This is a genomic window from Microbacterium sp. AC215 (assembly GCF_979258645.1).
Window position 1 is genome coordinate 3,655,393 of the sequence record NZ_OZ409869.1, and the last position, 56,256, is coordinate 3,711,648.

Here is a 56,256-nt window from a genome sequence, read left to right on the forward strand (position 1 = left end):
GAACTGCGTCATGCGACCGGCTTCTCCGAAACCGGTGATCGTCGACAGGATCCAGGCCAGCTCGGCGTGCGCGCGGACGTGAGACTGCACGTAGAGCGTCGAGAGGGAGGGCTCGATGCCGGCGGCGATGTACTGAGCAGCGGTGCGGCGGGTCTTCTCGCGCAGCTCGGCGGGATCCTGTGCGACGGTGAGCGCATGCAGATCAACGACGGAGAAGTATGCGTCGTACGAGCTCTGCAGATCCCGCCACTGCAGGAGCGCTCCGATGTAATTGCCGATCTGAAGCGAGTCGGCGGAGGGCTGCATTCCTGAGTAAAGGCGAGGTTTCGTCACGACATCAATCCTAGGCGGCGCCGGTCGTGCCGGACCGCGCGAACCGGGTCCATCCGAACCCGGGCGCCGCCTGCTGTTCAGTAGGTGTAATCGACGACCACCGGAGCATGGTCGCTCCAGCGCTCGTCATAGGCGGCCGCGCGGGCGACGTGATAGGCAGTGACCCGTTCGGCGAGAGCCGGAGTGGCGAGGTGGTAGTCGATGCGCCACCCGGAATCGTTGTCGAACGCCTGCCCGCGCATCGACCACCAGGTGTACGGCCCCTCGACCTCGCCGTGGAACACCCGGCCCACGTCGACCCAGCCGAGACCGGTGCCGGTCGAGCCGTCGACGCCCTCGACGGTCTCACCCGCCGCTCCGAGGAATCTGTCGAAGTACGCCCGCTCACGGGGCAGGAATCCCGCCTTCTTGCGGTTGCCGCGCCAGTTCTTGATGTCGAGTTCGCGGTGGCCCACGTTCAGGTCCCCGGTGACGAGCGCGAGTGCCCCGTCGTCCGCGCCGAGCTCGGCCAGCCGGGCACCGAACGCGTCGAGGAACTTCCACTTCTCCTCCTGCTTCGGAGTGTCGGCCTCGCCGCTGTGCACGTAAGCGCTCACGACCGTGAGAGGGCGGTCGCCGATGAGGAAGTCCGCTTCGATCCAGCGACCCTTCGAGTCGAAGTCGGCATCGCCGAAGTCGGTGCGCGAGGCGAGAGCCGGCAGCCGGCTGGCGATGGCCACGCCGGCGCGACCCTTGGCGGTCGCCTCGTCGTGCACGAACGTCCATCCGGGCAAGGCCGCTTCGAGATGCTCGTCCTGGCCGCGGACCTCCTGCAGAGTGAGGACGTCGACGTCTGCCGCGTCGAGCCACGCGCTCATGCCGTTGCGAGCCGCCGCTCGGATCCCGTTGACATTGACCGTGGCGATTCGCAGATGAGGCATGGTTCCAGCCTAACGAGCACCACCGACATCGCGTGTCCGCTGCAGCTCGGCCAGCAGCCGCTGCGCGAGTGGCGACGCGGTGTCGACGGGCGGGGGCGCGGACGCCTCCAGCTCCGCCAGTTCCCGCTCCGCCGCATGCACGGCTCGACGCGCGCCCCATACGCCGTACCAGGGTGCGGTGTCGCGTGCCGCGTGCGCGTCGCGGACGCGGATGCGGGCGGCCATGAGCAGGGTCTCATGCTCGACGATCCGACGCTCGGCCTCCGACTGAGCCAGCAGCGGCAGATCCCGGTCCTGGGCGGCGACGGCGATCCATGACGATGCCACGAGCATCACCACCCCGTTCACCCGGAACCACAGCAGCAGGCCGATGAAGATCGCGAACGTGGCCAGAAGCGGGTTGGAGGGCGTGTAGCTCAGGAGGAACCCTGCACCGTACTGCAGCACCGTCATCGCGGCGCCGCCGAGGATCGCGCCGGGCCAGATCGTGCGCCAATGGAGCGTCGTCCCCGTGAGGAAGCGCACCATCGCGGCCAGAGCGGCGGACATCAGGACGAACGACACGATCACCGTGCCGATGCGGATGCTGAGGTTCAGCCCGTCGGATCCCGAGTCCCAGCCGAGGAGGCTCAGGAGCCAGCTCAGCATCGCCGCACTGGCGGAGCTGAGGATCGACCCCACGATGAGCGAGACGCCGAAGATCAGCGCGGCGAGAAGATCCCGAGCCTTGAGGATCACGTAACTGCGAGTGTCCGGAGGGAGGCCGAAGATGTCCCTCGTGGCGCGACGTGAGAAGGTCACCCACCCGATCGCGGTCCAGATCACCGTGCCGAGGGCGATGAGACCTGTCACTCCCAGGAGGCTGGCCGTGCTCGCGGCGATCTCCTTCACCTGATCCGGGGTGAACACCCCGCCCTGATCGAGGATCAGATTGGGAACGTAGCTGTTGATGATGACGATCAGACCGTCGACCGCCTCCGTGCTGCCACCGAGCCAGATGCCGATGATGGCGAAGGCGAGGTACACAGCCGCGAAGATCGCGAAGAGGGCCTGATAGCTCACCCCGGCAGCGAGAAGGAATCCGTTGTGCTGCAGGAAATGACGCCAGACACGCACGGGGAACAGGCCCAGAGTGCGCTGGGTCAGAGCGGTCGCCCTCTCCACGGCCGCGTCCAGGCGACGGGGCTCGGGGGCGGCGTGGTGTTCGGACACGTCCTCACCCTATCCAAGCGACGAGAACGGGCGGGCACCCATCAGGGTGCCCGCCCGTTCTCAGGTCGGCGACGGGGTCAGGGACGACCGCGCAGGACTGCCTGCTTGACCTCGGCGATGGCCTTCGTGACCTCGATACCGCGGGGGCACGCCTCGGAGCAGTTGAAGGTCGTGCGGCAGCGCCAGACGCCCTCCTTGTCGTTGAGGATGTCGAGACGGACCGCAGCGTTGTCGTCGCGGGAGTCGAAGATGAACCGATGCGCATTCACGATCGCCGCCGGTCCGAAGTACTGTCCGTCGGTCCAGAAGACCGGGCACGACGAGGTGCATGCGGCGCACAGGATGCACTTGGTGGTGTCATCGAAGATCTCGCGATCGGCGATGCTCTGGACGCGCTCCTTGCCCTTCTCGGGCACCGAGTTCGCGACGAGGAACGGCTGCACCTCGCGGTACGACGCGAAGAAAGGCTCCATGTCGACGACGAGGTCCTTCTCGAGAGGCAGACCCTTGATCGCCTCGACGTAGATCGGCTTCGAGATGTCGAGATCCTTGATCAGCGTCTTGCAGGCGAGGCGGTTACGGCCGTTGATGCGCATGGCGTCGGAGCCGCAGATGCCGTGGGCGCACGAGCGCCGGAACGTCAGCGACCCGTCGACCTCCCACTTGATCTTGTGCAGTGCGTCGAGGACGCGGTCCGTGGAGTAGAGCTCCACGTCGTAGTCGACCCAGTGCGGCTCGGAGTCGATCTCGGGATCGAACCGGCGGATGTTGAACGTGACGATGAAGGACTGGATGCCCGTCTCCTCCGTCGTGTCCGCGGGAGCTTCGGCGATGGCGTTCGACATGCTCAGTACTTCCTCTCCATCGGCGGGTAGTTCAACTCGCCCTGCTCGTTCTTCGTGAAGACGACCGGCTTCCAGTCGAGCTTGATGTGATCGCTCGGAGTGGAGGAGTGCGGGTCACCCGTCAGGTAGGCCATCGTGTGCTGCATGTACTTCTCGTCGTCACGCGTGGGGAAGTCGTCGCGCATGTGGCCGCCACGGCTCTCCTCACGGTTCTGGGCCGCGTAGACGACGACCTCCGCGATGTCGAGGAGGAAGCCGAGCTCGACAGCCTCGAGCAGGTCGGTGTTGAACCGCTTGCCCTTGTCGTCGACGTGCACGTTCTTGTAGCGATCGCGCAGCTCGGCGATCACGCCGAGGACGTGCTCGAGCGAGTCGTGCGTGCGGAACACCTGCGCGCCCTTGTCCATCTCGTCCTGGAGCGCCTTGCGCAGGACGGCGATGCGCTCGGTTCCCTGGTTGTTGCGCAGGCCCTCGAGCATGTCGGAGACGAATGCCGCGGGGTTCTCGGGCAGCGGCACGAACTCGGCGGTCTTGACGTACTCCACCGCGTTGCGTCCTGCGCGCTTGCCGAACACGTTGATGTCGAGCAGCGAGTTGGTTCCGAGCCGGTTGGCGCCGTGCACCGAGACGCACGCGCATTCGCCGGCCGCGTAAAGGCCGGGCACGACGGTGGTGTTGTCGGCGAGCACCTCGGCGGCGTTGTTGGTGGGGATGCCGCCCATCGCGTAGTGCGCGGTCGGCATGACCGGAACCGGCTCCACGACCGGGTCGACGCCGAGGTACGTGCGTGCGAACTCGGTGATGTCGGGCAGCTTGGTCTCGAGGACCTCTGCGCCGAGGTGGGTGCAGTCGAGCAGCACGTAGTCCTTGTGCGGGCCGGCACCGCGGCCCTCCGCGACCTCCTGGACCATGCAGCGCGCGACGATGTCACGAGGCGCGAGGTCCTTGATGGTCGGAGCGTAGCGCTCCATGAAGCGCTCGCCCGATGCGTTGCGCAGGATCGCGCCCTCGCCTCGCGCTCCCTCGGTGAGGAGGATGCCGAGGCCGGCGAGACCTGTCGGGTGGAACTGGAAGAACTCGAGGTCCTCGAGGGGGAGGCCCTTGCGCCAGACGATGCCGACTCCGTCACCCGTCAGGGTGTGGGCGTTGGAGGTCGTCTTGAAGATCTTGCCGAAGCCGCCGGTCGCGAAGATCACGGCCTTGGCCTGGAACACGTGCAGCTCGCCCGTCGAGAGGTCGTAGGCGACGACGCCTGAGACCTGGGTCTTGCCGTCGGCATCCTTCACCGTGAGCAGATCGAGCACGTAGAACTCGTTGAAGAAGTTGATGCCGAGCTTGACGCAGTTCTGGAAGAGCGTCTGCAGGATCATGTGGCCGGTGCGGTCAGCGGCGTAGCAGGCCCGGCGCACCGGGGTCTTGCCGTGCTCGGCGGTGTGGCCGCCGAATCGACGCTGATCGATCTTGCCCTCGGGCGTGCGGTTGAAGGGGAGACCCATGTTCTCGAGGTCGATGACCGCGTCGATCGCCTCCTTGGCGAGGATCTCCGCCGCATCCTGGTCGACCAGGTAGTCGCCGCCCTTGACCGTGTCGAAGGTGTGCCACTCCCAGCTGTCCTCCTCGACGTTGGCCAGCGCCGCCGCCATGCCGCCCTGCGCCGCACCCGTGTGCGAGCGAGTGGGGTAGAGCTTGGAGATGACCGCGGTCTTCGCGCCGGAGCCGGCCTCGATGGCCGCTCGCATGCCGGCGCCGCCGGCGCCCACGATGACGATGTCGAACTGGTGGTAATGCACGCCGTCGCGCACGACGGAATCCTGGGTCTCGGTAGTCACTTCTCGTATGCCTTCTCTTCTACTTGCCCAGCGTCTGGCACTGTTCCCACAGTGTGCTCGACTCGGTCACGCCGAGGCACGGGTCGAAGGTGAAGACGACCAGGGTGCCGAGGATGATGAGCAGCGCCGCGGCCAGGCCGAGGGCCCAGGTCAGCGCCTTGCGAGCGGTGTTGTTCGTCACGTAGTCGTTGACGATCGTGCGCATGCCGTTGGCGCCGTGGATCAGTGCCAGCCACAGCATCAGGACGTCCCACCACTGCCAGAACGGCGTGGCGAACTTGCCCGCGATGAACGCGAAGTCGAGGGCATGGATGCCCTCGCCGACCATCAGGTTGATGAAGAGGTGGCCGAAGATCAGCACGACGAGCACGACGCCCGAGGCGCGCATGAACACCCAGCCCCACTTCTCGAGGTTGAAGCCGCGCTGACGGCGGATGGGCGCGGCGACGGTCTGAGCGGCCATCAGTGTCCTCCTCCGAAGCCGGCGAACGCGAGCATCAGGTGACGCGGCACGAAGCCGGCCATGATGATGCCCCAGACGAGGAGCACGCCCCAGAACAGCTGACGCTGGTACTTCGCGCCCTTCGACCAGAAGTCGACGGCGATGATGCGGAGGCCGTTCATCGCGTGGAACACGATGCCTGCGACCAGCACGACCTCGCCGAGGGCCATGATCGGGTTCTTGTAGGTTCCGATGACCGCGTTGTAGGCCTCGGGCGACACCCTGATGAGTGCAGTGTCGAGCACATGCACCAACAGGAAGAAGAAGATGGCGACTCCGGTGATGCGGTGAAGCACCCACGACCACATGCCCTCGCGACCCCGGTAGAGGGTGCCGCGCGGCGTCTTGGAAGTGGTTTCCGAAATCGACGGTGTCAAGCGAGCGCTTGTGGACACGGTCGTCCTCCCTGGATCGATGTGACTCGGTCGCGTGCGATGCGTCTTCCAAGCGTGAGCCTGCTGTCGTCAGGCACGGCCGATCGGACACCATCCTATTCCCGTGTGACGGGTGCGGGCGACGAAGGCGAGCCTAAGTGTCTCGATGTCGAGAGGTTTCGTCGGGATACCCTGACTCTGTGAGCGAACCTATCGAGGACTTCTACGCCGTCATTCCCGCCGGCGGCATCGGCAGCAGGCTGTGGCCTCTGTCCCGCGCGGACGCGCCGAAATTCCTGCACGACCTGACCGGCTCGGGGCACTCGCTGCTCCGGGACACCTGGGACCGGCTCGAGCCACTGGCCGGCGCCGATCGCATCGCCGTCGTCACCGGCCGGGCTCACCGGGCGGCGGTAGAGGCCGAACTGCCCGGAATACCGGATCTGAACGTCTTCCTCGAGTCCGAGCCGCGGGAGTCCGCCGCTGCGATCGGCCTCGCCGCGGCGATCCTGCACCGCCGTGATCCCGACGTCATCATCGGATCCTTCAGCGCCGACCATGTGATCCGCGGCACGCGGGTGTTCGAGTTCGCCGTGCGCGACGCCGTGGAGGTCGCGCGCGAGGGGTACATCTGCACGATCGGCATCTCGCCGACCGAGCCGGCCGTCGGCTTCGGCTACATCAAGAAGGGGCCGGAGCTGGTCGTCGACGGCGCGCGCGAGGCAGCCCTCGTCGAGAGCTTCGTAGAGAAGCCCGACCTCGCCACGGCTCAGGCGTACATCGCGGATCGCGGCTACCTCTGGAACGCGGGCATGTTCATCGCGAAGGCGAGCGTCCTCCTCGACGAACTCGCGGCCAACGAGCCGGAACTCCACGCCGGCCTGATCGAACTCGCCGAAGCCTGGGATGATCGCGATCGTCGGGGGTCTGCGGTCGATCGCATCTGGCCGGGACTGAAGAAGATCGCGATCGACTATGCGGTGGCCGAGCCGGCGGCACGTCGCGGACGCCTCGCGGTCGTGCCAGGACACTTCGACTGGGACGACGTCGGGGACTTCGCCTCCCTCACCAAGCTCATCACGAACGGGCGCAAGAACGATCTGGCCGTGCTCGGCCCGAACGCCAGGGTGCTCTCCGACGCGGCCAGCGGCATCCTGGTCAGTCAGACATCGAGGGTGATCAGCCTCGTGGGCGTGCAGGACATCGTCGTGGTCGACACACCGGACGCTCTGCTCGTGACGACGGTGCAGCACGCGCAGCGCGTGAAGGGCGTGGTGGAGTCCCTGAAGCTGACCGGACGGGGCGACGTGCTCTGATGAGCAGGGGTCGCCGCTCATCGGCTGTCTTGGTTTCAGGTTTGTAACCATTCGTCAGCGCCTCGCCCTCGCACGTGCACAAAAGTCGAAACACTAGGTAACTTTGAGCGATCCGCGAGGGCCGCGGCACCGTTCAGGAGGCATGAGTTGACCATCTCCACCACCAAGAAGCTGCTCGGCGCAACCATCGCCGCTGGCGTCGTCTTCGCACTCGCCGGCTGCGGCCAGGCTCCGACCGAATCGGGCGGCACCGGCGGCGGCGAGGCTGAGTCCGACTTCCTTCCCTGCCTCGTCTCGGACGCGGGCGGCTGGAACGACAAGTCGTTCAACCAGTCCGCCAAGGAGGGCATGGACCGTGCCGCTGACGAGCTCGGCGTCAAGCCGCTCGAGTTCGAGTCGGCCAACGACAACGACTACGCGCCCAACCTCGAGACCGCCGTCTCGGAAGGCTGCTCGCTCATCGTCGCCGTCGGCTTCAAGCTGTCGGCCGCGACCGTCGAGTCGGCGCTCGCGAACCCCGAGATCGACTACGCGATCATCGACGACTACGCGGACAACGACTTCGACGGCACCACCGATGCCCCGAACATCAAGCCCCTCGTCTTCGACACCGCTCAGGCCGCCTACCTCGGCGGATACGCCGCTGCCGGCTGGTCGGCTGAGTCCGGCGTGAACAAGGTCGGCACCTTCGGCGGAATGCAGATCCCGTCGGTCGCCGTGTTCATGGACGGCTTCCAGCTCGGTGTCGAGAAGTACAACGAGGACAAGTCGGGCGCCGTCGAGGTCTTCGGCTGGGACACCGCCACGCAGAAGGGCTCGTTCACCGGTGGCTTCGACGCCAACGACACGGCCAAGCAGACCGCTCAGGGCGTGCTCGACCAGGGCGTCGACGTCATCCTTCCCGTCGGCGGACCGATCTACCAGAGCGCTGCGGCGGCTATCGCGGACAGCGGCAAGGACACGCTCCTCGTCGGTGTCGACAGCGACCTCGCCGTCGCCGATGAGAGCGTGGCGGACGTCACCCTCTTCTCGATCATGAAGGCCATCGACGTCGCGGTCGAGGATGCGACGATCGCCGCGTCCGAGGGCGACTTCGACCCGGCTCCCTACGTCGGCACGCTCGAGAACGAGGGTGTGAAGCTCTCGGGCTTCGGTTCCTTCGAGGGTGACCTGCCCGACGGACTGCTCGACGAGATCTCGGCTCTGCAGGAGCAGATCATCGCCGGCGACATCACGGTGGAGTCCCCGAACTCCCCGTAATTCATCGAGTTCCAGCGCGGGGCGAGTGGTGCACGTGGCCACTCGCCCCGCGCCGTGGACGGACCATGACGACTGTTCACGGTGCATCCGGGTGATCCCCGTGCGATGCGCCGGAGATTCTTCGGACTCCTCTGGATGACACTTCTGGATAAGGTGCAGATATGAAGCTCGAACTTCGCGGTATCACCAAGCGGTTCGGAACCCTGGTGGCCAACGACCACATCGACCTGGTGGTCGAACCGGGTCAGATCCATGCGCTGCTCGGTGAGAACGGCGCAGGCAAGTCCACCCTGATGAACGTGCTCTACGGCCTCTATCAGGCCGACGAGGGCGAGATCCTCCTGGACGACGTCGTCCAGCGGTTCCGAGGCCCCGGCGACGCCATGAACGCCGGCATCGGAATGGTGCACCAGCACTTCATGCTCGTCCCCGTCTTCACGGTCGCCGAGAACGTGATGCTCGGCCACGAGCAGACCAAGGGACTCGGCACCCTCGACATCACGAAGGCGCGTGAGCACGTCCGCGCCGTCGCCGCCCGCTTCGGCTTCGACATCGACCCCGACGCGATCGTGGGCGATCTGCCCGTCGGCGTGCAGCAGCGGGTCGAGATCATCAAGGCGCTCTCGCGCGACGCGAAGGTCCTGGTCTTCGACGAGCCCACGGCCGTGCTCACGCCGCAGGAGACCGACGAGCTGATGGGCATCATGCGTCAGCTCCGCGACGAGGGCACGGCCATCGTCTTCATCACCCACAAGCTCCGCGAGGTGCGCGAGGTCGCCGACACCATCACGATCGTCCGCCTCGGCAAGATCGTCGGCGAGGCGTCGCCGTCCGCGACCAACGCGGAGCTCGCCTCCCTCATGGTCGGACGCGCCGTCGAGCTGACGGTGCACAAGGATCCGCCGCGGCTCGGCGAAGGCGGCCTCGAGGTCTCGGGGCTCCGGGTGCTCACCGCCGCGGGAGCGATCGTCGTCGACGGCGTCGACTTCTCCGTGCGACCCGGCGAGGTGCTCGCCGTCGCCGGCGTGCAGGGCAACGGTCAGACCGAGCTGGTCGAGGCCATCGTCGGCCTCGCGGCGAGGGTCGAGGGATCGATCACCCTCGGCGGCGCGGAACTGGTCGGCAAGAGCGTGCGGGGCATCCTCGACGCCGGTGTCGGCTTCGTTCCGGAGGACCGCACGGAGGACGGGCTCGTGGCCGGGTTCTCGGTGGCGGAGAACCTGATCCTCGACCGCACGGGCGACGCCGACTTCAGCCGTGGTGGGACCATCCGCCGTGCCGCGCTCGACGACTTCGCCCGCGCGCGGATCAGCGAGTACGACATCCGGACCCAGGGACCGCACACGCCGGCCGGCACGCTCTCGGGCGGAAACCAGCAAAAGGTCGTGATCGCCCGCGAGATGAGTCGCGAGCTGAAGCTGCTCGTGGCTGCGCAGCCGACCCGCGGAGTCGATGTCGGCTCCATCGAGTTCATCCACAAGCGGATCATCGAGACCAGGGATGCGGGAATCCCCGTGGTCGTCGTCTCGACCGAGCTCGATGAGGTCGCGGCTCTCGCCGACCGCATCGCGGTCATGTACAGAGGCACCATCGTCGGGATCGTTCCCGGCGACACCCCGCGCGAGACGCTGGGACTGATGATGGCGGGCGCCGCCGAGGGAGAGGTGGCCGCATGAGCGGTATCACGCCACAGGGGAGTGGACCGGCGGGCGACGTGTCCGGCGACCAGCTCTCGCTGAACACGACCACGACGCAGCGCGACACGGGTGACGTCCCGCCGCCGCCGCGCGGCAACGTGATCCTCAAGGAGATGCTCCGCGGCAGCGCCGTCACGACGATCCTCGCGATCTTCCTCGCGCTGGTGGTCGGCGGCATCCTCATCGCCTTCACCAACGAAGACGTGATCGAGGCCTCCGGGTACTTCTTCTCGCGTCCGACCGACACGATCGCCGCCGCATGGAACGCCGTCTACAACGGCTATGAGGCGCTGTTCCGCGGAGCGATCTTCAACGCACGAGGTGCGGACTTCGCCGCTCAGATCCGTCCGCTGACCAACACTCTCGGATTCGCCGCGCCGCTGATCGCCGCCGGTCTCGGTGTCGCCCTCGCGTTCCGCGTCGGTCTGTTCAACATCGGTGCCCGCGGCCAGATGCTGATCGGCGTCGCCGCGGCAGGACTCCTCACGTTCCAGCTCGACCTGCCGTTCTGGCTGCACATCCCCGTGACGCTGATCGCCGGCATCGCCGGTGGTGCGCTGTGGGGGGCGATCGCCGGTCTGCTGAAGGCACGCACGGGCGCCCACGAGGTCATCCTCACGATCATGCTCAACTATGTGGCGTACTACCTGCTGCTGTGGATGATCCGCACCCCCGGACTGCTCCAGAAGCCCGGAACGAACCAGGCGCTCGGCTATGCCACTCCTGAGAGCGCGCAGTTCCCCTCGCTCCTCGGCCCGCAGTTCCCTCTGCTCGACCTCGGATTCGTGATCGTCATCATCGCGACCCTGTTCGTCTGGTGGCTGATCGAGCGCTCCTCCCTCGGCATGCGGATGCGCGCCGTGGGCGAGAACCCGCACGCCGCGCGTGCGGCCGGCATCAGCGTCCAGCGCGTCTACGTCTACGCCATGCTCCTCGCCGGTGGTCTCGCCGGTCTCGCGGGCATGAACCAGGTGCAGGGCGCCGTCACGACCGGCATCACCGAGACGATCGACGCCGGCATCGGCTTCGACGCCATCACGGTCGCACTGCTCGGCCGCAGTCGCGCCTGGGGCACGTTCGCGGCCGGCATCCTGTTCGGCGCACTGAAGGCAGGCTCGTTCTCGATGCAGGCTCAGGACATCCCGGTCGACATCGTGCTCGTCGTGCAGTCGCTCGTCGTGCTGTTCATCGCCGCGCCGCCGCTGCTGCGCACGGTGTTCTTCCTTCCCAAGACCGACGCGGAGAAGGCGGCCAAGGCGAGAGCCAAAGCCGCGAAGAAGGCGGTGACCGCATGACCTCCCTCGTCCAGAGCGAAGCCGCCGACGGAACCGTGCAGCTCGCCACCGTGCGCGAGCGGCACCTGAAGGCGCCGATCGTCCTCGCCGCAGCCACGGTGCTGCTGGCGCTCCTCTTCCTGCTCGTGCCTCGCAGCGGCACCAGCAGCTTCCGGCTGAACGACCCGTCGTCGCCGTTCGCACTGCCCGATATCGCTCTGCCGACCGGGCCGACCAGCTGGGTCGTGATCGTGATCCTCGCGCTGCTGTCGGTGCTCGCGTTCCTTCGGGCATGGTCGTATCGCAAGCCGTCGATCTGGCTGGTGATCGCGTTCAGCGTGCTCGCCGTCTTCGGTTTCCTCGTGTGGGCGGGCGCGGGCGGACTCGTGCCCGTCAGCAGCCTGCTCTTCGGAGCCGTCTCGCTCTCCGTCCCGCTCGTGTTCGGTGCGCTCGGCGGCGTCATCGGCGAGCGCGCGGGTGTGGTCAACGTCGCGATCGAGGGTCAGCTCCTGCTCGGAGCGTTCGCGGCCGCTCTGCTCTCGAGCGTCACGGGCAGCCCGTTCGTCGGACTCCTCGGAGCGATGCTGGGCGGCGTGCTCGTCGCCGCGGTGCTGGCCGCATTCGCGATCAAGTACCTCGTCGAGCAGGTCATCGTCGGAGTCGTGCTCAACGTGCTCGTCAGCGGCCTCACCGGATTCCTCTACGGCGCACTGCTCGCGCCGAACGAGGCCGCCCTCAACACGCCGGTGCGCTTCAGCCGCATCGAGATCCCGCTGCTGAGCGACATCCCCATCATCGGCCCGGTGCTCTTCAACCAGACCTTCATCGTGTACCTGATGTTCATCACCGTCGCGATCGTCGCCTGGGGGCTCTACCGCACGAAGTGGGGACTCCGCGTCCGTGCGGTCGGCGAGCACCCGCAGGCCGCGGACACGGTCGGCATCAAGGTCAATGCGACCCGGTTCTGGAATGTGCTGCTCGCGGGCGCGATCGCCGGAATCGGTGGAGCGTACTTCACGCTGGTCTCGGTGCCGCAGTTCGGCAAGGACATGACGGCCGGCCTCGGCTTCATCGCCCTCGCCGCGGTGATCTTCGGCCGGTGGGATCCGATCCGCGCGACGCTCGCGGCGCTGCTGTTCGGCTTCGCCACGAACCTGCAGAACCTGCTGTCGATCCTCAAGACCCCCATCCCCGGCGAGTTCATGCTGATGCTCCCGTATGTCGTGACGCTGCTCGCGGTCGCCGGTTTCGCCGGTCAGATCCGCGGTCCGGCAGCCAGCGGCAAGCCGTACATCAAGTCCTAGGAGAGACATGACAGACATCGACTGGGACGAGCTCCGTCAGGTCGCGACCGACGCGATGACCAAGGCCTATGCGCCGTACTCCCGCTACCGGGTCGGAGCCGCCGCGCTCGTCGGAGACGGCCGCATCGTGGCCGGCTGCAACGTCGAGAACGCCTCGTACGGGGTGACGCTGTGCGCCGAGTGCGCGCTGGTGGGCGACCTGCACATGTCGGGCGGCGGCCAGCTCGTCGCCTTCGTGTGCGTCAACAACGACGGGCAGACCATCATGCCGTGCGGCCGTTGCCGTCAGCTGCTCTACGAACACGCGATGCCCGGAATGCTGCTGGAGACCGTCTCCGGCATCCGGACCATCGACGAAGTACTGCCGGACGCCTTCGGCCCCCGAGACCTGGAGGACGCCCGATGAGCGTTGAGCCCTTCGACGCCGTCGATGTGATCCGTGCCAAGCGCGACGGCGGTGCGGTGCCCGAGAAGGCGCTGCGCTGGATGGTCGACGCCTACACCCGCGGCTACGTCTCGGACGCACAGATGGCGTCGTTCGCGATGGCGATCTTCCAGCGCGGCATGGAGCGCGACGAGATCCGCGTGCTGACCGACGCGATGATCGCGTCGGGGGAGCGGATGAGCTTCGCGACCCTCGGCAAGAAGACGGTCGACAAGCACTCCACGGGCGGCGTCGGCGACAAGATCACTCTTCCGCTCGCTCCGCTCGTCGCGGTCTTCGGAGTGGCGGTCCCGCAGCTCTCCGGTCGCGGTCTCGGCCACACCGGCGGAACGCTCGACAAGCTCGAGTCGATCCCCGGCTGGCGCGCCGCGCTCAGCAACGAGGAGATGTTCGCCCAGATGCAGGGCGATGTGGGCGCCGTGATCTGCGCGGCAGGCTCAGGCCTCGCGCCCGCCGACAAGAAGCTCTACGCGCTGCGCGACGTCACCGGCACCGTCGAGGCGATCCCGCTGATCGCCTCGAGCATCATGTCGAAGAAGATCGCCGAGGGCACCGACGCTCTCGTGCTCGACGTGAAGTTCGGCTCCGGTGCGTTCATGCAGGACATCGACCGGGCACGCGAGCTCGCGCGCACCATGGTCGCACTCGGCACGGACTCCGGCGTCGCCACCACCGCCCTCCTCACGGACATGAACGTGCCGCTCGGTCGCGCGATCGGCAACGCGAACGAGGTTCGCGAGTCCGTCGAGGTGCTCGCCGGAGGAGGACCCGCCGACGTCCGCGAACTGACGATCGCCCTGGCGCGCGAGATGCTCTCGCTCGCAGGACAGCCGGATGCCGACGTGGAGGCCGCTCTCGACGACGGACGCGCGATGGACGGGTGGAAGGCCATGATCCGCGCTCAGGACGGCGACCCCGACGCACCGCTGCCCACGGCCCGCGAGACCCATGTGGTCACGGCTCCCCGCGACGGCGTGGTGTCGCAGATGGACGCGCTGCCGTTCGGCATCGCGGCGTGGCGTCTCGGTGCGGGGCGCGCGCGGGCTGAGGACCCGGTGATCTTCGAGGCCGGGATCGACCTGCACGCCAAGCCCGGTGATCGAGTCGCGGCCGGACAGCCCTTGTTCACGCTCTCGGCAGCCGACGAGGCTCGGTTCCCCCGCGCTCTCGAGGCGCTCGAGGGGTCCTGGGCGATCGGCGACGAGGCTCCGGCCGCAGGGCCGATCGTGCGGGAGCGCATCACGGCCTGATCCGCCGACCGCTAGCCTGAACAGAGCGAATCCGCGACCGAGAGGAATCCCCATGTCGATCGACGCGAACGGCGATGTCACCATCCAGGGGGCATCCCTGCGCAGCCTTCCCAAGGTGTCGCTGCACGACCATCTCGACGGCGCGGTGCGACCCTCGACGATCATCGAGCTGGCGGATGTCATCGGGCTCGAGGTTCCCGAATCGAAGCCGGCCGCTCTCGGCAGGTGGATCGCGAAGCAGGGCGACTCGGGCTCGCTGGTGGAGTACCTCAAGACCTTCGATCTGACCACGGCTGTGATGCAGACGCAGGAGGGCCTGACCCGTGTCGCTCGCGAGTTCGTGCAGGATCTCGCGCACGACGGCGTGATCTACGGCGAGGTGCGCTGGGCGCCCGAGCAGCATCTCACGCGTGGGCTCACCCTCGAGCAGACCGTCGAGGCTGTGCAGCAGGGGATCGAGGAGGGTGAGGACGCCGCTGATCGCGACGGCCACAGCATCCGCGTCGGTCAGCTGATCACCGCCATGCGCCACACAGACCGCTCGCGCGAGATCGCCGAGCTCGCCGTCGGCTTCCGCGGACGCGGGGTCGTCGGCTTCGACATCGCCGGTCCCGAGGACGGATTCCCGGCGTCGAACCATCGCTCCGCCTTCGACTACCTCGCGGAGAACTTCTTCCCCGTGACCGTCCACGCGGGGGAGGCTGCCGGGCCGGACTCGATCCGCTCGGCGCTCATCGACGGGCGAGCGCTGCGACTCGGCCACGGCGTGCGCATCGCCGAGGACCTGCAGGTCATCACGCAGGAGGGCGACGAGGTGCAGGTCCAGTTCGGCGACCTCGCCCGCTGGGTGCGAGACCGAGAGATCCCGCTCGAGCTGTCCCCGTCGTCGAATCTGCAGACCGGCGCGATCGCGTCGTGGGGCAACACGCTCGCCGACCATCCCTTCGACCTGCTCTACCAGCTCGGCTTCGCCGTGACGGTCAACGTCGACAACCGCACCATGAGCGCGACCTCGCTCACCCGGGAGCTGTCGCTCCTGGTCGAGGCGTTCGAGTACGATCTCGACGATCTCGAGACCTTCCAGTTCAACGCGGCGGCCGGAGCCTTTCTGCCCGTCGAGGAGCGCGAGGAACTTGTCGAGATGATCGCCGACGGATTCGACATCTAGATCATGGCTTCCGGGGGGAAGCGACGCCGTATCGGCGTCGCAGTGATCGTCAGCGCCGTCGTCATCGTCGTCGGCGGTGCAATCGCGGCCTTCTCATGGTCGACCCGAGTGCCCGAGGTGCTCGTGCCGCGAGCGGGCGGCGACGCCATCGAGCGTCCGCTGACACCCGCGCAGCAGCTCGTCGCGGATGCCGGCGACCCGCTCGCGTGCGCGGTGAGCTTCATCGGCGACGGTGCGCCGCAGGAACCGATGCTGCAGCGGCAGGATGCACTGTACGTGGCGCTTCCGATACCGGCGCAGGACGGTCGGGTGTTCGCCGGCTGGTACTCGACCGCAGCGGATGCCGCCGGGGGCACGGTCGCCGCGCGGATCAACGGAGCCGACCCCGTCGTGTGCGTCGATCAGCAGATCGAGCTCTTCGCGGCGTGGACGACGCCCGAGGCGAATGCCGCGGCGGACGTGCAGGTCCCGATCCTGATGTACCACCAGTTCACCTCGAACCCCGAGGGCGAGACCGGCTGGCTCCGCGGCAACTACGCGTACATCGGCGACTTCGAGGCGCAGATGAACCACATCGCGACGACGGGCTTCTACCTGCCGACCTGGGATGAGCTCAGCGCGTTCATCGACGGTCGACTGTCGCTGCCTGCTCGTTCGGTGATCATCACCGACGACGACGCCGACCAGAGTTGGTTCGACCTCGCGGTTCCGGTGATCGATGCGCACAGGCTGCTGTCGACCTCGTTCATGATCACCGCCGACCGCCAGGACCCCGCGCCGTCGATGTACGTCCTTCGCAGATCTCACACGCACGACATGCATCAGGCCGGCGACAACGGCAAGGGCCGGATGGTGAACTGGACGGCGGACGAGATCGCCGCCGATCTGAACGCATCCGCCGACGTGCTCGGGGTGCGCGAGGTGATCGCGTATCCGTTCGGTCACTTCGACGACACGTCGAAGCAGGGCGTCGCTCAGGCCGGGTTCGAGATGGCGCGGACCATCGAGCCCGGGTATGCCGAGATCGGCACGGACAAGCTCGCCCTGCCCGTCGTGCGGATCGACTACGGCATGGGGTTGGACTCGCTCATCAAGCGGATCGGCTGAACCGGGGTCTCGGACGGCAGGATGTACTCATGACCGCCACCGTCTTCATAGCCGGACCGGCATCGTGGAACTCGATCGTCGTGCTCGATCGATTGCCTGAGCCGGTGCCGCACATGCAGTTCGCCGAGGAGACCTGGGAGACCGTCGGCGGCACGAGCGCGGGGAAGGCCCTCACGCTCGCCTCGCTCGGGCGCTCCGCTCTGCTGTACGCCCTCACCGCGGCGGATGAACCGGGACACCGCGTGCGCGATGCGCTCGCACATGCCGGTGTGCGTGCACGGTGGGGAACGGGCGACGCCACCGAGCGCCATCTGAACCTCATGACCCGCGAGGGCAAGCGAGTCTCGCTGTATCTCGCGTCCCCCTCGGCGACGGACGGGAGAGATGACTCAGCTCTGCACACCGCGATGAGCGGCGCTGAGGTGATCGTGCTCGACCTCGCGGCCGAGCCGCTGCGACTCCTCCCCGCGGCCGTCGCGACCGGGCGCCCGATCTGGGTCGACGTGCACGACTACGACGGCGAATCCGAGTTCCACCGGCCCTTCCTCGCTGCAGCGCAGGCCGTGTTCTGCAACGCCGACCGTCTGGCCGATCCGGTGCGCTTCCTCCGGTCATGCGTCGCTGGCGGCGCCTCGCTCGCCGTGTGCACCCTGGGCGCCGACGGGGCGGTCGCGATCGACGCAGACGGCACCGAACACCATGTCGCAGCCGTGCCGGTCGATGTCGTCGACACCAATGGCGCGGGCGACGCGTTCCTGGCCGGCGTCCTCGATGCCCGGCTCTCGGGGGCCTGCGTTCCGGACGCCCTCACTGCGGGCTCACGCGCGGCGGCATCCGTGCTGGGCACACGGCACCTGCATCCGCTGCTCGACCCCGTCATCGGCTGAGCGGAGCAGTCGACGCTGCTCAGCGCGCGGCGACGTCCGCCATGAAGGCATCGAGGATCTCAGAGACCTGTGCGTGCATCTCGTCGCTCGAGATCGTCGGCTCGCCGTCACCGGCCTGGGGCCCGTAGTCGCCGAACGACGCGTGCGACGCTCCCTCGATCTCGACCATCTCGGCGTCGGCCGGCAGGAGGTCACGAGCATCGGCGATCTTCTCGGGCGTCGACAGTCCGTCCTCGCTGCCCGAGATGCTGAGAACGGCGAGATCGGTGTCCGACACGTCCGTCGCACAGTAGGAGCCGAACAGCACGAGTGCCTCGGCATCCGCGGCGAGCTGGCACGCGCGCACGCCGCCCAGCGAGTGTCCGCCGACCGCCCAGTCATCGATGTCGGGGGCCGCAGAGGTGAAGGAGTCGAGACCGCGCAGATCGAAGAACGCGAGGTTCAGCCACGGGCGGGTGATCACCACCGTGACGCCCTCTTCGGCGAGGCTCTGCAGGATCGGTGCGTACGCCCACGGATCGACCTTCGCACCGGGCACGAACACCAGGCCGAGGTCTGATTCGCCGTCGGCCGGGGTGAGCACGATCCCCTGCTCTGTGTCCTCGACATGGATGGCGGAGTTGTCCTCGACGCTGGCGAGCGGATCCTTCTCGGCCGACATGACGCCGATCTGGCTCCAGGCGAGTATTCCGACGATGCCGATCACGAGGACGCCGACGACTCCCCAGAGAATCACTTTCAGGACACGACGACCACGCTTCTTCTGCACTCGCCCCACGTTACGGGGTGCGGATGTGAGCGAGCTCGGGGTGCGGCCGCTCGAGCGCCGACCGCTCGCGTCGCACCGCACCCCGATATGCGTCCTTGTTCACGTAGTAGGCCATGCGGTCGAGGCGCAGGTATCGGTAGCCGCCGGTCAGATCGGGCCACGGCTCGGAGGTCACCCGATCGCGGAATCGCACCGCCCGAGGCGGATCGTTCTCCGCCGCGTCCAGGTATGCGGCCAGCAGCTCCGCCTGCTCGTACCGCCCCTGCCAGCCGATGCCGGACGCCTCGATCATGCCCATCACGAAGAGACCGTTGAACGATGCGGGGAAGACGTGGAGGAACAGCCGTGGTGCCGCGCCGCTCCAGTGCAGGTGCTGTGGGTCGACGAACGGGTAGTCGAGCCGGTATCCGGTCGCGAGCAGGAGCAGATCGTAGTCGTCGGACGTCCCGTCCCGGAAGCGCACGGTCGTGCCGTCGAGGCGCTCCACATCGGGGCGGATACGCAGGTCCCCCTGCCCGAGGTGATTGAGGATCATCGTGTTGACGATCGGATGAGCCTCGTAGATGCGGTAGTCGGGCTTCGGGAAGCCGAAGCGCGCAGGGTCGCCGGTGAACGCCCGGAGCACCCGGCTGTCGACCGCCTGCTTGACGCGCGCGGGCAGGGGACGGCCCTGATTCAGGGTGTCGCTCGGCCTGCCGAACAGATAGCGCGGGACGAAGTAATAGCCGCGGCGGACGCTCATGTCGACCGAGGAGGCGTGGTGCACGGCATCCACCGCGATGTCGCACCCCGAGTTCCCCGCTCCGATCAGCAGCACACGCCGGCCGGTGAGCTGTGCGGCCGACCTGTACTCGCTCGTGTGCATGATCTCGCCGCTGAATTCTCCGGCGAAGGTCGGCACGTTCGGTTCGGCGAGCGTGCCGTTCGCGAGCACGACGCCGGCGTACCACCGGGTCTCTTCGCCGTCGGGCCCCGAGCTCGTGAGATCCCAGCCGTCGTCCCGCGGCTCGAGCCGCGTGACGGTCGTCTCGAACCGGAAGAGCCCGGTGAGACCGAAGTGCTCGGCATAGTCCTCGAAGTACTGTCGCAGCGTCCGATGGTCGGGGTAGTCGACGGTCGAACGCATGGGGTACTCGGCGAACTCGGTCGTCGTGCGCGACGAGATCAGATGCGCGGACTCGTACATCGTGCTGCGGGGGTTGTCGATGTCCCACAGACCGCCCACGCCGGTCGAGGCCTCGTACCCGTCGATCCCGATACCGCGCTTCGTCAGCGCCCGAGCGGCGGCGAGGCCCGACGGACCTGCACCGATGACGGCGTATCTGTTCATGCTGCTCCCGCACCTCGCTGTGCTCGCCACTGCGCCCTCCGCCGATCGTATCGGCAGAGGGCGCAGAACACGGCGTGCGACGTCGTCAGGAGGCGTTCAGTGCTGTCTGACGGGAGACGACTGCGTCGCGGACCGCCGGGAACAGCGGATGCTCGGGGTCGAGCCCCGTTGCGGACGAGGTGAACGCCAGCGCATCCTCCGTGTGCAGGAGCTGCTGCAGCTCGACCGCCTGCTCGTCATCGGGATCCTCGAACTCGAGGGCTGCGGTGACCGCGCCGACCAGCGCGATCGTGGAGAGCCCTCTCTCGGCGGCCATCGCCGCCGGTCCGATGAAGCGCTCGTGTCGGGAGATCTTGCGCAACGGCTGACGGCCGACCCGCTGCACGGTGTCGACGAGCGCCGGATTGCGGAACCGCTCGAGGATCGTCGCTCGGTACGCGGCCAGTTCGGCCGGGTCGAGCCCGTGTTCGGCGACCAGCACCGCGGACGTCTCCTCGAGAGCGGCCGAGACGCGTGCGGCGATGTCGGGGTCGGCCAGGGCGTCGGAGATGCGCTCGATGCCGGCCCGTGCGCCGAAGTACGCCGTGGCGGCGTGGCCGGTGTTCACCGTGAAGAGCTTGCGCTCGATGTACGGGGCGAGATCGTCGACGAAATGAGCGCCGGGAATGTTCGGCAGCGCGCCGCCGAAGGCCTGGGATTCGATCGCCCACTCGAAGTACGGCTCGACCGTGACGTCGACGCCGCCGTCTGCGGGCTGACCGGGGACGATGCGGTCGACGGCGGTGTTCGCGAACACCGCACGCGCCAGCAGCTCCTCGGCATCCGCGCCCGCCGCCTTCTCGATCTCCGCCCGGAGGGTGTCCGTCGCCCCGATCGCGTTCTCGCAGGCCATGACCTGCAGGGGAGCGGCTCCGGCAGGGCGCAGGGCGAGGCCCGCGAGGATCGTGGGGGCGACGAAGCGCAGCACGGTCGGTCCGACCGCCGTCGTGACCACGTCGGCGGTCGCGACCTCGTCGGCCACGGCATCCGGATCGGTCCTGCTGTTGACCGCCCGGAAGCCGGTCACCACGTGGTCGGTGCCGCCGGGTCCGGCCTCGTGCACCGTGTACGAATCGACGGCGTTGATGGCGTCGACGAGAGCGTCGGCGACATCGGAGAACACGACCTCGTATCCACCCTCGTGCAGGAGCAGCCCCACGAATCCGCGGCCGATGTTGCCCGCGCCGAAGTGCACGGCCTTCATCAGTCGTTCACCGCCGAGAGCAGGGCGTACAGCTCGTCGGGCGTCTGCGCCGCGTTGAGCTTCGCGACGTCGTCCTCATCGGAGAACAGGATCGCGATCTGCGAGAGGATCTCGAGGTGCTCGTCGCCACGGCCGGCGATGCCGACGACGAACGTCGCGGCCTCCCCGTCCCAGTCGACTCCGCCGTCGTAGCGGACGACAGACAGCGCGGATCCGAGGATCGCATCCTTGGCGTCGTTCGTGCCGTGCGGAATCGCCAGACCGTTGCCCATGTAGGTCGAGACCGTCTGCTCGCGCTGACGCATCGCGTCGACATAGGCGGGGGTGACGGCGCCTGCCGCGACGAGGATGTCGGTCGCCTCCTGGAGGGCTTCCTCCTGCGTGCTGCTCCCGGAGTGGATGCGGACCTGATCGAGGGTGAGAACGCTCATGGTGATTCCTTCTTTCTGAGTATGTGGAGGCGGGGCGGATGCCGCAGCACCCGCCCCGCCTGGTCTGTCACGCGTCGGTGTCGCGCTGTTCGCGCACCATCTCGACGACCTCTTCGTACTTCGGAGAGTTCATGAAGTTGTCGACGGACACGTGCACCGAGTTCGGCGACTGCGCCTTCGCCCGGTCGGTCAGCTGCTGCTGGGTGATGACCAGGTCGGCGCTGCCGTCGAGGTTCGCGATGGCCTGGTTCGTGACGGTGACGCCCTCGACCCCCGCCTTCTTGAACTTGTTGCGCAGCACGCTCGCGCCCATGGCCGACGATCCCATTCCGGCGTCGCAGGCGAACACGATGTTCTCGATGCGACGGTCCGTGGCGACGCCCGTGCCAGCCGCAGCGGCTGCTCCGGCAGCTCCCGTACCCGACGAGGCGCGAAGGGCGTCCATCGCGGCGGACGACTTGCCCTTGTTCGCCTCGGTCTGTGCGATCGCGTCGCCGAAGCTGTCGCCCTCGGCCTCGAGGTCGCGCTTGCGGGAGGCCCGCAGGATGACGCCGGTGATGAGGAACGTGACGACCGCGGCGATGATGACCGAGAGGTAGACCACGAGCAGGTTCGGGACGCCGGGGCCGACGGCGGCCGCGGTCACGGCGATGATGCTGCCGGGGGCTGCCGGGAACGCCAGGCCGCCTCCGAGCACCATGTTGGTCGTGACACCGGCCGCGCCACCCGCGATCAGGGCGAGGATGGTGGTCGGCTTGCTCAGCGCGTACGGGAAGTAGATCTCGTGGATGCCGCCGAAGAACTGGATGATCGCCGCTCCGGGCGCAGACGCCTTGGCCGCACCGACGCCGAAGAACGAGAACGCGAGCAGCAGACCGAGGCCCGGACCGGGGTTCGCCTCGATCAGGAAGAGGATCGACTTGCCGGTCTCGGCCGCCTGCTCGATGCCGAGCGGAGTGAACACGCCGTGGTTGATGGCGTTGTTCAGGAACAGCACCTTCGCGGGCTCCACGATGATCGACACGAGGGGCAGCAGGTTCAGCGCGACCAGCCAGTCGACGGCACCGCCGAGAACCGCGCTGATGCCGAGCATCACGGGACCGAAGGCGAAGAATCCCACGATCGCGAGGATCATGCCCAGGATGCCGGCCGAGAAGTTGTTCACCAGCATCTCGAAGCCGGGGCGGATCTTGCCGTCCCACATCCGGTCCATCTGCTTGGTGATCCAGGCCGCGAGCGGCCCCATGATCATCGCGCCGAGGAACATCGGGATGTTGGTGCCGACGATGACACCCATCGTCGCGATCGTCGCGACGACTCCACCGCGCTCGCCGTAGACCATGCGGCCCGCGGTGTTGGCGATGAGGAGCGGCAGCAGGTACGTGACCATCGGTCCGACGAGGCCCACGTACGCGAAGATGTTGCCGTCGGCGCCTTCGGCCACCGCGGTCATGGCGCCCTGCCAGCCGACCACTGCGGAATCGCCGCCGCCGCCGATGGTCTCGGCGACACCGGCCCAGTGCCAGCCGAACGGGCTCTCGGACCCGAAGAATCCGGCCGGGATGAAGAGCATCGTGATGAATCCCCACGCGATGAACGCGGCGATGTTGGGCATGATCATGCCCGAGAGGAACGTGCCGAAGCGCTGCACGCCCGTTCGGAGGCCGCCTGCCTTCGTGGCGGCGGGTGACGTCGTCGTCATGATGTCGTCTCTTTCTGGTGAGGGGGGAGGGGTGCCGCGGCGTCAGCCACGGCGAGGCGAGCACCGGCGGCGTCGTCCGCCGCCAGTGCGAGTTCGGCGAAGTTGCGGGCTTCGTCGAGAGTGTGCTGCGACAGGGTGTGACGCACGTCCGCCAGGGCGGACGGCGCCATCGAGAGGCTCGTCGCGCCCAGCCCGACGAGCACGACGGCGAGCATCGGATCGGCGGCGGCCTCACCGCAGATCCCGACCGGCTTGCCGAGCCGGGCACCTGCCGTGCCGACCTCACGGATGAGACGGAGCACGGCGGGGTGCCACGGATCCTGGAACGCCGCGACGGAGCCGAGCAGACGGTCGGCGGCCATCGTGTACTGCGTGAGGTCGTTCGTGCCGATCGAGGCGAAGTCGGCGTGCGCGAGGATCCGGTCAGCGAGCAGCGCACTGGACGGGATCTCGACCATGACACCGGCGGTCTTCAGGCCGTACTCCCGGGCGAGCGAGGTGAAGTACTGCGTCTCCTCGACGGTCGCCACCATCGGCGCCATGACCCAGAGGTCCGCCTCGGTCGCGGCATCCGCTTCGGCGAGGGCCGTCAGCTGCTCGCGCAGGATGTCCTCGCTCGCCCGCAGAGCACGCAGCCCCCGCAGGCCCAGGGCCGGGTTCTCCTCGTGCGCGTCGTTGAGGAACGCCAGCGGCTTGTCGGCGCCGGCATCCAGCATCCTCACGACGACCTTCTTGCCGGGGAAGGCCGCGAGCAGCTCCCGATACGACTCTCGCTGCTGCTGCACGGTCGGCGCCTGCGCCGACGAGAGAAACAGGAACTCGGTGCGGAACAGGCCGACGCCCTCGGCCCCGCGTTCGACGGCATCGGATGCGTCTGCAGGCTTCCCCAGGTTCGCCAGCAGCGGGATCGGCGTGCCGTCGGCGAGGGCGCCGGGAGTGAGTGGTGCGGCATCCGCCGAGCGGCGGGCGGCGGCGCGCTGCTCGGCGCGCGCCTTCTCGTCGTCGGTCGGATCGACGGTGACGATTCCGGCTGCGGCGTCGACGATGACCGGGCTGCCGGTCGCGAGCTCCGAGGCTGATGCCGCTCCGACGATCGCGACGATGCCCTTCTCGCGGGCGAGGATCGCGGTGTGCGAGGTGGGTCCGCCGTCGAAGGTGACGAGGGCGAGCACCTGATCGAGGTTCAGCAGCGCGGTGTCGGCCGGGGCGAGGTCGCGAGCGACGAGGACGAACGGATGCCCGGGGTCGGGGACCCCTGGCGCATCCACGCCGCGAAGCCGGGCGAGCACCCGCTGCGCGATGTCGTCGAGATCGGCGGCGCGCTCGCCGAGGTAGCCCCCGACCGCCTCGAGCGTCGCCCGGAAACCGGCGAACGCGTCATGCACGGCCCATTCGGCCGTCGCGCCGTCGTCGATGCGTGCGTCGACCTCATCCTGCAGCGTCGGGTCCTCGGCGATCATCGCCTGCGCCTCGAGCACCTCCTGGGCCGAGCCGCCGGCGGCCTCGCCGCGGGCCGTCAGCTCCTGTGCGACGGCCGTCACGGCCTCGCGGACACGTGTGCGCTCCGTATCGGCTCCCTGACCGCTGGGGGTGTTCTCCGGGGCGGGCAGCGCCTCGGTCATCCGGACGACGACGCCCTGGGCGACTCCGAGACCGATGCCGACTCCACGCAGTTCGCTCATACTCCGGCGTCCTGATCATGGTCGGTCGTGAGCAGCTCGGTGAGCGTGTCGAGCACGCCTTCCGCGCTGTCGCCGTCGGCCGTCAGCGTGACGTAGTCGCCGTGCTCGATCGCCAGTGCGATCACGCCGAGGATGCTGGCCGCGTTGACCGCCTTCCCCGAGTCCTTCGCGATGGTCACGGGAATCCCCGAGTCCTTCGCCGCCTGTGCGAACAGCTTCGCCGGACGGGCGTGGAGTCCATGGGATGAGCCGATGCGGACGGTGCGGGAGACGGTCATGATGTTCCTTTCGGGGTGTTCCTGGCGCTGGAGACGATCGACTGTGCGAGCGCCAGCGTGCGGGTGCCGTCCCGATCGGCGAAGACGTCGTCGGGGAGCACGGCCACCTGAGCGGGCGCCGCCTGGCGGATCGCCTCGAGGCGATCGGCGAGATGAGGGCCGATGAGGATGAGGTCGTGGTCGCTGCCGGCGACGGACTGCTCCATGCCGGCTGCGGCGTCCCAGTCGAGGCCGGCTTCGGAAGCCGCCCGGCGGAGTCGTTGCGCGACGAACGTGCTCGACGCGCCAGCGCCGCACACCACGAGGATCTTCATCGATGCTCACCTTTCCTGAGAACAGTCTGGGAACAAGGGGGGTGTGCTCGCCAACAGGTTCCTTTCCGCCCCTGCGGAACCTCGGTTTCGGAGCACCGCTCCCCGCTTGCTGACATCATGGAAGTCACGTCAGGACAGTGCGGTCGGCACGGAGGAGGGAGCATCATGTCGCGACAGCGTCAGGATCAGCTCCTGTCGTCCCTGCTCCGTCAGGGCGAGTGGGTGACGGCCGCCAGTCTCGCCGATCAGCTCGGGGTCACCCCGCGCAGCATCCGCTCGTACGTCGCCGCGCTGAACGCGAGAACCGGTGGAGCGGATGCCGTCGAGTCGGGCCCGGCGGGATACCGCGCCGGGGCGGGGGCTCGCGACGCACTGCGCACGCGGCAGAGCGGCGACTCCGCCCCGCGTGACCGACTGCACGGTCTCGTCCGCACCCTGCTCGATGTGCCGGAAGGTGTCGACGTCTTCGCCACGGCCAGTGCGCTCCATGTGAGCGAAGCCACTCTCGAGGCGGACCTCGCCCGCGTCCGCACACTGCTCGACGGCACCGATCTCGCACTCGAGAGAGACCGCGAGATCGTGCGACTGCGAGGCAACGAGGCGGCACAGCGTCGTCTGCTGTCGCGACTCGCACATGACGAGATGGATGCCGCGTCGTTCCACCCCGAGACGTTCCGCCGAGCGCTCGCCGGAGGAGTCATCGCCGCCGACGCCGTCGGGCCTTTCAAGTCCGAGCTCGTGCGCGAACTCGGAGAACAGGGCTACTACGTCAACGAGCTCGCGATCTCCGATGTCCTTCTGCACATCGCGATCGCCGCCGAGAGGGTTGCGGCCGGCCACGCGCTCGAAGCCGGTCCTGCCGGTGCGCGGGAGGAGATCCCGCGGGTCGGGGCTGTGATCGCCCGGCTCGCCCAGCAGCACTTCTCGGTCGCGCTGGGCGACGGGGACAGCGGGCATCTCGCGTCCCTCGTCCTCACGCGCATCGTGGCTCCGGGGGAGGACGCTGCGGGCGATGTCGCCCGCAGCGGCGTGGACCCGGGTGTCGAGGCGGCCGTGCGTGCGGAGATCGCGAGGGCGGCGGAGGATTTCCAAGTCGACCTGGTCGACGAGACCTTCGTGCTGCGCCTCGCCCTGCACGTGCAGAACCTGATGCGTCGCGCCGAGGAGAGCGCGCTGACCCGCAATCCGCTCACCCGCTCGCTCAAGACCTCGTATCCGATGATCTTCGAGGTCGCGGTCTCGATCGCCAGCGGACTGCACGATCGCCTCGGCACGCCGATCCACGACGACGAGATCGCCTACATCGCGATGCACGTCGGCGGACGACTCGAGCGCAGCCGCAAGGCCGAGTCGATCCTCACCGCGACCATCGTGTGCCCCGGGTATTACGAGCTGCACGAGCTGCTCCGATCGAGCGTCGACCGCTCGCTCGGGTCCGCGATCGAGGTGACCAGCGTCATCACCAAGGTCGACCCGGACTGGGCGTCGTTCGACACCGACCTGGTGCTCAGCACGATCGAGCCGGGCGCTGCCGGCGATCGCTTCGTCCGCATCCAGCCGTTCCTCACGGATGCCGATGTCGACCGGATCCAGCAGGCCGCGGCACGCGTCCGGCGAGGCCGACGCCTCACCAGGCTCCGTGGCGAGCTCGCACGATACTTCGATGCCGACGCCTTCGTCTATCCGCTGCCCGATGCGGGGGAGGAGGCGATCATCCGGCGACTGGGCGGTCTCCTCGTGGATGCGGGGCTGATCGGCGACGACTACGTCGAGAACACCATCCTCCGCGAACGGATGTCGTCGACGGCGTTCACAGACGCGCTCGCGGTGCCGCACGCGCTCCAGATGACCGCCACGCGCACCGCGATCGCGATAGGCGTCACGGACGGGTCGGCAGCGTGGGGTGAGGGCCGCGTGCAGGTCGTCGCTCTCGCCGCCTTCAGCGAGAGCGACCGCGCCGCGTTCCAGACGGTGTTCGAGCAGCTCGTCGAGGTGTTCAGCGAACGGGAGAGCGTGCAGCGCATCCTCCGCCGGGGCACCACCTTCGAGGCGTTCCTCGACGAGCTCGTCGCCGTCATCGACGGGTGACGGCCGGGTCAGCCCCGAGGGTCGAGGACGCCGGCGAGGGTGTCGAGCACGGCGTCGGCGCCGGCCGAGTCCGCCGTCTCGAGCACCACGGCATCGCCGGGCGCGAGTGCGAGGTCCATCAGCGCGAGAACGCTGCTGAGGTCCACGACCGCGCCCGACGACGTCCGCAGGGTCACCGCGTGCGAATGCGCCTGCACGAGCCGCACGAGCTCGGCGACGGGGCGCGCGTGCACCCCGTTGTGCGCGCTGATCACGACATGTCTTCTCGGCATGGGCCTACGAGCGTTCTTCCAGGAGCAGGCGCACCGCGGCCTCGAGCTCGGCGACGGTCGCGGTGGCGCGCTCTGCGGAGTCCGCGGCCGCGTCGATGTAGACCTTGAGCTTCGGCTCGGTGCCGCTCGGACGGACGATGATGCGCGAGCCGTCCGTGAGTCGATACCGCAGCACGTCGCCCGAGGGCTGCCCTGCGTCGGCGTGCAGCAGATCCTCCACGGAGGCGATCGAGTGGCTGCCGAAGTGCGTCGGCGGCAGCGTGCGCAGCGAGAGCATCACGGTGCCGATGACCGAGAGGTCCTGCACGCGGACCGACACCTGACCGCTGGCGAAGTGACCGTACGTGTCACCGAGCTCGGACAGCAGGTCGGCGAGAGAGCGTCCGCGCTCGTGCGCCTCGGCGGCGAGTCCGAGGATCGCCACGGTCGCCGAGATGCCGTCCTTGTCGCGCACGGTCTCGGGATTCACGAGGTAGCCGAGTGCCTCCTCGAAGCCGAAGACGATGCCGGGGGCGCGGGAGATCCATTTGAAGCCCGTGAGCGTCTCGTGGAAGTCGAGCCCGTGATGGGCGGCGACGGCGCCGAGGCCGGGCGATGAGACCAGGGAGCACGCGAGCGATGCACCCGGCGTGCCCTCGGCGGCCCTGGCGGCGCGAGCGCCCAGGAGGAGCCCGACCTCGTTGCCGGTGAGTCGCCGCCATCCGCCCTCCGACGACGCGTCCGGGATCGCCACGGCGAGTCGGTCGGCATCCGGATCATTGGCGATGATGAAGTCCGCCTGCACGCGGCGGGCCCGGGCGAAGGACAGGTCCATCGCCCCCGGCTCCTCCGGGTTGGGGAACGACACGGTGCGGAACGTCGCATCGGGTTCGAGCTGCTCTCCGACGACCATCGGCTGAGGGTATCCGGCGGCCGCGACGATCTTCGACAGCGTCTCCCAGCCGACCCCGTGCATGGCGGTGTAGACCCAGCGCAGGTCGGACGCGCCGGCTGGTGCGGGAGCGACCGCCGCTGTCGCGGCGACGTACGCGTCGACCACGGCTTCGCCGGCCGTCTCATAGTCGGTGGAGCGAGGCGACGACGTGACGTCGTCCGCATCGGCGACCCGCTGGATGTGCGCGGCGATCTCGGCATCGGCGGGTGCGACGATCTGCGAACCCTGATCGGCGCCGCCCAGATAGACCTTGTATCCGTTGTCGTTCGGCGGGTTGTGCGACGCGGTCACCATGACACCGGCATCCGCGCCCAGGTGACGCACCGCGAACGCGAGCACGGGCGTGGGCAGCAGTCTCGGCAGCAGGATCGCGCGCAGCCCTGCTCCGGCGAACAGCTCGGCGGAGTCGGTCGCGAACACGCGGGAGTTGCGGCGTCCGTCATAGCCGATCACCACGGTCGGCGTGCGGCCGTGCGACTTCTCGCGCAGGTACGAAGCGAACCCGGCGGCCGCCTGCGCGACGAGCACGCGGTTCATGCGGTTGCTGCCGGCCCCCAGGGCTCCGCGGAGACCGGCGGTGCCGAACGCGAGTCGGGTGCTGAAGCGATCATCGAGGTCGGCGGCGGCCGACTCGTCGCCATCGGCTGCCCGCGTGATGACCACGGCCAGCTCGTCGCGGGTCTCGTGATCGGGGTCCTGTCTCATCCACGCGCGCGCCTGCGCGAGACGCTCGTCGTTCACAGCGCCTCGACCACTCGGGCCAGCAGCGCCGAGATGACCGGTTCGGCCTCTCGACCGGCCTCGATGACCTCAGCGTGGCTGAGCGGTGTCTTCTGGATGCCGGCGGCGAGGTTGGTGATGAGCGAGAACCCGAGGATCTCCATACCGGCCTCGCGAGCGGCGATCGCCTCAAGCGCTGTCGACATTCCCACGATGTGTCCGCCGATGTGCTTGGCCATCTGCACCTCGGCCGGCGTCTCGTAGTGCGGGCCGCGGAACTGCGTGTACACGCCCTCGTCGAGCGTGGGGTCGACGCTCCGGGCGATGTCGCGCAGACGCGTCGAATAGAGGTCGGTCAGGTCGATGAACGTCGCGCCCTCGAGAGGGGAGTCGGCCGTGAGGTTGATGTGGTCGCTGATCAGCACGGGCTGGCCGGGAGTCCACGTCTCGCGCACTCCGCCGGCGCCGTTCGTCAGCACCATGATCTTGGCGCCCGTGGCCGCGGCGGTGCGCACCGAGTGCACGACACGGCGCACGCCGTGGCCCTCGTAGTAGTGGGTGCGAGCACCGATGACGAGGACGTTCTTGCCATCGGGAGTGCGGATGCTGCGCAGGGTGCCCACGTGGCCCTCGAGAGCGGGCTTCGAGAAGCCGGTGACCTCGGTGGCGGGGATGGTCGCCGTGGTCTCGCCGATGATGTCGGCGGCCTTGCCCCAGCCGCTGCCGAGGGTCAGGGCGATGTCGTGCTTCTCGACTCCGGTCAGGCGCGCGATGTCGGCGGCTGCGTCGGCTGCGACCTCGAACGGGTTCGCATTCGGGTCGTCGAGGGGGTTGCTGTGTGTTTCAGACATGGATCCACTCTAGGAAGGTGCAGGCTCCGGGGCCAGGATTGCGGAAGAATGGAGATCATGTCTTCCACCCCTTTTGAGCGCACACAGCGCGTCGCCGTCCTCGGCGGCGGTCCCGGCGGTTATGAGGCGGCCCTCGCGGCCGCTCAGCTCGGAGCCGAGGTGACCCTGGTCGAGCGTGTGGGCGTGGGCGGAGCGGCAGTGCTCACCGATGTTGTCCCCTCGAAGAGCCTGATCGCCACGGCGGATGCCGCGGTCGCGATCTCGGAGGCCTCCGACCTCGGAGTGCAGTTCTACGCCAAGGGCGAGCACGGCAAGCCGCTCAAGCCCGAGATCGCCATCAACCTCGCCGCGGTGAACAAACGTCTGATCGCGCTCGCGGGCCAGCAGTCCGAGGACATGCGCACGACGCTGCTCGAGGCCGGCGTGCGCATCCTGTCCGGCCACGGCCGTCTGGAGGGACCGACGGCGATCGTGGTCTCGACCGGGCAGAAGGGCACCGACTTCGACCGCGTCGAGGCCGACACGATCATCGTGGCGGTGGGCGCGTCGCCGCGCGAGCTGGATTCGGCCAAGCCCGACGGCAAGCGGATCCTCACGTGGACGCAGCTGTACGACATGAAGGCGCTTCCCGAGCACCTGATCGTGGTCGGCTCCGGTGTGACGGGCGCCGAGTTCGCGTCCGCCTACATGAACCTCGGCGCCAAGGTCACGCTGATCTCCAGCCGCGAGCAGGTGCTGCCGGGTGAGGACCAGGATGCCGCGCACGTTCTCGAGAAGGTCTTCAAGCGCGGCGGGATGACGGTGCTCTCCAAGGCCCGCGCCGAGAAGGTCGAGGTCACCGAGGACGGCGTGCGCGCGACGCTCTCCGACGGCCGCACGGTCGAGGGGAGCCACTGCCTCATGGCGGTCGGCTCGATCCCGAACACCGCTGGCATCGGTCTCGAAGACGCGGGAGTCGAGCTCGACGAGACCGGGCACGTGCGGGTGAACCGCGTCGCGCGCACCTCTGTGCCCAACGTCTACGCCGTCGGCGACTGCACGAACTTCTTCCCACTCGCCTCCGTCGCGTCGATGCAGGGCCGCACGGCCGTGTTCCACGCGCTGGGCGACATCGTGATCCCTCTGGAGCTGATCAAGATCACCTCCAACATCTTCACGGCGCCCGAGATCGCCACGGTCGGCTATTCCGAGAAGGACGTCGAAGACGGCGTCGCGGACGGCCTCGTCTACAAGCTGCCCCTCGCCGCGAACCCTCGGGCCAAGATGATGGGCATCAAGGACGGTTTCGTGAAGCTGATCGCACGCAAGGGATCCGGCACCGTGATCGGCGGCGTGATCGTCGCGCCCAAGGCCTCCGAGCTGATCTACCCGATCGCGGTCGCCGTGGAGCGTCGTCTGACGGTCGACCAGGTCTCCCGCGTCTTCGCGGCATACCCGTCGCTGTCGAGCAGCATCACCGACGCGAGCAGGGCGATGCACCTCGTCAACGCGAACATCTCGTAGATCGCCCCGGCGCGGATCAGACGAGAAAGGCGCCCCGCAGCAGCGGGGCGCCTTTCTCGTATGCGAGGGCGGTCAGCTGATCGTGAGCAGCTGGTGTCCGGCCGAGACCGTCGCACCGGCGACGGCGCCGATGTTGCCGATCGTGCCGTCCTTGTGAGCCTGCAGCGGCTGCTCCATCTTCATCGCCTCGAGGACGACGACCAGATCGCCCTTGACGACCTGCTGCCCCTCTTCGACGGCGACCTTGACGACGGTGGCCTGCATCGGCGACTTGACGGCGTCTCCCGATGCGCCGGCGCTGACCGAGGTCGCGTGGCTGCGGCGGGACGGCGGAACCGCGGCCGGTCGTCCTGCCGTGCCGGCCGCCACCGCGACGCGATCGGGAAGGCTGACCTCGAGGCGCTTGCCGCCGACCTCGACCACGACGGTGTGCCGGTTCTCGCCGGCGGAGGGCGACTCGAGCTCGCCGTCCCAGGCGGGGATGTCGTTCTCGAACTCGGTCTCGATCCAGCGGGTGAAGATGCCGAACTCGCCGTTCTCCGCGGTGAACGCGGGGTCGTTCACGACCTTGCGGTGGAACGGGAGCACGGTGGGCAGACCTGCGACCTCGAACTCCTCGAGGGCGCGGCGTGAGCGCTCCAGGGCCTCGGCGCGGTCCTTGCCGGTGACGATGATCTTCGCGAGAAGCGAGTCGAAGGCGCCCGAGACCGAGTCGCCCGCGGTGACGCCGGAGTCGAGGCGGATGCCGGGTCCGCCGAAGGTCTTGAAGACGTGGATCGGACCCGGCTGCGGGAGGAACCCTCGACCGGGGTCCTCGCCGTTGATGCGGAACTCGATCGAGTGTCCGGTCGGCTTCGGGTCGTCGTAGTCGATCGTGCCGCCGGCGGCGATGCGGAACTGCTCGCGCACCAGGTCGATGCCGGTGACCTCCTCGGAGACGGGGTGCTCGACCTGCAGACGGGTGTTCACCTCGAGGAACGAGACGGTGCCGTCGGCGCCGATCAGGAACTCGCAGGTGCCTGCGCCCACGTAGCCGACCTCCTTGAGGATGGCCTTCGACGCGGAATAGAGCAGGTCGTTCTGCTCGTCCGTGAGGAACGGCGCGGGTGCCTCCTCGACGAGCTTCTGGTGGCGGCGCTGCAGCGAGCAGTCGCGCGTCGAGATGACGACGACGTTGCCCTCGGCATCCGCCAGGCACTGGGTCTCGACGTGCCGCGGCTTGTCGAGGTACTTCTCGACGAAGCACTCGCCGCGGCCGAAGGCGGTGACCGCCTCGCGGGTGGCGGATTCGAAGAGCTCCGCGACCTCGTCGAGCTCGCGGGCGACCTTCAGGCCGCGACCGCCGCCGCCGTACGCGGCTTTGATCGCGATCGGCAGACCGAACTCCTTCGCGAAGGCGACGACCTCGTCGGCCCCGGAGACGGGTCCCGGCGTTCCGGGAGCGAGCGGCGCGCCGACCTTCTCGGCGACGTGGCGGGCGGTGACCTTGTCGCCGAGCGCCTCGATGGCGTCGGGGGAAGGCCCGATCCAGGTCATCCCCGCACCGATGACGGCGCGGGCGAATTCGGCGTTCTCGGCGAGGAAGCCGTATCCGGGGTGCACGGCGTCGGCGCCGGCGCGGCGGGCGACCGAGAGGATCTTCTCGATCTGCAGGTAGGTCTCGGCGCTCGTGGCGCCGCCGAGGGCATAGGCCTCGTCGGCGAGGCGGGTGTGCAGAGCGTCGCGGTCCTGGTCGGCGTACACGGCGACGGAGGCGATCCCCGAGTCGCGAGCGGCACGGATGATGCGGACGGCGATCTCGCCGCGGTTGGCGATGAGCACCTTGGCGATATCAGGCATGCTTGCCAGCCTAGCGAGAAGGCTCCCGTTCGCTTTGACGACTCTCCACAAGAAAGAGGCGGAAACGTCGACGAGACTCTACGACCAGAGGTCGGTCCACGTGACGCCGAGATCGGCGGCGAGGCGGCGCACGGTCGACAGCGACATCCCGACCACCGTCGACGGGTCGCCGTCGACGCGGGTGATGAAGGCGCCGCCCAGACTGTCGACCGTGAACGCACCGGCGACGAGCAGGGGCTCACCCGAGGCGACGTAGGCGGCGATCTCGGCATCCGTGACGTCATCGGCGAAGGTCACCGAAGCCTCGGCCGTGGCGGTGGCCTCGACCGGGTCGGTGCCCGGCGAGACACGGAAGACCGAGTGCCCCGAGTGCAGGATGCCGGTGGCCCCGCGCATCTCCTGCCAGCGTCTGGTCGCCTCCTCGGGCGTGTAGGGCTTGCCGTACACGCGCCCGCCGAGTTCGAACATCGAGTCTCCGCCGATCACGATGCCGTCGAACTCGCCGTCCGCAGAGAGGCGCTGCGCGACGTCCGCCGCCTTCGCCCGGGCGAGCAGGAGCACGAGGTCCGCCGGTGTCAGCTCCGCGCCCCGTTCGGCCGCGGCAGCGGCGGCGACCGCATCCTCATCCACTCCCGGCGACTGGGTCAGAGGCTCGATACCCGCCTGACGCAGCAGCATGAGGCGGGCGGGAGAGGTGGAGGCCAGGCAGACGCGCATGTTCACCACCGTATCCTCGAAGGATGACTTCCTCCCCAGTCCTGCTCGATCTGGACATCACCGGCATCGCGCACGGCGGCACGTTCATCGCCCGACACGAAGGCCGGGTCGTCTTCGTCTCCGACGCCATCCCCGGTGAGCGGGTCCGAGCGCGGCTCACCGAGGACTCCACGGGTGAGTCCAAGAGCTTCTGGCGTGCCGAGACGGTCGAGGTCCTGGACGCCTCGCCGCATCGTCGCCCCCACATCTGGGCGGAGGCCGACGTCTCCCGCGCGCCCGAGAACCGGCCGGGGGGCGCCGACCTGGGGCACATCGATCTCGCGCATCAGCGCGTGCTCAAGCGTCAGGTGCTCACCGAGGCGCTCGATCGTTTCGCCGGACCCGGTCTCGAGGCTCCCGAGATCGAGGCCGTGGACTCGACCGACGGAACCGGCTGGCGCTCCCGGGTGACCCTGCACGTCGACGACCAGGGGCGCGTCGGTCCCTACGCCGCTCGCAGTCACCGGGTGATCCCGGTCAGCTCCCACCCGCTCGCGCGTCCGGCGGTCGCACAGGCGGCCCTCCGTCTCGCGGGCGGCGAGGCGGGCAGCGTCGACCTGGTCGAACCGGGCGACGGCCAGGTGCGGGTCATCCGACGAGATCGCCTCGACGAGCGACCGGCCAGGGGGCAGCACCGCCGCCCGGCGCCCGAAGTCGTCTACGAGCAGGTGGGCGATCGCCGGTTCCAGGTCGACGCCGGTGGATTCTGGCAGGTGCACCCGCGAGCCGCCTCGGTGCTCGACGGCGCCGTCTACGGCATCCTCGACGGGCACGTCGATCCGGAGGCGACGCACTTCGACCTCTACGGAGGAGTCGGGCTCTTCGCCGCATCGCTCGCAGACCTCGGTGGCACCGACATCGTCACCGTCGAGTCCAGCAGGCGGGCGACGACTCACGCGCAGCAGAACCTCGCGCCCCTCGCCGTGAACGCCGTCACAGCACGGGTCGACCGCTATCTCGCCGGTCTCCCCTCCGACACGCGAGCAGGAGCGGTCGTACTCGATCCGCCGCGTGCCGGTGCCGGACGCGCGGTGGTCGATGCACTGAACTCTCTCGCCCCCGAGGCGATCGCCTACGTCGCGTGCGACCCTGTGGCGTTGGCGCGGGACCTCGGAACCTTCCGCGAACACGGGTGGAACGTGGGGACGCTGCGCGGTTTCGACCTGTTCCCGCACTCGCATCACTTCGAGGTCGTCGCGCTGCTCACCCGGTGATCGTGATCTGCGGGGGCTGAGTACTCAGTAGGCTGGGCGGATGAGCAGGGTCGCACTCATCGACGATCACGAATCCGTCCGCCTCGGTCTCGAGGCGGCGTGCGCTCGTGACGGAGAGCAGACCGTCGTCTTCTCCGGCAGCACCGTCGTGTCCTACCTCGAGTGGAGGTCGACGACGTCGTCGCAGCCTGCCGACGTGGTGGTGCTCGACCTCACCCTGGGAGACGGCACCACGGTGACCGAGAACGTCCGGTCTCTCGTCGCCGACGGCGCGAGCGTCGTGATCCACAGCGTCGCCGATCGACCGGCGGCTGTGCGCGAGGCGCTCGCTGCCGGTGCAGCCGGCGTCGTGAGCAAATCCTCTGCGCTGGACGACGTGCTCGACGCCATCCGCACTGTCGCGCAGGGCGAAGCCCTCAACAACGTCGAGTGGGCGAGCGCTGTCGACGGGGATCGCGACTTCGCGGACGCCCAGCTGTCGACACGCGAGCGGGAGGTGCTCCGGCTGTATGCGACCGGCCTGCCGCTGAAGGCCGTGGCCGAGCGCCTCGGCGTCGCGTACTCGACCGCCAAGGAGAACATCACCCGGATCCGGGTCAAGTACGTGGAGGTCGGGCGACCGGCCCCGACGAAGGTCGACCTTCTGCGGCGAGCGATGGAGGATGGGATCGTCGCCGCAGACGGGGCGCCGAGTGGCCGCTGACCCGCTCAGCATCCGGGAGGCATGGAGCAAGATCCCTTCGCCCGGCAGCGTGGAGACCGAGTTCGAGCGCTTCACCGGCAAACGCATGGAGCGCATCCTCGCCACGGTCGTCGCGATCGGATCGGGTGTTCTCGGCGCACAGGCACTGATCGCGGGGGTCACGACGACGGGATCGGATGCCGCGCGCATCACGATGCTGCTCGTGGTCTTCGTGCCGCTGATCGTCATGCTCGTCGCGTGCGTCATCGGACGTGGCGTCAGGACTGCGTCCGGCGCGTTCGCCATCGTGTACACACTCGCGCTCGCCGCCTGGCCGAGTCTGGTCGACCCTGTGGGCAGAGCCGCCGACCAGCCGTGGATCTTCTTCCTCGTCAACGTGGGCGTCGTGGCTGCGATGCTCGCCTTCCCTCTATGGCTGCAGTTCGTCTGGGCGGTGTGCCTGCCGTTCGTCTACGGCTATGTCCGCCTCGTCGAGGGCGATTTCTCGCGAGACTTCTGGGTGACGACGGCGTTCGACGTGTCGTTCACCCTGATCCTCGGATGCGTCATCATCGCGTTGGGATGGATGTTCCGCTCGGTCGCCGCGGGTGTCGATGAGGCCCGGGCCCGAGCCGTCGCGTCGTACGCGGGGGCCGCGGCAGCCGCCGCAGCCGAGGAGGAGCGTGCGGCGATGTCGGCGCTCATGCACGACAGCGTCCTCGCAGCGCTGATCGCGGCGGAACGGGCCGAAGGCGATCGGGCGCAGGACCTCGCCGTGGGGATGGCCCGGGAGGCTCTCACCCGCCTGGCGAACACCGAGGCCGCGGTGGCCCAGGAGGGCAGCGACGAACCGGTGGGCGCCGCTCAGATCGTCGTCGAGCTCCGTCGTGCCCTGTCCGAGCTCGGGGCGGATGCGATCGTCGAGGAACGGGGAGGGATCGGCCTGATCCCCGGGCGCGCCGCGAGAGCACTCGTGCTCGCCGCCAGACAGGCGCTCGGCAACGCGGTCACCCATGCGGGTGGGCGCGGGCTGCACATCCTCGTCGAGGGCCGCGGTGACGAGGGGATCACGGTGACGATCACGGACACCGGCCCAGGATTCGATATCGGGGCGATCGGCGCCGACCGCCTCGGGATCAGAGCGTCGATCTTCGCACGGATGGCCGGGGTGGCGGGCACCGCCGAGATCGTTTCGAGAGAGTGCGGCACCACCGTGACGCTGGGCTGGGAGCGGCCATGAATCGCACGGTGCGCAGTGTCGCGACGTCACTCGCGGTGGGCTTCGCGATGTACTTCGCCGCGAGAGGGGTGTGGTGGATCGAGCAGCCCTCCGCGCCGCTGCTGATGGTCGCGGCGATCGCGCTGTACCTCGTCGTCGTCAACGTCGCGATCCTCTGGGACTCGGCGATCTCGGTGCGGATGCCGCTCTGGGCGGCGCTGCTGACGCTGGTCTCGAGCGTCCTCATTCCGATTCTCGTGACGCTGTCACTCGATCCGCTGACACGCACGGCGCCGTTCGCCACCTGGTACATCGGTGCGCTCGGTCTGATGGGCGTGGTGTGCATCGTCCGGCGCCGCTTCGTGATCGGCTGGCTGGTGGTGCTCGTCCTCGTCGCCACATCGTCGGTGTATCTGGGTGTCTTCGTGGCGCTGTCCCTCGGCCTGGTGGGCTCGCTCGTGTGGGTCGCGATCGCTCACCTCCTGGTGATCTTCTGGGACAGAGCCGTCCGCGACACCGAGCGCCTCGCCGGCATCCAGCAGGCGGTGTCCGCCTGGCACGCGACCCAGCAGGTGCGCCAGAAGGAACGTCGTCTGCGCACGCAGTTCGCGCTGGCGGTCGCGGGGCCGGTGCTCAGTCGCACCGTCGCATCGCGTGGCGAGCTGAGCGAGGAGGAGCGTCTGCAGGCGCGTCTGGCGGAAGGTCGCCTGCGCGACGAGCTCCGGGGAGCCGATCTGCTCAACGATGCGGTGCGGGATGCGATCGAGGACGCGCGTCGCCGCGGTGCCGTCGTCACCGTCTTCGACGAGGGCGGCTTGGACGACGTCGATGAGGGACGACGCGCGATGATCCGCGACGAGCTCGCCCGGGTGCTGCGCGATGCGGATGCGGAGCGGTGGATCATCCGAGCGGCCAGGGATGCTCACACGGCCGTGACGGTGGTCGGCCGGGCCGGCGCCGGCGGGCAGAGCGACGACGATGCCGTCGACGTGTGGCACGAGATCCCGAGAGACGCTCCACGCCAGTGAGGCCCCTGTCCTCGGCTCTGGCCGGGGGAGGGGGTCAGAGTCGAGGTCAGAAAGAGTGGGCGAGGGGCGGCGAATCCGCCAGCCCCTCGCCGTGCGGACCAGTTACCCGAAAACCGTCCGCTGGTGGCCGGTCTGCGTCTATCTACCCTGGGACAGAGAGACCAGCCGAACGCGAAGCGTCTTACTCAGTCTCATGGTTAGTCAAGTCGTTGTCTGTAGGTATTTTGGGGGACACGGAATCGACGCCGGTGCGAGATGATGAGGCATGGGAATGCGTCGCGGAACCAATCTCCCCCGCATGGGTGACTTCAACCAGTCCGTCATCCTCGAGGCCATCCGCCGGTCCGGAGAGGGGCTCAGCCGGATCGAGCTCGTCGATGCGACCGGCCTCTCGGCGCAGACGATCACGAACATCACCCGTCGCCTTCTCGACGAGGGGCTGATCACCGAAGCAGGCCGGACCATCAACGGGCCCGGCAAGCCGCGAGTCACGCTGCGCCTGGTCGCGGAGAGTCGTTTCTCGGTCGGGGTGCATCTCGACCCGTCGGTGATCACCTTCGTGCTGCTGAACATGTCCGGTGCGGTGATCGCACGACGCGTCGTGCGCACGCAGGACCGCGACCCGCACCGCATCGTCGAGAGGATGGCGCAGACGATCGATGGCCTCGTCGACGAGGCCGGCATCGATCGCGCACTCGTCGCCGGGGTCGGCGTCGCTGCCCCCGGGCCGCTCGACGCGGCGAAGGGCACGGTGGTGGACCCCCCGAAGCTCGACGGATGGCATCGGGTGCCGCTGCGTTCCGTTCTCGCAGAAGCGACGGGCTTCGAGGTCACGCTGGAGAAGGACACCACTGCCGCCGCAGTGGGGGAGCTGTGGACCGGCTCCGCGACAGCCGAGGACTCGTTCCTGTTCGTCTACCTCGGCACGGGGCTCGGAGCCGCCGCAGCGCGTGAGGGCGTCGTGGTCACAGGCAGCACCCACAACTTCGGCGAGATCGGCCACATCATGGTCGATCCAGACGGGCCGCCCTGCGCGTGCGGCTCGCGAGGATGCGTCGAAGTGGTATGCACCCCGCAGGCGATCGTCGAGCAGGCGGAGGCGGCCGGGGTGTTCCGCGATGAGCCGGATGACCGAGGTGCGCGCGGAGTGGAGGAGCGGTTCGCCCGCCTGTGCGAGCTCGCTTCCGCGGGCGAGATCCGGGCGCTGGGCGTTCTGCGTCGCTCTGCCGAACATCTCGCAGTGCTGATCTCGGTGCTCACGAACATCCTCGATGTCGATCGTGTGGTGCTCGGCGGGCCGTTCTGCGCCCCTCTGTCCGAGGTCTATCTGCGCGAGATCCCGGAGCAGCTGAACCGTCGCAGTGCGACGAGGTCGGTTCGGGCCTTGCGCGTCGACAGCGCGGTGGTGGGAGAGGATGTCGGTGCCGTGGGGGCCGCCTGCGTCGTGCTCGACGCGGTGCTCACGCCTCGAGCATCCGACCTCTACCTCGAGGATTGAACGGAGCCATCAATTCGCATACCGGTATATCGGTTGAAGCGCCCTCAGTGATTACTCCAGTCGATGTATTATCGAAGAGATGCGCCGTCTGGGGTTTACAGGTGCCAGGGGCGACGGCCCCGCATCAATCGGAGGGTCGTCTGCGTGGCCCGGTAGCTGGGGGGCTCCGGGTCTCGCAGACTCTCCGATGCGAGGGCGTCAGCGTGCGAAGCGGCCCCACGGGATGTCTCGTCGCAGTGCGCGTCGCAGCGGTCGCTGGGTGCGGGCCCACGCCGATACGCGAGGCTCCTCGGCCACGGCATCCGCCGCCTCCTGCGAGTAGGCGTCGCTCACCACGGCGATGAGAGCGGCGAGCTCCTCCTCGGTCGCAACGCCCCGGGTGATCTCCATCGTCGGGAGCTGGCGCTCGTCCGACGTCGCGGGCTCGGTCACAGCGGGATGTTCCCGTGCTTCTTGGGGGGCAGCTCGGCGCGCTTCCCGCGGAGGGCTCGGAGCGCCTTGGCGATCGAGACTCGGGTGTTCGCCGGTTCGATGATGCCGTCGATCTCGCCGCGTTCGGCGGCGAGGAACGGCGAGGTCACGCTGTAGGTGTACTCGTTCGCGAGCCGCGTGCGCACGGCGGCGACGTCCTCGCCGGCCTCTTCGGCACGCTTGATCTCGCCGCGGTAGAGGATGTTGACCGCACCCTGGCCGCCCATCACGGCGATCTCCGCCGTCGGCCAGGCGAGGTTGACATCGGCGCCCAGCTGCTTCGATCCCATCACGATGTAGGCGCCGCCGTAGGCCTTGCGCAGGATGACCGTGACCAGCGGCACGGTCGCTTCCGCGTAGGCGTAGATGAGCTTGGCGCCGCGGCGGATCACGCCGGTCCATTCCTGATCGGTACCGGGGAGATACCCGGGCACGTCGACGAGCGTGACGATAGGGATCGAGAACGCGTCGCAGAACCGCACGAATCGGCTGGCCTTCTCGCCCGCCTCGATGTTGAGCGTTCCGGCCATCTGGGACGGCTGGTTGGCGATGATCCCGACCGAGCGCCCTTCGACCCGGCCGAAGCCGATCACGATGTTCGGCGCGAAAAGCGGCTGGACCTCGATGAAGTCCCCCGCGTCGACGACATGCTCGATGACCGTGTGGATGTCGTACGGCTGATTGGGGGAGTCGGGGATGATCGTGTTCAGAGAGCGATCGGCATCCGTGGTCTCCCACTCGAAGCCGCTCTCGTACGCGGGGATCTCCGCCATGTTGTTGTCGGGGAGGAAGCCGAGGAGCGTGCGGGCGTAGTCGATCGCGTCGTCCTCGTCCTCGGCGAGGTAGTGGGCGACACCCGAGCGAGTGTTGTGCGTGAGGGCTCCTCCGAGCTCCTCCATGCCGACGTCCTCGCCGGTGACCGTCTTGATGACGTCCGGGCCGGTCACGAACATCTGGCTGGTCTTGTCGACCATGATCACGAAGTCCGTCAGAGCGGGGCCGTAGACGGCTCCACCGGCGGCCGGGCCCATGATGATCGAGATCTGCGGGATGACCCCCGACGACCGAGTGTTCAGGCGGAAGATCTCGCCGTACTTGCTGAGGGCGAGCACGCCCTCCTGGATCCGGGCTCCACCGGAGTCGAGGATGCCGATGATCGGCATACCGCCCGACAGCGCGAACTCCATGATCTTGATGATCTTGTCGCCGGAGACCTCGCCGAGAGATCCGCCGAACGTGGTGAAGTCCTGCGAGTACACCGCGACCGTGCGGCCGTGGATCGTGCCCACACCCGTCACGACGGAATCGCCGTAGGGCCGGTTGCGATCCATGCCGAACGCGGTGGTGCGATGGCGCACGTACTCGTCGAACTCGACGAAGCTTCCGGGGTCGACGAGCAGTTCGATGCGCTCGCGGGCGGTCATCTTGCCCTTGGCGTGCTGCTTCTCCTGCGCGACCTTCTCGGCGTCGACAACGGCTTCGTTGTAGCGAGCGCGGAGGTCTGCGATTCTGCCGGCGGTGGTCGAGAGTTCGGGCTTGTCCGTCACGGATTCCACCCTATCGTCGCGGTGGCCCCGTCCGTTGGATGCTCGCTACAACGGGTCGTCAGATCCTTTGGCGGCTCTCGTGAACCCCACGTGTCCCGAGTGCGGCCGTCACTCGCGGTGTTCGGCACCGAGCGTGCCCGGCAGGTCGTGGGTGCCGGCCTGCTCGATCTCGCCGACGTCCTTGTTGCGGCCACGTCCGACCGACGCGATCTTGCGTCCCGCCCAGCCGACGCCGCGGACCGCCGATCCGGCCGCTCCGGCCACGGCGCCCCCGACGAACTGGGCACCGTGCAGCATTCGCAGCTCCATCTTCTCTGCGCCGGCGACGGGCTCCAGCTCGAGCGGCATGTCCAGAGGTGCCGCTCCGAATGCGTGGTGCGACGTCGTCAGCACGCGGCGTCCGAGAATGTGGTTGCCCGCGCCTCCGACGGCCGCGCCGACGCCGAACGGCAGTGCCTTCCCGATGAACGAGGCACCGCCCTTCGCCGCGAACTGCTTCACGAACATGCTCTTCAGTCGATCCACGAGGGGGCCGACGGCAGCGCGCGGCAACGACTTCGTCACCATCTCGCCCCAGTACGACGACCTCGAGCCGCCGCGGCCGGTGGCCTCGCCTGCCAGCTGTCCGACGAGGGCCACGCCCTCCTTGCCGAGCATGACGGTCATCACCAGCGCGCGGGCCCGGTCGGGGTTCGACACCGCGATGCCATGGACCTCTGCGACGGACTGCGCGAAGAGCGCCGTCGATTCGACGAAGCCCACCGTCTCGACTCCGGAGAGGGCGAGCGTGATGCCGGTGCCGATCCCCGGCACGACGGCGGTCGCTCCGACCGCCGCGCCGCCCGTGGTCACCGCCGCGAGATAGCGCCGCTCGAGGATGCGGATGATCTGCTCGGGCGAAGCGTGCGGGTTGCGCAGGCGGATGCTGCGGATGTGCGCCAGCACGAGCGGGCGCTGGATTGCGAGAACGCGGTCCAGCCCGCGGACCATCAGCGGATGCTCGGCCGAGCCGACGGGCGGCACCCCCCTGTCCCACGCGGCGTCGTCGGGGAGGGAGTGGATCTTGTGCACCTTGGGGGCCATGGATCGATCCTAGGAAGCCAGGCCGCGAAAAAGCCGAAAGCCCGGCTCCCTTGACGGGGCCGGGCTTTCGTGGAAGGCGATCAGACGAACAGGTTCGCCCGCTCGAGGTCCTCGGCGAAGTCGACCTCGACCGCGTAGAGATCGGAGACGTCCATCGGCTCGAGGAGCAGGCCGTCTTCGGCGATCGCGAGCTCGAGGCCGCGCTCGAAGTAGTCCTGGTCTTCGACGCGCTGCAACTGGCGCATGAACGCCTTCTTGTCTGCGGAGGAGATGTAGTTGATGCCCACAGCCTCACCGAGACCGCCCTTGACGGTCTTCGACAGCTCGTTGATGAAGCCCTCGGCCGTGACCGTGTACTTCACCTCCTCGTCGCTGACTTTGGAGGTGTTCACCGTGACGAAGGACTGGTCGCGCTCGATGTAGGCCGCAGCGCGGCCCAGGATCATCGGGTCGAACACCACGTCGCCGTTCATCCAGAGCACGCCCGACTTGCCGGTGGCGCCGAGAGCGCGCAACAGGCTCTTCGACGTGTTGGTCTCGTCGTAGCGCTCGTTGTGCACGTAATTGACGTTCGGGAACGCCTCGATGATGGTCTCTGCGCGGTACCCGACGACGGCGGTGATGCGGGCGTCCGATCCGAAGGCGGCGCGGATGTTGTCGTGCTGCTGGCGCATGATCGTGCGGCCGTCGCTCAACTCCGTGAGCGGCTTCGGCAGCGCGCGGCCGAGGCGTGAGCCCATGCCTGCTGCGAGGATGACGGTCTGAAGAGTCACGAGTGCTCCTAAATGAAGTATGTGTTCATGGTCGGTTCACCGACCGGACACTTCGTCGTGCCGAGAGCCATGCTAGCGATCCCGCCTGAGAACCCGCGGGGGTTGACATCGCTGTGGCCAATTCGTGATCCAGTACACACCCAACACTCAGATTCGTCCAGATCCGGAGTGAAATGTCCAACGGGTTCACCAGGTCGGCGAAATGTTGCGGTGACCCGAAGAAATCCTGCCCCCGTTGATACCGTAGGACGGTGACTGCTTCTTCCCCCGACGATCCCGCTGCTCAGGCGGTCGACGCCACGCCCGCCGCCCCGAAGAAGACTTCCGCTCGCACGACGCCTGCCAAGAAGACGGGTGGAGCGCGCGTTCCCTCCAAAGCTGCGGCGGACAAGGCCGCGGTCACCGTCGAGGTGGTCGCCGAACCGGCGCTGAAGATCGACCGGACCACCGAGAGCGGCGCTCCGCGATCGGCGGCATCGAAGAAGACCACCGCCGCTCGCACGACTGCCGCCAAGAACGCGACCCGCGACACGACCGCCCGCGCGGCTGGGGCGAAGACGTCATCGGCGCGATCCGCTGCTGCCAAGACCACCGCTGCGAGGACCACAGCCGCGAAGACGGCTGCGGCGAAGACCGCTGCTGCGAAGACCTCAGCCGCGCAGGGATCCACTCCGGCAGCCAGGGCGGCCGCGGCGAAGACGGTCGCCGCCAAGGCTGCGGTGGAGAAGAGCGCGTCGGCGAAGTCCGCAGCACGCACTTCCGCGGCGAAGACCACGGCGGCCAAGGCCGCGGCCGCGAAGTCCGCTGCGGCGAAGACAGCTGCCGCGAAGGCTGCTGCGGCCAAGGCCAAGGCCGAGGCCGAGGCAGAGGCGGACGCTCAGGTCGAGAGCGAAGCGGCGATCGAGATCGAGATGCCGGCTCCTGCCCACGTTCAGGGAGACGAGCCTGAGGCCGCAGCCGAGGGGGCGAAGACAGATCTGCCCGCTCCGGCGGAGGAGACCCCTATGAACGACGCCGCACCGGTTGTCGACGCCACGCCGGTCGACGACGCCACGCCGGTCGACGACGCGACGGCGGACGTCGCCGACGCCACCGCGTCTGCAGAAACGGCATCCGCCGACGAGAGCACGACATCCGAGATCTCCGAGCCGGTGTCCGATGCGGACGCGACCGAGGAGGCTGTCACCGGAGTCGAGGCGGCCTCCGGTGCGGAGGCCATCCGCATTCGGGGCCTCGTCAAGAACTTCGGGGATCACACCGCGGTCAACGGCATCGACCTGACGGTGCCTGCAGGTTCGTTCTACGGCATCGTCGGTCCCAACGGCGCCGGCAAGACGACGACCCTGTCGATCGTCGCCGGGCTGCTGCGCGCCGATGCAGGCGACATCGTGATCTGCGGCATCGATCAGTCGGCGAAGCCTCTTGCCGCGAAACGCATGATGGGTGTGCTGCCCGACCGGCTCCGCACGTTCGATCGACTCACCGGGCGGCAGCTGCTCTACTACTACGGGCTCCTTCGGGGGCTCGCATCCTCGGTCATCGAGAAGCGCGTCGCCGATCTCGCGCGCGCATTCGATCTCGGAGAGGCGCTCAATCGCGTCGTCTCCGACTATTCGGCCGGTATGACCAAGAAGATCATGCTCGCGGGAGCCATGATCCACTCGCCGAGGGTCCTGGTGCTCGATGAGCCGTTCGAGGCCGTCGATCCGGTGTCCTCCGCGGTCATCCTCGACATCCTGCGCGCCTATGTCGCGCACGGCGGAACGGTGGTGCTCTCGAGCCACGGGATGGATCTCGTCGAGCGGGTCTGCTCGCGCGTCGCGATCATCGTCGGAGGAGAAGTGCTCGCCGAGGGCACCATCGACGAGGTCCGCGCAGGCCAGACGCTCGAAGCGCGGTTCGTCGAGCTGTCCGGTGGCATCGGCGAGGTGGAGGGGCTCGAGTGGCTGCACACGTTCTCCGACTGAGGGCCGCGCTCCTGATCGGATCGCTCCGCGGCGAACGTCGGGTGCGGACGCTCGTCATGCTCGCCGTCGTGGCGATTCTCACGGGTGTGGTCTGCGCGGCGATCCTCAGCCTCGACGACGCACCCGTCGCTGTCGCACGCACGGTCATCGTCCTCGGTAGCGCGGCACTGCTCCTGGGATTCCTGGTGGGTCCCATCCTCGTGGGTGCCGTGGATCAGCTGGATCCCCGCAGATTCGCCGTGTTCGGGGTCGACGAGCGGCAGATGCCATGGATCCTCGCGCTCGCCTCACTGGTCAGCGTTCCCAGCCTGGCTCTCATCGCTGTGAACATCAGCGTGTGCATCGTGGCGATCAGGCTCGGAGCGCCGTGGTTCATCGCGGTGCTGATGAGCGTCGTCTGCCTGTTCTCGACGGTGCTTGCGGCGCGTATCGGCATGGCGGTGAACGCGCTGCTGCTGCCGGAGCGTCGATCGCGCGAGCTCACCGCCCTCTTCGCGCTGGCCGTGATCGTGATCGCATTCCCCGTGGCCGTGTTCCTCGCCTCGCTCAAGTGGGACGGGCAGGTCCCCGCCGCAGTGGGGGCACTGACGGCGACGATCGGGTTCACCCCTTTCGCCGCATCGTCGAGGTTCCTGTTCTCGTTCGCGACGGATGACGATGCCGGCAACTGGATCAGCGGGATCGTGGCCCTCCTCACCGCGGTGGTGCTCTGGGCGGTGTGGTCGTGGCTGGTTCGCAGACTGCTCACCACGACCGAGCGTCCTGTAGCCTCTCGCGAGCGCTCCGGTCTCGGCTGGTTCGGCCTGCTTCCCTCGAATGCCTTCGGTGCGATCGCGTCTCGCAGCCTCGTCTACTGGCTGCGTGACCGCCGCTACATCATGAATCTCATCGTGGTCCCGATCGCCGGCGTGCTGTCCGTCCTGCCACTCCTCGTCGCGGGCGTGCCGCTCGAGATCGCCGCTCTCGTGCCCGTTCCGGTGATGGCCCTGTTCTTCGGCTGGCTGCCGCACAACGATGTCGCCTACGACTCCACCGCACTGTGGACGCACGTGGCGAGCGGCGTGCGCGGCATCCCCGATCGTCTGGGCCGACTCGTCCCGGTGATGCTCGTGGCCGTTCCCGTGCTCGCGATCGCTGTGCCTCTCACGATGCTCTGGATCGATGACTGGCGTCTCCTTCTGCCCCTCACCGGCCTCGGGGCCAGCCTGCTGCTGTCGGCGCTCGGCTTCTCGAGCATCGTCTCTGTCATCGCGCCGTACGCCGTGTCGCGTCCCGGAGACAGCCCGTTCCAGCAGCCTCAGCGGCCGACGTCGCGTGGCGCGTACGGTCCTGCTGCGGCGTTCCTCGGAGCGATCCTCGTGAGCGTGCCGACCATCTGGCTGCTCGTGCTCACGATGCTCGAGGGATCGCAGTTCGCCCCCGCGACGTTCTGGGCCGGACTCGCGACAGGGGTGGCGCTCTTCGCGATCGGTGTCGGCGTCGGCGGGCGGATCTTCGAGCATGAGGGCGAGCGACTGATGGAGTTCGTCGAGACCGCGTGACGACCGCCCAACCGGGTGCGTCCGAGGCTAGACTCTCGGCATGAGTACTCCGCTGGACAGCCCCGATCAGGGCGGCGTGGCAACGCTTGATCGCGAACTGGAAGAACTCCTCCGCGAGGAGAATGTCGAGCCGGGCGACCACGAGCGCTTCTCCCATTACGTCAAGAAGGACAAGATCCTCGAATCGGCGATCACCGGCAAGCCGGTGCGTGCGCTGTGCGGCAAGAAGTGGACGCCGGGCCGTGATCCGGAGAAGTTCCCGATCTGCCCCACATGCAAGGAGATCTACGAATCGATGGTCGGCTGAACTGAACCGCCTCGGCCGCGTCAGCTCGCGTCGACGTAGACGGTGGGGATCGCCGGGTCGGACTTGCTCAGGGCGAGCGCTCTGACCGGAAGCTCCTCCCGCACCCGCAGATGGTGCGCTCGGGCGGAGGCCGTTCCCTCGGGTCCTTCGAACGAGTCGTCGATCTCGCCGTTCTCGACGAAGGTCGTCTGCAGCGCCCGCCCGTCCGAATGCTCGGCCGGGGTGTCGAGTTCCTCGAATCCGTCGGAGACGACGACGGTCTCTGCCTCCGCCACCCCGTCGACGAGGGTGCGGAACGCTGCTTTGCGCCCGCCGTGAGATGCCTTGTCGGTCGACGCCTTCGCGACGCCGATCCATGCGCCGTCCGAGTCCTGCCGCGCCACGAGCTTGTAGACCATGCTCGCGGTGGGGTATCCGGATCCCGTGACCACCGACGTGCCCACGCCGTAAGCGTCGACGGGCGACGCGGCCAGCGCGGCGATCGCATACTCGTCGAGATCGCTCGTGACCGTGATGCGTGTCCCGGTCGCACCGAGCTCGTCGAGCTGCGCCCGCACCTCGGCGGCGACGATCGGCAGGTCACCCGAGTCGATCCGCACGCCGCCGAGTCCCGTACCTGCGACGCGGATGGCCGTCTCGACCCCGGCGCGGATGTCGTAGGTGTCGACGAGCAGGGTGGTGTCGGTTCCCAGAGAGTCGATCTGCGAGCGGAACGCCTCCTCTTCGGTCTCGTGCAGCAGGGTCCAGGAGTGCGCGGCCGTGCCCATGGTGGGGATACCCCAGCGTCGTCCGGCCTCGAGATTGCTCGTGGCCCGGAAACCGGCGATGTAGGCCGCTCGCGCGGCTGCGACGGCGGACTGCTCTGCGGCACGCCGAGAGCCCATCTCGGCCAGCGGACGCTCGCCCGCCGCGATGCTCATGCGGGAGGCGGCGGTGGCGACGGCGGAGTCGTGGTTGAGCACGCTGAGAGCCAGGGTCTCGAGGACGACAGCGTCGGCGAAGCTGCCCTCGACCGTGAGGATGGGGGAGCCGGGGAAGTACAGCTCGCCCTCGCGGTAGCCACGGATGGAGCCGGTGAAGCGGTAGTTCTCGAGGTACGTCAGGGACTCGGCATCCACCACCTGGTTGTCACGCAGGAATCGCAGTTCGTCATCCTCGAAGCGGAACTGTCGCAGCAGCGTGAGGAGCCGACCGGTACCGGCGACGACTCCGAAACGTCGTCCTCCCGACAACCTGCGTGAGAACAGTTCGAACACGCTCGGCCGTGATGCGGTGCCGTCGCGCAGTGCGGCGGCGAGCATGGTCAGTTCGTAACGATCGGTCAGAAGCGCCGTGGACGTCGTCATCCGCTCAGCTTAGTGAGGGGAGCCGTCCGGGTCGCTGAGCGTGACGCGCGCCGCACGCGGGTAGGCTGGGTAGTCATGAACGACGCCCCGATCGGAATCTTCGACTCCGGTGTCGGCGGACTCACGGTGGCCCGGGCCATCCGAGCCCAGCTGCCCCGGGAATCGTTCGTCTACATCGGCGACACGGCTCACTCGCCCTATGGCCCCAAGCCGATCGCGGACGTGCGACGCTACAGCCTCGAAGTACTCGATTCCCTGGTCGACCAGGGCGTCAAGATGCTCGTGATCGCCTGCAACACGGCATCGGCGGCCATGCTGCGCGACGCCAGAGAGCGCTACGACATTCCGGTCGTCGAGGTGATCGGCCCGGCAGTGCGACGAGCCGTGTCGACGACTCGCAACGGCCGCGTCGGGGTCATCGGCACCGTGGGGACGATCGGCTCCCGCGCCTACCAGGACATGCTCGAGGTGAACGAACGGCTCGAGGTCTTCACCGCGGCGTGCCCGCGCTTCGTCGAGTTCGTCGAGGGGGGCATCACCGGCACGCCTGAAGTGCTCGCCACCGCCGAGGAGTACCTCGCGCCGCTCCGCGAGGCGGATGTCGACACACTCGTTCTCGGCTGCACCCACTACCCCTTCCTGCGTGGCGCGATCAGCTACGTGATGGGGGAGGGGGTGACCCTCGTCTCGAGTGATGACGAGACCGCCGGGGATGTCTATCGCCAGCTCGTGCGAGGCGATCTTCTCGCGTCTCCCGACGCCACGGCCACGTACGTCTACGAGGCGACGGGGGACTCGACGACCGAGTTCACCGCCCTCGCCAACCGCCTGATGGGCCGGGAGGTGCGCGACGTGCAGCTCGTGCAGACCGGTGTCATCACGCTTCCGGAGCCTGTCCCCGGACAGTAGCCCGACCGCAGCATCCGCTTCATCCGCCTCCACCGAAGGAATCCCATGACCAGCATCGTCCGCGCCGACGGCCGTTCCACCGACCAGCTCCGCGAGATCACGATCGAGCGCGGGTGGAGCAGCCACGCCGAGGGCTCGGCTCTGATCAGCTTCGGCGGAACCAAGGTGCTCTGCACGGCATCATTCACGAATGGCGTTCCTCGCTGGCTGACCGGCAAGGGCAAGGGGTGGGTGACGGCGGAGTACTCGATGCTGCCCCGTGCGACCAACAGCCGCAACGACCGGGAGAGCGTCAAGGGGCGCATCGGCGGGCGCACGCACGAGATCTCGCGGCTGATCGGCCGTGCTCTGCGCGCAGTGGTCGACACCAAGGCGCTGGGTGAGAACACGATCGTGATCGACTGCGACGTGCTGCAGGCCGACGGAGGCACCCGCACCGCCGCGATCACCGGAGCGTACGTCGCCCTCGCAGATGCGATCGAGTGGGGACGCGAGAAGAAGTTCATCGGCAAGAACGCGACGCCGTTGCTCGACTCCGTGGCTGCGATCTCGGTCGGGATCATCGACGGCGAGCCCATGCTGGATCTGGCATATGTCGAGGACGTCCGCGCCGAGACCGACATGAACATCGTGGTCACGGGCCGCGGGCTCTTCGTCGAGGTGCAGGGCACGGCTGAAGGAGCGCCGTTCGACAAGCGCGAGCTCGACGCCCTGCTCGACCTGGGCGTCGCGGGCTGCGCCGACCTGAAGGATCACCAGCTGAAGGCGCTCGCGGGCTGATGAAGGTCGTCCTCGCCACGCACAATCCGCACAAGGTCGCGGAGTTCCAGCAGATCGTGGCATCCGCTCGCCCTGATCTCGAGATCATCGCGTATGACGGACCGGAGCCCGTCGAGGACGGCGTCACGTTCGCGGAGAACGCGCTGATCAAGGCTCGCGCCGCGTCGGCGCACACGGGACTCGCGGCGCTCGCCGACGACTCCGGCATCTGCGTCGACGTGCTGGGCGGGTCACCCGGGGTCTTCTCGGCCTATTGGGCGGGGCAGAAGAAGGATGCCGCGGCGAACCTCGAGCTGCTGCTCGACCAGCTGCGCGACATCGCGGATCCTCACCGCGCTGCTCACTTCAACTCGACGATCGCGCTCGTGACTCCGGACGGAGCCGAGCACGTGGTCGTCGGGAACTGGCCGGGACGTCTCGCGCGCGAAGCATCCGGAGGCGGCGGATTCGGTTACGATCCCATCTTCGTCCCGGACGGACAGCCCGAGGGGGCGGAGCGCACGGTCGGCGATTTCACTGCCGGCGAGAAGCAGGCGCAGTCGCACCGTGCGCGCGCGTTCGCGGAACTGCTGCCGTTGCTCGCCGCTCTCTGAGTCGGCGGTATTCACTACGGTTGACGTACTTCATGCGTAGTGGTTACTCTGACGACATGCGAGAACTCACCTACTACGTCGGCGTCACGCTCGACGGATTCATCGCCGGCCCGGACGACGAGGTCGATTTCTTCCCCGTGACCGCTGCGTTCGCCGACGCTCTCGGCACGGAACTCCCCGACATCCAGCCTGCGCATGTGCGCGCGGCGCGGGGCGGCGCAAGCGCAGCGGTCACCCGCTTCGACACCGTCGTGATGGGGCGTCGGACCTACGAACCCGCACTGCAGGTCGGCATCACAGACCCGTACTCGCAGTTGCGGACCGTCGTGTTCAGTCGCTCGCTGGACGATCCGGGCGAAGCCAACGTCGAGATCGTGCGCACCGATCCTGTCGCGCGGGTCCGCGCGCTCAAGGCGGAACCCGGCCTCGGCATCTACCTCGCGGGTGGGGCCGGGCTCGCCGGGGTGCTCCTCGACGAGATCGATCGCCTCATCGTCAAGAAGTACCCGACGATCGCGGGGTCCGGCATCCCGATGGCGAGCCACCCCTTCGCCCCGACCCAGTTCCGTCTCGACCAGGTGCGCTCGTTCGACAACGGGTGCGTCGTGCTCGAGTACTCTCGCCAGCGCTGACGGCCCCGCGGTTACTGAGAATCATCACCATTCCCGACTGGGCTGAGACCCGCCGGCGGGTGTGCGAGCCGGTCTAGCCTGGAGACATGCACGATCATGCGCCCGCCGCGGGCGGCATCCGCTCCGCGAACCATCGCCGTCTTCTGGCGATCTCGCTGACACTGACCGCGACGATCATGGTCGTGCAGATCGTGGGTGCACTGCTGACCGGTTCTCTCGCGCTGCTGGCGGATGCGGCTCACATGTTCACAGACGCCTCGGCTCTGGTGATCGCGCTCATCGCGGCGGCCGTCGCCGCCCGACCTGCCGACGACCGCCGCACGTTCGGATACCAGCGCGCCGAGGTGTTCGGGGCGCTCATCAACGCGATCATCCTGATCCTCCTCGCCGGGTGGGTGGGGGTGGAGGCCATCGGTCGTCTGATCAACCCGGGGGAGACCGAGGTGGTCGGCGGGCTGATGCTCATCGTCGCCGTCGTGGGTCTTGTCGCGAACGCCATCTCGATGTGGCTGCTGAGCCGCGCGCAGCGCACCAGCATGAACGTCCGCGGCGCCTACCTCGAGGTGATGGGCGACCTGATCGGGTCGGCGATGGTGATCATCGCAGCGATCGTGATCGTCACGACCGGATGGATGCCCGCCGACGCGCTCGCGTCGATCATGATCGCCGTGCTCATCATCCCGCGAGCCATCGCGCTGCTCCGCGAGGTGTTCTCGGTGCTCTCCGAATCAGCGCCCCAGGGCACTGCGGTCAGCGAGATCCGACAGCACCTCCTCGACTACGACGGAGTCGTCGGCGTGCATGACGTGCACGTCTGGCAGCTCACTCGCGGTGCTCCGGTGTTCAGTGCGCACGTCAGCGTCGACCCGGCTCTCCTCGCCGATGGACGTTCGGCGAAGCTGCTGAGCGACCTCCAGTCGTGTCTGTCGCACCACTTCGACGTCGCTCACTCGACCTTCCAGATCGAGCCCGCGGAGCAGTCCGACTGCCAACCGCACCACGCCTGACGGTCAGGACTCGACGATTACCTCGTCGGGAGTCTTATCCGGCCGGAGTCCCCGCCAACGGGAGTGACGCAGAACGCCGTCCGGGGTCCAGTTCGCGAACTCGACCTCGCCGACGAGCTCAGGTCGGACCCAGAGCGCATCCGACGCATCGAGCGCGGGCACGTCCTCGAGGGGCGCGGAGTCGGTGCGCAGGGGAGCGAGCCGGTTCAGCAGGTCGCGCAGCATCCGGTCGGTGAATCCCGTGCCGACGCGACCGACATAGCGCAGCCGTCCGGACTCGGGGACCGCGAGCAGCAGGGAGCCGAACGTGCCCTCCCGGTCGCCCTTGCCGGGGCGGATACCGACGATCACGACCTCCTGCATGCGGGTGTGCTTGATCTTCAGCCAGGCCGGTGAGCGCTGGCCCGGACGGTACCGCGAGGACGGATCCTTGACGACGACGCCCTCGAGGCCGAACTCGTCGCTCGCCGCGAGAGCGGCGTCGAGATCGTCGAACACGGGCGGGACCTGCACCGGCGCATCGAGGTCGGCGACGACCTCCTCGAGGAGGGTCCGTCGCTCCGACAGCGCCATGGTGCTGAGGTCGTGACCGTTCAGTCGGAGCAGATCGAAAGCCATGTAGACGATGGGCGTGCGCACGACCTCGCGTTCGATCTCGCGGGGCCGGGTCAGGTGCATGCGGTTCTGCAGCATCGAGAAGCTCGGCCTGCCCTGCGCATCGAAGGCGACGATCTCGCCATCGATGATCGCATCGGACACGGGCAGGAACGGCGCGCCGTCGGAAGTCAGCTCGGGGTAGCGGGCCGTGATGTCGGTGCCGCTGCGGGCATGCAGCAGCATCCGTCCGTCCGCCCAGGTGCCGATGGCCCTGATGCCGTCCCACTTCACCTCCACCCACGACGGAGAGCTCAGAGTGCGGGCGATCGCCGGCGTGCCGTTCTCGGCCAGCATGGGGGAGACGGAGGGGGGAGACGACGAGGCCAGTGGTGCCGCACCGGTCGTCCGCGGGCGGTGGCGGCTCGCATGCGAGTTCGCGCCGTGTGCGTCGACGCGGGGGCCCGGCGCAGAGGTGGTGTCCGGGGGGCCCTCCTGGGCGGCGAGAAGCGGAGCGATGGGGTCCTGCCCGGAACCCGCACGCTCGAGCACCGTCGCGAAGTCGAGCTGCGCGAGGTCGGGGTCGTCGAGTTCGTCCCAGGTGCGCGGAGCCGCCACCCAGGGGTGCGCGCGACCACGCATCGAGTACGGCGAGATCGTCGTCTTCTTGCCGTTGTTCTGGCTCCAGTCGAGAAAGACCTTGCCGCCGCGCGCGGCCTTGGCCATCGTGCTCGTGGCGAGATCCGGATGCCCGGTCTCGATCAGACGGGCGATCTCCTTCACGACCGCGGATATCTCTGCGCTCGTCTGCTGCCCGGGGAGGGCGGCGTAGAGGTGGATCCCTTTGCTTCCGCTGGTCACGGGCACCGGATCGAGTCCGATGTCGCTGAGCAGGCTGCGAGCGATCCGTGCGACCTCGGCGCACTGGGCGAGCCCGACCCCCGGGCCCGGGTCGAGATCCAGGACGAGCCGATCCGGCTTTCCCGGCATGCCGTCGGAGGCGAAGCGCCACTGCGGCACGTGCAGCTCGATCGCGGCGACCTGCGCGAGCCAGACCAGCGTGGGAACGTCCTGGACGAGGGGATACTCCTTGGGGCCGTCCGAGTGCCGGATCGGCTGTCGGGGGATCCATTCCGGAGCTCCCGGCTCGAGCTGCTTCGTGAAGAACGCGTCGGCGGGAGCATCCGCGGTCCCCACCCCTTCCACCCAGCGCTTGCGGGTCACGGGGCGGCCCGCGAGCAGAGGGAGGAGGTGCGGCGCGATCGCCGTGTAGTAGGCGATGATCTCGCCCTTCGTGGTGCCGGTCTCGGGGTAGACGACCTTGTCGAGGTTGGTGATGCGCAGCCGGCGGCCATCGATCTGCACGTTCTGCGCCTCTGCGACCATGACGCCAGCGTAGTCAAGGTACTGGCCGTGAGCCGCGCGGCTGGTGTTCACTGGGGTCATGAGAACGATCTGGAAAGGTGCGCTCACCTTCGGCCTCGTGAACGTGCCCGTCAAGGTGTATTCCGCCACCGAGGACCATGATGTGCCGCTGCACCAGGTGCACGAGAAGGACGGCGGCCGGATCCGGTACCAGCGCACCTGTGAGGTGTGCGGCGAGACCGTCGCCTACGCCGACATCGATCGCGCCTACGTCGAGGAAGGGCAGACGGTCGTGCTCACGAAGGACGATCTGGCGGCGCTGCCGGCGGAGAAGAGCCGCGAGATCGACGTCGTCGAGTTCGTGCCCTCCGACCAGGTCGATCTGCTAACCCTCGACAAGCCGTACTACCTCGAACCGGACTCGAAGTCGCCGAAGGCGTACGTGCTGCTGCGCAAGACGCTCGAACAGACCGACCGCACGGCGATCGTGCGCTTCACGCTGCGACAGAAGACCCGACTGGCCGCACTCCGTGTGCGTGGCAAGGTGCTCGTGCTGCAGACGTTGCTGTGGGCCGACGAGGTGCGTGAGGCGGCGTTCCCGGTGCTCGACGAGGATGTGAGGATCTCGAAGAAGGAGCTCGAGCTCTCGGCATCCCTCGTAGACAGCTATTCGGCTGACTTCGATCCTGAGTCGTTCGTCGACGAGTACCAGAAGGAGTTGCGCACTCTGATCGATGCGAAGATCGAGGCGGGCGACACGTTCGATGTCTCGGACACCTTCGGCGAGGCCGAGGGCGATGCCAAGAGCGGTGAGGTCATCGACCTGATGGAGGCGCTGCGCGCCAGTGTGGCTCGCACCAAGGCCGCTCGGTCGGAGTCGACCAGCGACAAGGCGAGCACGAAGAAGAGCCCGAGCAAGAAGAAGGCGGGCTGAGACAGCCCGCCTTCTTCTGCACCGAGATCAGTGCTTGCCGTCTCCGTCGAAGTCCGGAGCACGGTCGAAGACCTCGGGGTCGAGGGCGAGTTCTTCGGCCTCGGTGGCGTCTGTCTCACCCTCGCCGGCCGCGGCTTCCTTCTTCGCCTTGTGACGCTCGGACAGGTAGTGCCAGAGCGTGATGAGTGCCGTGCCGCCGACGGCAGCGAGCAGGATCAGGTCGATGTAGCTCTCGACGAAGTGCGCGACCGGCGGGATGAAGCCGATGGCGTACCCGAACATCGTCAGACCGAAGCCCCAGAGGATCGCACCGATGAGGTTGTACAGCGTG

The 56,256-nt window shown here is 68.3% G+C and carries 53 protein-coding genes (2 of these 53 cut by a window edge); 26 read left to right on the plus strand and 27 right to left on the minus strand.

All coding sequences use genetic code 11. The features are described from left to right. From trpS to sdhC, 7 genes are all read right to left on the minus strand, one after another. Positions 1–333, minus strand: the 5' portion of a protein-coding gene (gene trpS / locus ACZZZF_RS17850) for a tryptophan--tRNA ligase (protein WP_072591541.1). Its footprint begins 672 nt before the window's first position; 333 of the gene's 1,005 nt are visible here — the first part of the coding sequence; its start codon is at positions 331–333; its stop codon lies beyond the left edge, outside the window. A gap of 77 nt (positions 334–410) precedes the next feature. Continuing rightward, the gene (locus ACZZZF_RS17855; RefSeq protein WP_053097033.1) at positions 411–1,253 is read right to left on the minus strand and encodes an exodeoxyribonuclease III; all 843 of its coding nucleotides are present in this window, start codon (positions 1,251–1,253) and stop codon (positions 411–413) included. A gap of 9 nt (positions 1,254–1,262) precedes the next feature. After that, positions 1,263–2,465, minus strand: a complete 1,203-nt coding sequence (locus ACZZZF_RS17860) for a YihY/virulence factor BrkB family protein (RefSeq protein ID WP_295105278.1) — start codon at positions 2,463–2,465, stop codon at positions 1,263–1,265. 77 nt (positions 2,466–2,542) lie between these two features. Beyond that, entirely contained in the window at positions 2,543–3,310 is a 768-nt protein-coding gene (locus ACZZZF_RS17865; RefSeq protein ID WP_053097029.1) for a succinate dehydrogenase iron-sulfur subunit, read from the minus strand. 2 nt (positions 3,311–3,312) lie between these two features. Beyond that, a complete protein-coding gene (gene sdhA / locus ACZZZF_RS17870) occupies positions 3,313–5,139 on the minus strand; it encodes a succinate dehydrogenase flavoprotein subunit (RefSeq protein WP_053097027.1) in 1,827 nt (608 codons plus the stop codon). A gap of 19 nt (positions 5,140–5,158) precedes the next feature. Continuing rightward, on the minus strand, positions 5,159–5,602 hold the full coding sequence (locus ACZZZF_RS17875; RefSeq protein ID WP_053097025.1) for a succinate dehydrogenase hydrophobic membrane anchor subunit: 444 nt from the start codon (positions 5,600–5,602) through the stop codon (positions 5,159–5,161). Further along, positions 5,602–6,036, minus strand: coding sequence for a succinate dehydrogenase, cytochrome b556 subunit (sdhC, locus tag ACZZZF_RS17880; protein WP_072591539.1), 435 nt, complete (start codon positions 6,034–6,036; stop codon positions 5,602–5,604). The genes ACZZZF_RS17875 and sdhC overlap by 1 nt, the downstream gene beginning before the upstream one ends. Positions 6,037–6,215: 179 nt before the next feature. On the opposite strand from sdhC, the gene ACZZZF_RS17885 reads away from it, so the two are divergent. The 10 genes from ACZZZF_RS17885 (at position 6,216) to ACZZZF_RS17930 (ending at position 17,723) form a co-directional block, all read left to right on the plus strand. Then, on the plus strand, positions 6,216–7,331 hold the full coding sequence (locus ACZZZF_RS17885; protein WP_053097023.1) for a mannose-1-phosphate guanylyltransferase: 1,116 nt from the start codon (positions 6,216–6,218) through the stop codon (positions 7,329–7,331). Between the two features lie 147 nt (positions 7,332–7,478). Continuing rightward, positions 7,479–8,591 (plus strand): BMP family lipoprotein, encoded by a 1,113-nt coding sequence (locus ACZZZF_RS17890; protein ID WP_463499823.1) that lies wholly within the window; start codon positions 7,479–7,481, stop codon positions 8,589–8,591. Between the two features lie 161 nt (positions 8,592–8,752). Beyond that, positions 8,753–10,267, plus strand: coding sequence for an ABC transporter ATP-binding protein (locus ACZZZF_RS17895; protein WP_053097019.1), 1,515 nt, complete (start codon positions 8,753–8,755; stop codon positions 10,265–10,267). Then, positions 10,264–11,583: an ABC transporter permease gene (locus ACZZZF_RS17900; protein WP_053097017.1), complete on the plus strand. Its 1,320-nt coding sequence runs from the start codon at positions 10,264–10,266 to the stop codon at positions 11,581–11,583. The genes ACZZZF_RS17895 and ACZZZF_RS17900 overlap by 4 nt, the downstream gene beginning before the upstream one ends. Further along, the gene (locus ACZZZF_RS17905; RefSeq protein WP_056280054.1) at positions 11,580–12,866 is read left to right on the plus strand and encodes an ABC transporter permease; all 1,287 of its coding nucleotides are present in this window, start codon (positions 11,580–11,582) and stop codon (positions 12,864–12,866) included. The genes ACZZZF_RS17900 and ACZZZF_RS17905 overlap by 4 nt, the downstream gene beginning before the upstream one ends. 7 nt (positions 12,867–12,873) lie before the next feature. Continuing rightward, a complete protein-coding gene (locus ACZZZF_RS17910; protein WP_042536471.1) occupies positions 12,874–13,272 on the plus strand; it encodes a cytidine deaminase in 399 nt (132 codons plus the stop codon). Beyond that, positions 13,269–14,561: a thymidine phosphorylase gene (locus ACZZZF_RS17915; RefSeq protein ID WP_053097013.1), complete on the plus strand. Its 1,293-nt coding sequence runs from the start codon at positions 13,269–13,271 to the stop codon at positions 14,559–14,561. The genes ACZZZF_RS17910 and ACZZZF_RS17915 overlap by 4 nt, the downstream gene beginning before the upstream one ends. Before the next feature lie 52 nt (positions 14,562–14,613). Beyond that, positions 14,614–15,729 (plus strand): adenosine deaminase, encoded by a 1,116-nt coding sequence (locus tag ACZZZF_RS17920; RefSeq protein ID WP_295103347.1) that lies wholly within the window; start codon positions 14,614–14,616, stop codon positions 15,727–15,729. A gap of 3 nt (positions 15,730–15,732) precedes the next feature. After that, complete coding sequence (locus ACZZZF_RS17925) at positions 15,733–16,836, plus strand: polysaccharide deacetylase family protein (RefSeq protein WP_463499825.1); 1,104 nt, start codon at positions 15,733–15,735, stop codon at positions 16,834–16,836. Positions 16,837–16,865: 29 nt separating this feature from the next. Beyond that, positions 16,866–17,723 (plus strand): carbohydrate kinase family protein, encoded by an 858-nt coding sequence (locus ACZZZF_RS17930; protein WP_463499827.1) that lies wholly within the window; start codon positions 16,866–16,868, stop codon positions 17,721–17,723. Positions 17,724–17,742: 19 nt separating this feature from the next. Here the strand turns inward: ACZZZF_RS17930 and ACZZZF_RS17935 are convergent, their stop codons facing one another. The 8 genes from ACZZZF_RS17935 to ACZZZF_RS17970 all read right to left on the minus strand — a co-directional run bounded on the left by ACZZZF_RS17935 (position 17,743) and on the right by ACZZZF_RS17970 (position 25,472). Further along, positions 17,743–18,492: an alpha/beta hydrolase gene (locus ACZZZF_RS17935; protein ID WP_082297854.1), complete on the minus strand. Its 750-nt coding sequence runs from the start codon at positions 18,490–18,492 to the stop codon at positions 17,743–17,745. 10 nt (positions 18,493–18,502) lie between these two features. Beyond that, positions 18,503–19,822, minus strand: a complete 1,320-nt coding sequence (locus ACZZZF_RS17940) for a flavin-containing monooxygenase (RefSeq protein WP_463499829.1) — start codon at positions 19,820–19,822, stop codon at positions 18,503–18,505. Between the two features lie 85 nt (positions 19,823–19,907). Beyond that, positions 19,908–21,065: a mannitol-1-phosphate 5-dehydrogenase gene (locus ACZZZF_RS17945; protein WP_463499831.1), complete on the minus strand. Its 1,158-nt coding sequence runs from the start codon at positions 21,063–21,065 to the stop codon at positions 19,908–19,910. After that, positions 21,065–21,496 carry a PTS sugar transporter subunit IIA gene (locus tag ACZZZF_RS17950; RefSeq protein ID WP_056280066.1) on the minus strand — a complete coding sequence of 144 codons (432 nt, stop codon included), beginning with the start codon at positions 21,494–21,496 and terminating at the stop codon, positions 21,065–21,067. Before ACZZZF_RS17950 ends, ACZZZF_RS17945 begins: the two co-directional genes overlap by 1 nt. 67 nt (positions 21,497–21,563) lie before the next feature. After that, complete coding sequence (locus tag ACZZZF_RS17955) at positions 21,564–23,198, minus strand: PTS mannitol transporter subunit IICB (protein ID WP_053096997.1); 1,635 nt, start codon at positions 23,196–23,198, stop codon at positions 21,564–21,566. Then, the gene (gene ptsP, locus ACZZZF_RS17960; protein ID WP_072591533.1) at positions 23,195–24,880 is read right to left on the minus strand and encodes a phosphoenolpyruvate--protein phosphotransferase; all 1,686 of its coding nucleotides are present in this window, start codon (positions 24,878–24,880) and stop codon (positions 23,195–23,197) included. Before ptsP ends, ACZZZF_RS17955 begins: the two co-directional genes overlap by 4 nt. Further along, entirely contained in the window at positions 24,877–25,158 is a 282-nt protein-coding gene (locus tag ACZZZF_RS17965) for an HPr family phosphocarrier protein (RefSeq protein ID WP_053096995.1), read from the minus strand. The genes ptsP and ACZZZF_RS17965 overlap by 4 nt, the downstream gene beginning before the upstream one ends. After that, on the minus strand, positions 25,155–25,472 hold the full coding sequence (locus ACZZZF_RS17970; protein WP_053096993.1) for a PTS sugar transporter subunit IIB: 318 nt from the start codon (positions 25,470–25,472) through the stop codon (positions 25,155–25,157). Before ACZZZF_RS17970 ends, ACZZZF_RS17965 begins: the two co-directional genes overlap by 4 nt. Before the next feature lie 165 nt (positions 25,473–25,637). On the opposite strand from ACZZZF_RS17970, the gene ACZZZF_RS17975 reads away from it, so the two are divergent. Then, positions 25,638–27,560, plus strand: coding sequence for a BglG family transcription antiterminator (locus tag ACZZZF_RS17975; RefSeq protein WP_463499833.1), 1,923 nt, complete (start codon positions 25,638–25,640; stop codon positions 27,558–27,560). Positions 27,561–27,568: 8 nt separating this feature from the next. Here the strand turns inward: ACZZZF_RS17975 and ACZZZF_RS17980 are convergent, their stop codons facing one another. From ACZZZF_RS17980 to ACZZZF_RS17990, 3 genes are read right to left on the minus strand one after another with little or no spacing between them, the layout of a single operon-like run. Next, positions 27,569–27,832, minus strand: coding sequence for an HPr family phosphocarrier protein (locus ACZZZF_RS17980; protein WP_072591532.1), 264 nt, complete (start codon positions 27,830–27,832; stop codon positions 27,569–27,571). A 4-nt stretch (positions 27,833–27,836) separates the two neighbouring features. Next, complete coding sequence (locus ACZZZF_RS17985) at positions 27,837–29,507, minus strand: phospho-sugar mutase (protein WP_056280076.1); 1,671 nt, start codon at positions 29,505–29,507, stop codon at positions 27,837–27,839. Further along, complete coding sequence (locus ACZZZF_RS17990) at positions 29,504–30,337, minus strand: purine-nucleoside phosphorylase (protein ID WP_053096984.1); 834 nt, start codon at positions 30,335–30,337, stop codon at positions 29,504–29,506. The genes ACZZZF_RS17985 and ACZZZF_RS17990 overlap by 4 nt, the downstream gene beginning before the upstream one ends. Before the next feature lie 48 nt (positions 30,338–30,385). Between ACZZZF_RS17990 and ACZZZF_RS17995 the strand changes: the two genes are divergently transcribed. Then, positions 30,386–31,840, plus strand: a complete 1,455-nt coding sequence (locus tag ACZZZF_RS17995) for an NAD(P)H-quinone dehydrogenase (RefSeq protein WP_171821928.1) — start codon at positions 30,386–30,388, stop codon at positions 31,838–31,840. Positions 31,841–31,912: 72 nt separating this feature from the next. Here the strand turns inward: ACZZZF_RS17995 and ACZZZF_RS18000 are convergent, their stop codons facing one another. Together ACZZZF_RS18000 and ACZZZF_RS18005 are read right to left on the minus strand one after the other, a co-directional pair. Then, positions 31,913–33,679, minus strand: coding sequence for an acetyl/propionyl/methylcrotonyl-CoA carboxylase subunit alpha (locus ACZZZF_RS18000; protein WP_056280083.1), 1,767 nt, complete (start codon positions 33,677–33,679; stop codon positions 31,913–31,915). Positions 33,680–33,757: 78 nt separating this feature from the next. Continuing rightward, complete coding sequence (locus tag ACZZZF_RS18005) at positions 33,758–34,396, minus strand: Maf family protein (protein ID WP_053099183.1); 639 nt, start codon at positions 34,394–34,396, stop codon at positions 33,758–33,760. Between the two features lie 23 nt (positions 34,397–34,419). Here ACZZZF_RS18005 and ACZZZF_RS18010 point away from each other — a divergent pair, with 23 nt between their 5' ends. The 5 genes from ACZZZF_RS18010 (at position 34,420) to ACZZZF_RS18030 (ending at position 40,076) form a co-directional block, all read left to right on the plus strand. Next, positions 34,420–35,649, plus strand: coding sequence for a class I SAM-dependent RNA methyltransferase (locus tag ACZZZF_RS18010; protein WP_363521619.1), 1,230 nt, complete (start codon positions 34,420–34,422; stop codon positions 35,647–35,649). Between the two features lie 40 nt (positions 35,650–35,689). Then, a complete protein-coding gene (locus ACZZZF_RS18015) occupies positions 35,690–36,352 on the plus strand; it encodes a response regulator transcription factor (protein WP_053096978.1) in 663 nt (220 codons plus the stop codon). Next, positions 36,342–37,571: a sensor histidine kinase gene (locus ACZZZF_RS18020; RefSeq protein WP_463499835.1), complete on the plus strand. Its 1,230-nt coding sequence runs from the start codon at positions 36,342–36,344 to the stop codon at positions 37,569–37,571. Before ACZZZF_RS18015 ends, ACZZZF_RS18020 begins: the two co-directional genes overlap by 11 nt. Further along, entirely contained in the window at positions 37,568–38,578 is a 1,011-nt protein-coding gene (locus ACZZZF_RS18025; protein ID WP_463499836.1) for a hypothetical protein, read from the plus strand. Before ACZZZF_RS18020 ends, ACZZZF_RS18025 begins: the two co-directional genes overlap by 4 nt. 298 nt (positions 38,579–38,876) lie before the next feature. Continuing rightward, a complete protein-coding gene (locus ACZZZF_RS18030) occupies positions 38,877–40,076 on the plus strand; it encodes an ROK family transcriptional regulator (RefSeq protein WP_463499838.1) in 1,200 nt (399 codons plus the stop codon). Positions 40,077–40,274: 198 nt separating this feature from the next. On the opposite strand, the gene ACZZZF_RS18035 is transcribed toward ACZZZF_RS18030, so the two are convergent. The 4 genes from ACZZZF_RS18035 to ACZZZF_RS18050 form a co-directional block, all read right to left on the minus strand. Next, the gene (locus ACZZZF_RS18035; protein ID WP_308418038.1) at positions 40,275–40,508 is read right to left on the minus strand and encodes an acyl-CoA carboxylase subunit epsilon; all 234 of its coding nucleotides are present in this window, start codon (positions 40,506–40,508) and stop codon (positions 40,275–40,277) included. Continuing rightward, on the minus strand, positions 40,505–42,094 hold the full coding sequence (locus tag ACZZZF_RS18040) for an acyl-CoA carboxylase subunit beta (protein ID WP_372984169.1): 1,590 nt from the start codon (positions 42,092–42,094) through the stop codon (positions 40,505–40,507). Before ACZZZF_RS18040 ends, ACZZZF_RS18035 begins: the two co-directional genes overlap by 4 nt. A gap of 108 nt (positions 42,095–42,202) precedes the next feature. Then, on the minus strand, positions 42,203–43,177 hold the full coding sequence (locus ACZZZF_RS18045) for a hypothetical protein (protein WP_463499840.1): 975 nt from the start codon (positions 43,175–43,177) through the stop codon (positions 42,203–42,205). An 80-nt stretch (positions 43,178–43,257) separates the two neighbouring features. Next, positions 43,258–43,950, minus strand: a complete 693-nt coding sequence (locus tag ACZZZF_RS18050) for a phosphocholine cytidylyltransferase family protein (RefSeq protein ID WP_053096968.1) — start codon at positions 43,948–43,950, stop codon at positions 43,258–43,260. A 251-nt stretch (positions 43,951–44,201) separates the two neighbouring features. Between ACZZZF_RS18050 and ACZZZF_RS18055 the strand changes: the two genes are divergently transcribed. From ACZZZF_RS18055 to ACZZZF_RS18065, 3 genes are read left to right on the plus strand one after another with little or no spacing between them, the layout of a single operon-like run. Further along, positions 44,202–45,917 (plus strand): ABC transporter ATP-binding protein, encoded by a 1,716-nt coding sequence (locus ACZZZF_RS18055; RefSeq protein ID WP_463499842.1) that lies wholly within the window; start codon positions 44,202–44,204, stop codon positions 45,915–45,917. Further along, complete coding sequence (locus ACZZZF_RS18060) at positions 45,893–47,458, plus strand: hypothetical protein (protein ID WP_394194772.1); 1,566 nt, start codon at positions 45,893–45,895, stop codon at positions 47,456–47,458. Before ACZZZF_RS18055 ends, ACZZZF_RS18060 begins: the two co-directional genes overlap by 25 nt. Positions 47,459–47,498: 40 nt before the next feature. After that, on the plus strand, positions 47,499–47,765 hold the full coding sequence (locus ACZZZF_RS18065) for a DUF3039 domain-containing protein (RefSeq protein WP_053096965.1): 267 nt from the start codon (positions 47,499–47,501) through the stop codon (positions 47,763–47,765). Positions 47,766–47,785: 20 nt separating this feature from the next. On the opposite strand, the gene ACZZZF_RS18070 is transcribed toward ACZZZF_RS18065, so the two are convergent. Then, positions 47,786–49,111 (minus strand): nicotinate phosphoribosyltransferase, encoded by a 1,326-nt coding sequence (locus tag ACZZZF_RS18070; protein WP_285364258.1) that lies wholly within the window; start codon positions 49,109–49,111, stop codon positions 47,786–47,788. Between the two features lie 75 nt (positions 49,112–49,186). Here ACZZZF_RS18070 and murI point away from each other — a divergent pair, with 75 nt between their 5' ends. The 5 genes from murI (at position 49,187) to ACZZZF_RS18095 (ending at position 53,032) form a co-directional block, all read left to right on the plus strand. Continuing rightward, positions 49,187–50,020: a glutamate racemase gene (gene murI / locus ACZZZF_RS18075; RefSeq protein ID WP_053096961.1), complete on the plus strand. Its 834-nt coding sequence runs from the start codon at positions 49,187–49,189 to the stop codon at positions 50,018–50,020. Between the two features lie 45 nt (positions 50,021–50,065). Further along, positions 50,066–50,800, plus strand: a complete 735-nt coding sequence (gene rph / locus ACZZZF_RS18080) for a ribonuclease PH (RefSeq protein WP_042536503.1) — start codon at positions 50,066–50,068, stop codon at positions 50,798–50,800. Next, positions 50,800–51,393, plus strand: a complete 594-nt coding sequence (gene rdgB, locus ACZZZF_RS18085) for an RdgB/HAM1 family non-canonical purine NTP pyrophosphatase (protein ID WP_053096959.1) — start codon at positions 50,800–50,802, stop codon at positions 51,391–51,393. Before rph ends, rdgB begins: the two co-directional genes overlap by 1 nt. Before the next feature lie 56 nt (positions 51,394–51,449). Then, entirely contained in the window at positions 51,450–52,025 is a 576-nt protein-coding gene (locus tag ACZZZF_RS18090) for a dihydrofolate reductase family protein (protein WP_285364260.1), read from the plus strand. Positions 52,026–52,111: 86 nt separating this feature from the next. Next, the gene (locus ACZZZF_RS18095; RefSeq protein WP_053096956.1) at positions 52,112–53,032 is read left to right on the plus strand and encodes a cation diffusion facilitator family transporter; all 921 of its coding nucleotides are present in this window, start codon (positions 52,112–52,114) and stop codon (positions 53,030–53,032) included. 3 nt (positions 53,033–53,035) lie between these two features. On the opposite strand, the gene ligD is transcribed toward ACZZZF_RS18095, so the two are convergent. After that, entirely contained in the window at positions 53,036–55,012 is a 1,977-nt protein-coding gene (gene ligD / locus ACZZZF_RS18100) for a non-homologous end-joining DNA ligase (protein ID WP_463499844.1), read from the minus strand. Between the two features lie 58 nt (positions 55,013–55,070). Between ligD and ku the strand changes: the two genes are divergently transcribed. Next, on the plus strand, positions 55,071–55,925 hold the full coding sequence (ku, locus tag ACZZZF_RS18105) for a non-homologous end joining protein Ku (protein ID WP_463499846.1): 855 nt from the start codon (positions 55,071–55,073) through the stop codon (positions 55,923–55,925). Between the two features lie 27 nt (positions 55,926–55,952). On the opposite strand, the gene ACZZZF_RS18110 is transcribed toward ku, so the two are convergent. Continuing rightward, on the minus strand, positions 55,953–56,256 hold the 3' end of the coding sequence (locus tag ACZZZF_RS18110; RefSeq protein WP_187250481.1) for a DedA family protein. It continues 467 nt past the right edge of the window; the window shows 304 of its 771 coding nt (coding positions 468–771); its start codon lies beyond the right edge, outside the window; the stop codon is at positions 55,953–55,955.

Coding starts and splice junctions, on each gene's coding strand:
- ACZZZF_RS17855 (WP_053097033.1), bottom strand. CDS start 1,253: ATGCCTCATCTGCGAATCGCCACGGTCAATGTCAACGGGATCCGAGCG.
- ACZZZF_RS17865 (WP_053097029.1), bottom strand. CDS start 3,310: ATGTCGAACGCCATCGCCGAAGCTCCCGCGGACACGACGGAGGAGACG.
- ACZZZF_RS17875 (WP_053097025.1), bottom strand. CDS start 5,602: ATGGCCGCTCAGACCGTCGCCGCGCCCATCCGCCGTCAGCGCGGCTTC.
- ACZZZF_RS17895 (WP_053097019.1), top strand. CDS start 8,753: ATGAAGCTCGAACTTCGCGGTATCACCAAGCGGTTCGGAACCCTGGTG.
- ACZZZF_RS17900 (WP_053097017.1), top strand. CDS start 10,264: ATGAGCGGTATCACGCCACAGGGGAGTGGACCGGCGGGCGACGTGTCC.
- ACZZZF_RS17905 (WP_056280054.1), top strand. CDS start 11,580: ATGACCTCCCTCGTCCAGAGCGAAGCCGCCGACGGAACCGTGCAGCTC.
- ACZZZF_RS17910 (WP_042536471.1), top strand. CDS start 12,874: ATGACAGACATCGACTGGGACGAGCTCCGTCAGGTCGCGACCGACGCG.
- ACZZZF_RS17915 (WP_053097013.1), top strand. CDS start 13,269: ATGAGCGTTGAGCCCTTCGACGCCGTCGATGTGATCCGTGCCAAGCGC.
- ACZZZF_RS17920 (WP_295103347.1), top strand. CDS start 14,614: ATGTCGATCGACGCGAACGGCGATGTCACCATCCAGGGGGCATCCCTG.
- ACZZZF_RS17925 (WP_463499825.1), top strand. CDS start 15,733: ATGGCTTCCGGGGGGAAGCGACGCCGTATCGGCGTCGCAGTGATCGTC.
- ACZZZF_RS17930 (WP_463499827.1), top strand. CDS start 16,866: ATGACCGCCACCGTCTTCATAGCCGGACCGGCATCGTGGAACTCGATC.
- ACZZZF_RS17940 (WP_463499829.1), bottom strand. CDS start 19,822: ATGAACAGATACGCCGTCATCGGTGCAGGTCCGTCGGGCCTCGCCGCC.
- ACZZZF_RS17945 (WP_463499831.1), bottom strand. CDS start 21,065: ATGAAGGCCGTGCACTTCGGCGCGGGCAACATCGGCCGCGGATTCGTG.
- ACZZZF_RS17950 (WP_056280066.1), bottom strand. CDS start 21,496: ATGAGCGTTCTCACCCTCGATCAGGTCCGCATCCACTCCGGGAGCAGC.
- ACZZZF_RS17955 (WP_053096997.1), bottom strand. CDS start 23,198: ATGACGACGACGTCACCCGCCGCCACGAAGGCAGGCGGCCTCCGAACG.
- ptsP (WP_072591533.1), bottom strand. CDS start 24,880: ATGAGCGAACTGCGTGGAGTCGGCATCGGTCTCGGAGTCGCCCAGGGC.
- ACZZZF_RS17965 (WP_053096995.1), bottom strand. CDS start 25,158: ATGACCGTCTCCCGCACCGTCCGCATCGGCTCATCCCATGGACTCCAC.
- ACZZZF_RS17970 (WP_053096993.1), bottom strand. CDS start 25,472: ATGAAGATCCTCGTGGTGTGCGGCGCTGGCGCGTCGAGCACGTTCGTC.
- ACZZZF_RS17975 (WP_463499833.1), top strand. CDS start 25,638: ATGTCGCGACAGCGTCAGGATCAGCTCCTGTCGTCCCTGCTCCGTCAG.
- ACZZZF_RS17980 (WP_072591532.1), bottom strand. CDS start 27,832: ATGCCGAGAAGACATGTCGTGATCAGCGCGCACAACGGGGTGCACGCG.
- ACZZZF_RS17990 (WP_053096984.1), bottom strand. CDS start 30,337: ATGTCTGAAACACACAGCAACCCCCTCGACGACCCGAATGCGAACCCG.
- ACZZZF_RS17995 (WP_171821928.1), top strand. CDS start 30,386: ATGGAGATCATGTCTTCCACCCCTTTTGAGCGCACACAGCGCGTCGCC.
- ACZZZF_RS18000 (WP_056280083.1), bottom strand. CDS start 33,679: ATGCCTGATATCGCCAAGGTGCTCATCGCCAACCGCGGCGAGATCGCC.
- ACZZZF_RS18005 (WP_053099183.1), bottom strand. CDS start 34,396: ATGCGCGTCTGCCTGGCCTCCACCTCTCCCGCCCGCCTCATGCTGCTG.
- ACZZZF_RS18010 (WP_363521619.1), top strand. CDS start 34,420: ATGACTTCCTCCCCAGTCCTGCTCGATCTGGACATCACCGGCATCGCG.
- ACZZZF_RS18015 (WP_053096978.1), top strand. CDS start 35,690: ATGAGCAGGGTCGCACTCATCGACGATCACGAATCCGTCCGCCTCGGT.
- ACZZZF_RS18025 (WP_463499836.1), top strand. CDS start 37,568: ATGAATCGCACGGTGCGCAGTGTCGCGACGTCACTCGCGGTGGGCTTC.
- ACZZZF_RS18030 (WP_463499838.1), top strand. CDS start 38,877: ATGGGTGACTTCAACCAGTCCGTCATCCTCGAGGCCATCCGCCGGTCC.
- ACZZZF_RS18045 (WP_463499840.1), bottom strand. CDS start 43,177: ATGGCCCCCAAGGTGCACAAGATCCACTCCCTCCCCGACGACGCCGCG.
- ACZZZF_RS18065 (WP_053096965.1), top strand. CDS start 47,499: ATGAGTACTCCGCTGGACAGCCCCGATCAGGGCGGCGTGGCAACGCTT.
- ACZZZF_RS18070 (WP_285364258.1), bottom strand. CDS start 49,111: ATGACGACGTCCACGGCGCTTCTGACCGATCGTTACGAACTGACCATG.
- murI (WP_053096961.1), top strand. CDS start 49,187: ATGAACGACGCCCCGATCGGAATCTTCGACTCCGGTGTCGGCGGACTC.
- rph (WP_042536503.1), top strand. CDS start 50,066: ATGACCAGCATCGTCCGCGCCGACGGCCGTTCCACCGACCAGCTCCGC.
- rdgB (WP_053096959.1), top strand. CDS start 50,800: ATGAAGGTCGTCCTCGCCACGCACAATCCGCACAAGGTCGCGGAGTTC.
- ACZZZF_RS18090 (WP_285364260.1), top strand. CDS start 51,450: ATGCGAGAACTCACCTACTACGTCGGCGTCACGCTCGACGGATTCATC.
- ACZZZF_RS18095 (WP_053096956.1), top strand. CDS start 52,112: ATGCACGATCATGCGCCCGCCGCGGGCGGCATCCGCTCCGCGAACCAT.
- ligD (WP_463499844.1), bottom strand. CDS start 55,012: ATGGTCGCAGAGGCGCAGAACGTGCAGATCGATGGCCGCCGGCTGCGC.
- ku (WP_463499846.1), top strand. CDS start 55,071: ATGAGAACGATCTGGAAAGGTGCGCTCACCTTCGGCCTCGTGAACGTG.